Source organism: Shewanella sp. NIFS-20-20 (assembly GCF_019209865.1).
Taxonomy (GTDB): Bacteria; Pseudomonadota; Gammaproteobacteria; order Enterobacterales; family Shewanellaceae; genus Shewanella.
On record NZ_JAHUTT010000020.1, the window covers coordinates 1 to 55,010 of the forward strand.

Annotated in this window: 51 protein-coding genes and 1 tRNA gene; 29 read left to right on the forward strand and 23 right to left on the reverse strand. The window is 45.0% G+C overall.

The features are described from left to right. The 3 genes from KU855_RS08320 to KU855_RS19050 all read left to right on the forward strand — a co-directional run. Positions 1-671, forward strand: a 671-nt coding sequence (locus KU855_RS08320) for an Ig-like domain-containing protein (protein ID WP_218529837.1), incomplete at its 5' end; no start/stop codon positions are given. Between the two features lie 87 nt (positions 672-758). Further along, entirely contained in the window at positions 759-1,250 is a 492-nt protein-coding gene (locus tag KU855_RS08325) for a hypothetical protein (protein ID WP_241906723.1), read from the forward strand. Positions 1,251-1,422: 172 nt separating this feature from the next. After that, positions 1,423-1,608 (forward strand): adhesion domain-containing protein, encoded by a 186-nt coding sequence (locus KU855_RS19050; protein ID WP_107686077.1) that lies wholly within the window; start codon positions 1,423-1,425, stop codon positions 1,606-1,608. Here KU855_RS19050 and KU855_RS08335 read toward each other — a convergent pair. Next, positions 1,551-2,855, reverse strand: a complete 1,305-nt coding sequence (locus KU855_RS08335; protein ID WP_102552418.1) for an RNA-directed DNA polymerase — start codon at positions 2,853-2,855, stop codon at positions 1,551-1,553. The two genes, KU855_RS19050 and KU855_RS08335, sit on opposite strands and share 58 nt — an antisense overlap. Between KU855_RS08335 and KU855_RS08340 the strand changes: the two genes are divergently transcribed. Next, the gene (locus KU855_RS08340) at positions 2,835-3,251 is read left to right on the forward strand and encodes a hypothetical protein (protein ID WP_198006586.1); all 417 of its coding nucleotides are present in this window, start codon (positions 2,835-2,837) and stop codon (positions 3,249-3,251) included. The two genes, KU855_RS08335 and KU855_RS08340, sit on opposite strands and share 21 nt — an antisense overlap. 792 nt (positions 3,252-4,043) lie before the next feature. Continuing rightward, on the forward strand, positions 4,044-4,964 hold the full coding sequence (locus KU855_RS08345) for a manganese-dependent inorganic pyrophosphatase (RefSeq protein ID WP_218529838.1): 921 nt from the start codon (positions 4,044-4,046) through the stop codon (positions 4,962-4,964). A 51-nt stretch (positions 4,965-5,015) separates the two neighbouring features. On the opposite strand, the gene KU855_RS08350 is transcribed toward KU855_RS08345, so the two are convergent. The 6 genes from KU855_RS08350 to punR form a co-directional block, all read right to left on the reverse strand. After that, positions 5,016-5,354, reverse strand: coding sequence for a TusE/DsrC/DsvC family sulfur relay protein (locus tag KU855_RS08350; protein ID WP_218529839.1), 339 nt, complete (start codon positions 5,352-5,354; stop codon positions 5,016-5,018). Then, a complete protein-coding gene (gene tusB / locus KU855_RS08355) occupies positions 5,348-5,629 on the reverse strand; it encodes a sulfurtransferase complex subunit TusB (RefSeq protein WP_218529840.1) in 282 nt (93 codons plus the stop codon). The genes KU855_RS08350 and tusB overlap by 7 nt, the downstream gene beginning before the upstream one ends. Further along, positions 5,629-5,985 carry a sulfurtransferase complex subunit TusC gene (gene tusC / locus KU855_RS08360; protein WP_218529841.1) on the reverse strand — a complete coding sequence of 119 codons (357 nt, stop codon included), beginning with the start codon at positions 5,983-5,985 and terminating at the stop codon, positions 5,629-5,631. Before tusC ends, tusB begins: the two co-directional genes overlap by 1 nt. A gap of 2 nt (positions 5,986-5,987) precedes the next feature. Then, the gene (gene tusD / locus KU855_RS08365; protein ID WP_218529842.1) at positions 5,988-6,377 is read right to left on the reverse strand and encodes a sulfurtransferase complex subunit TusD; all 390 of its coding nucleotides are present in this window, start codon (positions 6,375-6,377) and stop codon (positions 5,988-5,990) included. Positions 6,378-6,436: 59 nt separating this feature from the next. Next, positions 6,437-7,096, reverse strand: coding sequence for a Bax inhibitor-1/YccA family protein (locus tag KU855_RS08370; protein WP_218529843.1), 660 nt, complete (start codon positions 7,094-7,096; stop codon positions 6,437-6,439). Between the two features lie 137 nt (positions 7,097-7,233). Further along, on the reverse strand, positions 7,234-8,136 hold the full coding sequence (gene punR, locus KU855_RS08375) for a DNA-binding transcriptional activator PunR (RefSeq protein ID WP_218529844.1): 903 nt from the start codon (positions 8,134-8,136) through the stop codon (positions 7,234-7,236). Between the two features lie 117 nt (positions 8,137-8,253). Between punR and punC the strand changes: the two genes are divergently transcribed. Together punC and KU855_RS08385 are read left to right on the forward strand one after the other, a co-directional pair. Beyond that, positions 8,254-9,498, forward strand: coding sequence for a purine nucleoside transporter PunC (gene punC / locus KU855_RS08380; protein ID WP_218529845.1), 1,245 nt, complete (start codon positions 8,254-8,256; stop codon positions 9,496-9,498). Between the two features lie 88 nt (positions 9,499-9,586). After that, positions 9,587-9,677 (forward strand) — tRNA-Ser (locus KU855_RS08385). Positions 9,678-10,184: 507 nt separating this feature from the next. On the opposite strand, the gene KU855_RS08390 is transcribed toward KU855_RS08385, so the two are convergent. After that, the gene (locus KU855_RS08390; protein ID WP_218529846.1) at positions 10,185-11,114 is read right to left on the reverse strand and encodes a YeiH family protein; all 930 of its coding nucleotides are present in this window, start codon (positions 11,112-11,114) and stop codon (positions 10,185-10,187) included. Positions 11,115-11,467: 353 nt separating this feature from the next. Between KU855_RS08390 and KU855_RS08395 the strand changes: the two genes are divergently transcribed. Continuing rightward, entirely contained in the window at positions 11,468-12,499 is a 1,032-nt protein-coding gene (locus tag KU855_RS08395) for a YncE family protein (protein WP_218529847.1), read from the forward strand. Positions 12,500-12,529: 30 nt separating this feature from the next. Here KU855_RS08395 and KU855_RS08400 read toward each other — a convergent pair whose 3' ends face one another. Beyond that, a complete protein-coding gene (locus tag KU855_RS08400; RefSeq protein WP_218529848.1) occupies positions 12,530-13,966 on the reverse strand; it encodes a phosphoethanolamine transferase in 1,437 nt (478 codons plus the stop codon). Positions 13,967-14,168: 202 nt separating this feature from the next. Then, positions 14,169-14,963 (reverse strand): glycerophosphodiester phosphodiesterase, encoded by a 795-nt coding sequence (locus KU855_RS08405; protein ID WP_256260939.1) that lies wholly within the window; start codon positions 14,961-14,963, stop codon positions 14,169-14,171. A gap of 368 nt (positions 14,964-15,331) precedes the next feature. Between KU855_RS08405 and KU855_RS08410 the strand changes: the two genes are divergently transcribed. Continuing rightward, entirely contained in the window at positions 15,332-16,306 is a 975-nt protein-coding gene (locus tag KU855_RS08410) for a sensor domain-containing diguanylate cyclase (RefSeq protein WP_218529849.1), read from the forward strand. Between the two features lie 653 nt (positions 16,307-16,959). On the opposite strand, the gene KU855_RS08415 is transcribed toward KU855_RS08410, so the two are convergent. The 3 genes from KU855_RS08415 to KU855_RS08425 form a co-directional block, all read right to left on the reverse strand. After that, complete coding sequence (locus tag KU855_RS08415) at positions 16,960-19,545, reverse strand: Calx-beta domain-containing protein (protein WP_218529850.1); 2,586 nt, start codon at positions 19,543-19,545, stop codon at positions 16,960-16,962. Between the two features lie 1,689 nt (positions 19,546-21,234). Next, a complete protein-coding gene (locus tag KU855_RS08420) occupies positions 21,235-22,539 on the reverse strand; it encodes a site-specific integrase (protein WP_218529851.1) in 1,305 nt (434 codons plus the stop codon). A gap of 57 nt (positions 22,540-22,596) precedes the next feature. Next, positions 22,597-22,848 (reverse strand): hypothetical protein, encoded by a 252-nt coding sequence (locus KU855_RS08425; protein WP_218529852.1) that lies wholly within the window; start codon positions 22,846-22,848, stop codon positions 22,597-22,599. A 150-nt stretch (positions 22,849-22,998) separates the two neighbouring features. On the opposite strand from KU855_RS08425, the gene KU855_RS08430 reads away from it, so the two are divergent. Continuing rightward, the gene (locus KU855_RS08430; protein ID WP_218529853.1) at positions 22,999-24,561 is read left to right on the forward strand and encodes a DUF3369 domain-containing protein; all 1,563 of its coding nucleotides are present in this window, start codon (positions 22,999-23,001) and stop codon (positions 24,559-24,561) included. Here the strand turns inward: KU855_RS08430 and KU855_RS08435 are convergent. Next, positions 24,558-25,109, reverse strand: coding sequence for a hypothetical protein (locus KU855_RS08435; protein ID WP_218529854.1), 552 nt, complete (start codon positions 25,107-25,109; stop codon positions 24,558-24,560). The genes KU855_RS08430 and KU855_RS08435 overlap by 4 nt on opposite strands. Positions 25,110-25,269: 160 nt before the next feature. On the opposite strand from KU855_RS08435, the gene ccoN reads away from it, so the two are divergent. From ccoN to ttcA, 11 genes are all read left to right on the forward strand, one after another. Further along, complete coding sequence (gene ccoN, locus KU855_RS08440; protein ID WP_218529882.1) at positions 25,270-26,709, forward strand: cytochrome-c oxidase, cbb3-type subunit I; 1,440 nt, start codon at positions 25,270-25,272, stop codon at positions 26,707-26,709. 12 nt (positions 26,710-26,721) lie between these two features. Continuing rightward, entirely contained in the window at positions 26,722-27,327 is a 606-nt protein-coding gene (gene ccoO, locus KU855_RS08445; RefSeq protein ID WP_218529855.1) for a cytochrome-c oxidase, cbb3-type subunit II, read from the forward strand. Positions 27,328-27,339: 12 nt separating this feature from the next. Continuing rightward, positions 27,340-27,513, forward strand: coding sequence for a cbb3-type cytochrome c oxidase subunit 3 (locus KU855_RS08450; protein WP_218529856.1), 174 nt, complete (start codon positions 27,340-27,342; stop codon positions 27,511-27,513). After that, on the forward strand, positions 27,513-28,481 hold the full coding sequence (gene ccoP, locus KU855_RS08455; RefSeq protein ID WP_218529857.1) for a cytochrome-c oxidase, cbb3-type subunit III: 969 nt from the start codon (positions 27,513-27,515) through the stop codon (positions 28,479-28,481). Before KU855_RS08450 ends, ccoP begins: the two co-directional genes overlap by 1 nt. A 105-nt stretch (positions 28,482-28,586) precedes the next feature. After that, entirely contained in the window at positions 28,587-29,066 is a 480-nt protein-coding gene (locus KU855_RS08460; protein WP_218529858.1) for a FixH family protein, read from the forward strand. Between the two features lie 3 nt (positions 29,067-29,069). Continuing rightward, the gene (locus KU855_RS08465) at positions 29,070-31,487 is read left to right on the forward strand and encodes a heavy metal translocating P-type ATPase (RefSeq protein ID WP_218529859.1); all 2,418 of its coding nucleotides are present in this window, start codon (positions 29,070-29,072) and stop codon (positions 31,485-31,487) included. Next, positions 31,484-31,678, forward strand: a complete 195-nt coding sequence (ccoS, locus tag KU855_RS08470) for a cbb3-type cytochrome oxidase assembly protein CcoS (RefSeq protein WP_218529860.1) — start codon at positions 31,484-31,486, stop codon at positions 31,676-31,678. The genes KU855_RS08465 and ccoS overlap by 4 nt, the downstream gene beginning before the upstream one ends. After that, positions 31,678-32,370: a sulfite exporter TauE/SafE family protein gene (locus KU855_RS08475; protein WP_218529861.1), complete on the forward strand. Its 693-nt coding sequence runs from the start codon at positions 31,678-31,680 to the stop codon at positions 32,368-32,370. The genes ccoS and KU855_RS08475 overlap by 1 nt, the downstream gene beginning before the upstream one ends. Before the next feature lie 70 nt (positions 32,371-32,440). Further along, positions 32,441-33,193 (forward strand): electron transport transcriptional regulator EtrA, encoded by a 753-nt coding sequence (gene etrA / locus KU855_RS08480; RefSeq protein WP_218529862.1) that lies wholly within the window; start codon positions 32,441-32,443, stop codon positions 33,191-33,193. A 67-nt stretch (positions 33,194-33,260) separates the two neighbouring features. After that, complete coding sequence (uspE, locus tag KU855_RS08485) at positions 33,261-34,193, forward strand: universal stress protein UspE (protein WP_218529863.1); 933 nt, start codon at positions 33,261-33,263, stop codon at positions 34,191-34,193. Between the two features lie 83 nt (positions 34,194-34,276). Beyond that, positions 34,277-35,227 (forward strand): tRNA 2-thiocytidine(32) synthetase TtcA, encoded by a 951-nt coding sequence (gene ttcA / locus KU855_RS08490; protein WP_218529864.1) that lies wholly within the window; start codon positions 34,277-34,279, stop codon positions 35,225-35,227. Positions 35,228-35,279: 52 nt separating this feature from the next. Here the strand turns inward: ttcA and KU855_RS08495 are convergent, their stop codons facing one another. Next, positions 35,280-35,909 carry a DUF2987 domain-containing protein gene (locus tag KU855_RS08495; RefSeq protein WP_218529865.1) on the reverse strand — a complete coding sequence of 210 codons (630 nt, stop codon included), beginning with the start codon at positions 35,907-35,909 and terminating at the stop codon, positions 35,280-35,282. Positions 35,910-35,911: 2 nt separating this feature from the next. After that, positions 35,912-36,721, reverse strand: coding sequence for a glucosaminidase domain-containing protein (locus tag KU855_RS08500; RefSeq protein ID WP_218529866.1), 810 nt, complete (start codon positions 36,719-36,721; stop codon positions 35,912-35,914). 166 nt (positions 36,722-36,887) lie between these two features. On the opposite strand from KU855_RS08500, the gene yvcK reads away from it, so the two are divergent. After that, a complete protein-coding gene (gene yvcK / locus KU855_RS08505; RefSeq protein ID WP_218529867.1) occupies positions 36,888-37,805 on the forward strand; it encodes a uridine diphosphate-N-acetylglucosamine-binding protein YvcK in 918 nt (305 codons plus the stop codon). A 69-nt stretch (positions 37,806-37,874) separates the two neighbouring features. On the opposite strand, the gene KU855_RS08510 is transcribed toward yvcK, so the two are convergent. The 7 genes from KU855_RS08510 to KU855_RS08540 all read right to left on the reverse strand — a co-directional run bounded on the left by KU855_RS08510 (position 37,875) and on the right by KU855_RS08540 (position 46,909). Continuing rightward, positions 37,875-39,068, reverse strand: coding sequence for an amino acid aminotransferase (locus tag KU855_RS08510; protein WP_218529868.1), 1,194 nt, complete (start codon positions 39,066-39,068; stop codon positions 37,875-37,877). A 177-nt stretch (positions 39,069-39,245) separates the two neighbouring features. Further along, positions 39,246-40,259, reverse strand: a complete 1,014-nt coding sequence (gene ruvB / locus KU855_RS08515) for a Holliday junction branch migration DNA helicase RuvB (protein ID WP_218529869.1) — start codon at positions 40,257-40,259, stop codon at positions 39,246-39,248. A gap of 8 nt (positions 40,260-40,267) precedes the next feature. Then, positions 40,268-40,885, reverse strand: coding sequence for a Holliday junction branch migration protein RuvA (gene ruvA, locus KU855_RS08520; RefSeq protein WP_218529870.1), 618 nt, complete (start codon positions 40,883-40,885; stop codon positions 40,268-40,270). After that, positions 40,882-41,403 (reverse strand): crossover junction endodeoxyribonuclease RuvC, encoded by a 522-nt coding sequence (gene ruvC, locus KU855_RS08525; RefSeq protein WP_218529871.1) that lies wholly within the window; start codon positions 41,401-41,403, stop codon positions 40,882-40,884. The genes ruvA and ruvC overlap by 4 nt, the downstream gene beginning before the upstream one ends. Before the next feature lie 8 nt (positions 41,404-41,411). Next, on the reverse strand, positions 41,412-42,158 hold the full coding sequence (locus KU855_RS08530) for a YebC/PmpR family DNA-binding transcriptional regulator (protein ID WP_218529872.1): 747 nt from the start codon (positions 42,156-42,158) through the stop codon (positions 41,412-41,414). Between the two features lie 59 nt (positions 42,159-42,217). Continuing rightward, positions 42,218-43,996 (reverse strand): aspartate--tRNA ligase, encoded by a 1,779-nt coding sequence (gene aspS, locus KU855_RS08535; RefSeq protein ID WP_218529873.1) that lies wholly within the window; start codon positions 43,994-43,996, stop codon positions 42,218-42,220. Positions 43,997-44,149: 153 nt separating this feature from the next. Then, positions 44,150-46,909 (reverse strand): transporter substrate-binding domain-containing protein, encoded by a 2,760-nt coding sequence (locus KU855_RS08540; RefSeq protein ID WP_218529874.1) that lies wholly within the window; start codon positions 46,907-46,909, stop codon positions 44,150-44,152. Positions 46,910-47,062: 153 nt separating this feature from the next. On the opposite strand from KU855_RS08540, the gene cmoA reads away from it, so the two are divergent. Genes cmoA through KU855_RS08575 form a run of 7 tightly spaced genes read left to right on the forward strand, consistent with a single transcriptional unit; the run spans position 47,063 to position 54,803 of the window. Then, on the forward strand, positions 47,063-47,794 hold the full coding sequence (cmoA, locus tag KU855_RS08545; RefSeq protein WP_218529875.1) for a carboxy-S-adenosyl-L-methionine synthase CmoA: 732 nt from the start codon (positions 47,063-47,065) through the stop codon (positions 47,792-47,794). Beyond that, entirely contained in the window at positions 47,791-48,783 is a 993-nt protein-coding gene (cmoB, locus tag KU855_RS08550; RefSeq protein WP_218529876.1) for a tRNA 5-methoxyuridine(34)/uridine 5-oxyacetic acid(34) synthase CmoB, read from the forward strand. Before cmoA ends, cmoB begins: the two co-directional genes overlap by 4 nt. A 54-nt stretch (positions 48,784-48,837) precedes the next feature. Continuing rightward, complete coding sequence (locus tag KU855_RS08555) at positions 48,838-49,587, forward strand: RimK/LysX family protein (RefSeq protein WP_218529877.1); 750 nt, start codon at positions 48,838-48,840, stop codon at positions 49,585-49,587. Positions 49,588-49,596: 9 nt separating this feature from the next. Next, the gene (locus tag KU855_RS08560; RefSeq protein WP_218529878.1) at positions 49,597-51,102 is read left to right on the forward strand and encodes an inactive transglutaminase family protein; all 1,506 of its coding nucleotides are present in this window, start codon (positions 49,597-49,599) and stop codon (positions 51,100-51,102) included. Positions 51,103-51,104: 2 nt separating this feature from the next. Next, positions 51,105-52,055 carry an alpha-L-glutamate ligase-like protein gene (locus KU855_RS08565; protein ID WP_218529879.1) on the forward strand — a complete coding sequence of 317 codons (951 nt, stop codon included), beginning with the start codon at positions 51,105-51,107 and terminating at the stop codon, positions 52,053-52,055. Next, on the forward strand, positions 52,055-53,770 hold the full coding sequence (locus KU855_RS08570; protein WP_218529880.1) for a hypothetical protein: 1,716 nt from the start codon (positions 52,055-52,057) through the stop codon (positions 53,768-53,770). Before KU855_RS08565 ends, KU855_RS08570 begins: the two co-directional genes overlap by 1 nt. Then, complete coding sequence (locus KU855_RS08575; RefSeq protein ID WP_371316337.1) at positions 53,691-54,803, forward strand: DUF3541 domain-containing protein; 1,113 nt, start codon at positions 53,691-53,693, stop codon at positions 54,801-54,803. Before KU855_RS08570 ends, KU855_RS08575 begins: the two co-directional genes overlap by 80 nt. Positions 54,804-55,010 lie beyond the last annotated feature (207 nt).

The following is a 55,010-nucleotide window of genomic DNA, read 5'->3' on the forward strand; positions in this document are numbered from 1 at the left end:
CTTCACCGGTCAACTTAGCAAAAGGTCAGACTCAGCAGTTAACTGCAACAGCGACATTCAGTGATATGACGTCCTCTGACATCTCTAGCTCAGTGACGTGGACTCCTATCGATACGGCGACGGCTACCGTGTCATCAGCCGGTTTATTGTCTGCGGTTGAGGTGGGTAATACGACCCTCACGGCCACGAAGGATGGCGTGACCAGTAATACGGTGGATGTGAATGTGTGTGCTGACTTATCGGGGGCGTGTATTGATATCTTTGATACAGGTACAGGTAAGTTATTTACCAATTCACCATCAAAGGCCTACTTAGACAGCATTGGCGGTAGTGCTACAGACGGTATTTTTAATGAAAATGGAACTTACGGCCCAAGTGGTAATTTCTACCTATTCAACTGGACTAACGCAAATGCACTATGTACTACCTACAACACCCGTAGTCTCGGCGGACGGACAAACTGGCGTGTAGCGACAAGAGACGAGTTAAAAGGGGAGCTATACGACATATTTGGTAATATGTTTACCGCGCGCGGTTGGCCGACCTTCAACTACTATTGGTCGGCGACTCCTGTTGGTTCTAGCTATTACGTCGTGCTCCTCAACCTTGGCGACGTCGGCAGCACCAATCCGAGCCTCACGAACTACGCATCCTGCGTCTCAAATCCTTAAAGTTGAGCGTTTAGAGTTTAACGTTTTAATTTTTAATTTTTGAAGTGCCAGAGTTGCATCTGGCACTTTTTAAAAGGGGGAAGATAGGTGAATATTGAAAATAAATTAGCATTGGTTGAAAGCAGTCAACGTATTGTTGGCATAAAAGAGGGGATGTTTGTACGTTTCTATGAGCAATCACTCTTTGGTTGGCAGCAGTGGGTATCTAAACAGGACCAATTACCGACATTGAAGGTGTTAAGGAAAAAGGTTAAGAAATTGAATGGAAGAGAGGTGTTGTATGGTGGGCTTCCTATAGAATCATTAAAGCAAGCTGGAATTGACATAGGTACAGAGGCTGTTATTGAGTTAGAAATAATCATCGATTTTTCTGAGTGGGAGTCTTGGAGGCAAGAGCAGCGTGCTCAAATGGACGATATTGAAGAGAAATTACCTTGTAACCCTTGTGATGACGATCTGTTAAATCGTCGATATGTTCGATTATTTTTACCCGAAGCAATCGTCAATAAAGTGATGATGACGAAAGCTTCAAGCTCTTCATCAGATTGGTTGTTGATTGCTGTCAAGCAAGCGATATAACGTTTTAATAAGATGGTTCTCGGAAAATCAACAGGGAACATAGCGACAATGTCGTGCTCAGAGAATGTTAACGTTAAGGTGTTAACATGTGGGCCCTGGTATGTTATCGGCATTTATGACCTTATGGGTATTCAAGGGAAGCGAGTCGAAAGGCAACACTTCGAGTTAAACAATAAATGCAAACGCGCGCGGTTGGCCGACCAACAACAACTATTGGTCGGCGACTCCTGATGGTTCTAACTATTACAACGTGAACCTCAACAATGGCAACGTCAACAGCAACAATCCGAGCAACACGAACTACGCATCCTGCGTCTCAGGCCAACATAAAGTATCCGGAGCCATCTTATTAAAGTGAAGACCCTTCTTTATGGTGAAGTGATTGTAATAACAGTTATTGGGTAATAAATAACGTTTAAGTTCGCCAAAATTTTTATGATATATTTGTTTTCTCAATTGACAATGATTGGCTTGGCTAAGCAGTCCATAATAGCTATTTATCGTTGATTGCATAGCTTTTAGCTGAGTGTAAAGTGGTGCGTAATGGATAGCATGCTTACTCCATCTCCCTCGACTTGGTCTAGATCTTAAAAAGACACTAATCGCACCAGTGTCTAGAATCGCATTAAAGTAGCGCAAACGCTCTTTCAATGATGAAATGGTGGTTTTGCGAACATGTTTATAATGGGGAAATACACGAAATCCCAAGTAATCAAACCCCTCCTCAATAGGTGATAAATGCACCTTTGTAGGATGTAATTTTAATTGCAGGCGAGAAGTGAGATACCATTCAATATGTTCTTTCCATTCTTGCAATTTTTCAGGCGAATTAGATAAGATAAATAAATCATCCATATACCGAACGTACCCCTTAACCTTCAGTGTGTGTTTTATTTCGTGGTCAAGGTTGTTGAGGTAAAAATTACCGAAGAGTTGACTAGTAACGCTACCTATGGGCAACCCAACCTGTTCCGTATTGTTAAACTGTAGCTTCTTATGGTGCGGGATTTGGTTAAGTAAGTATTGGTTTCCAGTTCGCTCGTTTTGTAGCTTCGTGGCATCCTGCTCTATGATCTTTTCTATTAGGTTTGCTAGGCAATATTGGCGCAATGGGCTTAATTTTGAATTGTAAATGAGATTGTGTAGTTGCGTTAGAAGCTCTCTTTTATTAATGCTATTGAAATAACTGTAAATGTCGAGCTGTAGCCCCCAAGTATGTCGTGGTTGGCGCATTAGTTTTTGAACTTTTGCAATAGCAGCAAGAGTTCCTTTACCTTTTCTATTGGCATAGGTGTCATCAATGAATTGATTTTCCATAATAGGTGCCAATTGTAGTGCAATCCACATTTGAGCTATACGATCTCTAAATGCTGGGGCGTATATTTCTCTAAGCTTAGGTTCTGTGATTGCAAAATGATGATAAGGATAAGGTTGATATGTATTAGTTAATATTTCGGTTGACAGCTCATGGCATAGTTTCGGGAACTTTAAAGCGTTAGCAGATTTTTGTTGACTGCTTCCCGAAGCTTTTACACATTGCAGCAACTCTGCTGCGAGTTGATGGTGATATTTAAGGTTTGAATTTTGAATAAAGAGTTTCGTCATAATCGTCTCTACTATGATTTACAAAAGTTGTACAAATTGTATTGGAACCAACATCAACACTTACCCAAAGCATTTCGCTTTACAACAGGAGAACAAATCCTCAACGAACTCACGAAGTGTATTCGTTACTCTGTTCAAGCTAATTTGTACGGAAAATCTCTCGAAGGAATATTGCGAGCCCTAGATTTATTACTAGAACTTAGTGCACTTTTAGAAACCGTACAAAGTTTATTAATGTTAGCTTGGGAATTAAAATTCTTGCCTCATGGCGCTCTGGTTGCTTTGACTGAACAACTTGGGCATGTATCAAGACAAACTACAGGATGGCGAAAGTGGTTCCAAGGAAAATCTCTCGAAATAAATGCACCTATTTCTTCTCCAAGTGGGTGCGCTTAGATTAGAGCTACTGGCATATTACTATTCAAAAAGACAATAAAACTGCTTGAGAACTTAGAGCCTTCCTTGGAGAGAAGAGAGCATGGTCGAACTGGTGGCCTAAGAAGGATATTAGAGAGTAAGCGATCCCTGCCAGCCCTTATAAATAAAGGGCTGTAGGCTCACGTTGGACTTTTCGCTGAAATGGGCGCAAACCCCCAAATACAGAGGGCGACAAGCCGATTCCGTTCTACACGAAAAAATCTATCAGCTACGAGTTGTCAACAAGCTGAGTATCAGTGACACAGCCAAACTTACCAATGTCTCAGATCGTACAGTAATACGGGTTGCTAAGAAGTTGGTAAGTGAGCGTTTAGCGGAGTAAGAAGCTTAGCGTACGTTTTCGTTCCATTGGGCTTCAGACCCCTGAATACGCTAATAAATCCTGTCTCAGGGTAAACGCCATATTTACTAACTCGAACAAACTAGGCTTAGGCTGACGGCAATATTAACTAATCCGAATTCAATAAGCACTGCTCAAGCCCCGCCAGATTAATCTGGCTGTCCGGGGAAATGACTTGGCACAACACATGGTTGAGAGCGCTAAATTTCAATGTTTTGGCTAAATTATCAAGTAATAGACCCGCTAAGTATTGGTTTGAAATTATAAGGTTAACCATTTAATGTGGGCGTTTTATCCAAAAATAGCATCGGCATTAAAGCGCAATTGATGGTCAGTAGAATGGTAGGGCTAGATGTATTTAATGAGATTTTTTGCTAAAATGCTCAAAATTTTTTTGAGAGAAATAAGCCATGACTATCTATGTAGTGGGACATAAGATCCCTGATTCTGATTCCATCTGTGGTGCCATTGCGTTAGCGTATTTGAAAAATCAAATTGGCGAGCCAGCAGTAGCCACTCGTTTAGGTGATATTTCTCCAGAAACCGCGTTCATTCTTGAACGATTTGGTTTTGATGCACCTGAATACAAACAGCATTATGCGGGTGAGCAGGTATATATTGTCGATCATTCTGAATTAACCCAAGCTCCCGATGACATTGCCGAAGCGACGATTGTGGGGATTGTTGATCATCATAAATTAGGTGATCTGACCACATCGACGCCACTAGAGTGTTGGATCCGTCCAGTGGGTTGCAGCAACACTGTCATTAAAATGATGTATGACTTTTATGGTGTAGCCATTCCTAAAGATATCGCGGGCATCATGCTATGCGCTATCTTAAGTGATACAGTGATCTTTAAATCTCCAACCTGTACGACTGCCGATATTCGTTGTGTTGAAGCGTTAGCCGAAATCGCCGGTGTCGAAGATTTTAAAGCCTTGGGCATGGATATGTTCAAAGTAAAATCAGCAGTGGAAGGCACGCCGGCTCGTGATCTAGTGATGCGTGATTTTAAAGACTTCAACATGAATGGTAACCTCATCGGTATTGGCCAACTTGAAGTGATTGATCTTGCCGTGTTCGATGAAATCAAAGCCGAATTAGAAGCGGACATTGCGTTGCTTAAGCAAGAAGGCCAACGTCACAGTGTGATCTTATTACTGACGGATATTATGAAAGAAGGTTCGGAAATGTTGATTATTTCTGATGACCAGCATTTATCCCATAAGGCTTATGGTAAAGCTTCTGAAAATGGCCGCGTGTGGTTAGAGGGTGTATTAAGCCGTAAGAAGCAAGTCGTACCTCAGCTGCAACTCGCTTTTGCATAACTCCTTTGCATCAGCAACCAAGCCCTAATCATTAGGGCTTGGTTAAATAATCTATATACATTTAGCAGGCTTTGGTAAGCCTGCTATTTTTGTGGCTTGCTTTGCAGGCCCCAAAGGGAACAAGGTATAGAGGTATTTAGAATTGCCTTTATCTGGACCAAGCGTTTGACCTATGGCTTTAACAAGCACCCTAATGGCGGGGCTGGTATTGTATTCTAGGTAAAAATTCCTCACAAAATTAACTACCTCCCAATGAGCTGGAGTTAATTCGATATTTTCCTCTGCCGCAATCAACGGGGCTAATGCTTCGCTCCAATCGGATACTTTCTTCAAGTAACCTTGATGATCTAATTCAATGGTTACACCATTAAATTCCATAGAATTTACCATGTAATTACCTTTTGATGGGTTATCACTAAATCGACCATGTCAGCATGATCTATTTGCTGATATTTCGCTAGCGATGAGGCCAAGCCACGAGCGACTAAGTCATCCTTTAACACATAAATTTTAAAGGGGGATAAGGCCATCGCATATTGTCTGACCAATAAAGCATTCACTGCATTGGCAGTCAAAAGTACACTATCGCCACGGCGCAGATAGCGTAAACAGGTTTTGAGTGCGCCATCGGCAGCAGGCGATGTTTGGATATGATGTAAAATCATTAGTAAACCACCACTTCATCCGCATCGGCTAGCGCCTGAGAAATAACATCTACCGTAACCAGATCGCAGGGGATGGCTAACGACGTTCTAATCAAGCCATATTCTGCCAATGATGCCTGACATACTAATACCTGCTCGATGTCGTATAAAGGGAACGCTCGTAAGGTGGCTAAATAATCCCGCTCACCAATCAATGTCGGTTGTTGATCAGGAAGTAAGCTTAAGACACCTTCCCCACAGAAGATAATGCTAACCTCTTGATCGAAACTGGCACTGAGTAAGGCAAAATCTATGCCTTCTCTGCCGTGAGCACCATCGAATGGCGCTCGTCTAAATACTACGCATAGTTTTTTCATTATTAAAAATTTACCCATCGATCAGCGCGTTCAATCCCAGTCACCAATTCTCCAAGGCCGCCCATCACGAAGGGATCGGCGCAATTAAAGTGCTGGTAACCTAGTTCGTTAGCTTCAGTTTGACTGAGAACCCCCCGGCGCAAACCGGCAGAGACACAATTGATCAGTGCAATCTGATGCTTATCCGCCAAGCCGATCCAGGCTTGATGAAGATTGAATTCATCTGTTGCCGGCGCTAATAAATTGTTCGAATGACTCACACCATCTTGATAAAAAAACACACAAACTATCTCATGACCTTGCTCGATGGCGGCTTCAGTGAAGCGATAAGCGTGATAGCCGGCCACATTGCCGTAAACTTTGCCATTCACTTGTATAATTAATTTACTCATAACCCAATAAAAAATGGCCCGCGAACGGGCCATTTTATCCTAGAAACTGATGTTGCGCATTAATCGTCGTTGCTCATACCCAGTAAGTGTAAAATGGCTAAGAACAAGTTTAAGAAATCTAAGTACAAAGCGACGGTGGCACGAATATAATTAGTTTCACCACCATTCACAATCCGGCTTGTATCATAAAGAATAAATCCGGTCATCAATAATGCGATGGCAGCATTCATAGCCATAAAGACCATGCTATTACCCAAAAAGATATTAATCACCATCGCGACTATGACGACGATTAAGCCAGCCATTAAAAAACCACGCATGAACGAAAAATCTTTCTTGGTAGCAATCGCATAAGCTGAAAGGGCGAAGAATATAGCAGAGGTCAAGCCGAGCGCTTGCATGATCAACTGCGGGCCATTAGCCATACCGACATAATGGTTTAGGATGTAACCAAGCGACGCACCTTCCATACCGGTAAAGGCGAACACCCACAATAAACCACTGGCGGTATCGGCTTTACGAAGCGTCACAAACAGCAGGACTAAGCCACCGATTGATAAGCCAATCGACATTAATGGACTGATGCCCATGGCCATGGCAAAACCAGCACAGAGTGCTGAAAAAGCTAATGTCATGGCTAACAGCATGTAGGTATTCTTCAGGAGTTTATTAACCTCTAAGGTTGATAAACTGCCACTGTAGACATTTTGTTGATTCATGGTGCTCTCCATCAGCGAGGTAATTCAGGACTAAATGTGTATTATCGAATAGTAAAATAATAACCTAGCCACCGGCTAGGTCAATGCTAGTCTTTGGCAATCATTAATAAATTTATGTTAATGCACTAACCAATTCATTAAGTCAGCCACTCTTTATGCAGCTTTTCGCCATCACCAAGATAATTCAACACCCACTCTTTAGCGGGCGAGATGGCGCTGGCATTCCAGGCGAGGCAACATTGACTGATCCCACGGGGATGAACCAATTGTTTTTCAAGTACCATGCCTTTTTCGATAAAGATGCTGGCTAAATGGCGTGGCATATAGCCAATACCTAAACCACCACTAAAGCAGTTGAGTGCGCGGATCCAATCGGGTACCACCAGTCGGCGTTGATTGTTCAGTAGCCAAGTATCACGCTTAGGAATTTCTCTCGAGGTGTCTTCCAAACACACCGAGGGGTAGGGGCGTAACTCATCATCTTCAAGTGGCCTATCAATGGCGGCAAGCGGATGCTGTTTACCCACTAAAAATGCCCAGTCGATTTCACCCATATCTTTATATTTAAACGTGCCGCCGACCGGAATTGCGGTAGTGGCGCCAATGGCAATATCGGCTCGACCTGTGGCCAATGCCTCCCAAACCCCATTGAAAACTTCAATACGAATAATCAACTCAACATTAGTAAATTCACGATAAAAATCAGCAATTAATACACTAATTCTGTCCGCCCTAACAATATTATCTAAGGCAATTGCCAAGGTCGGTTGCCAACCATTGGCGACACTTTGAGTCTCGCGTTTTAACTGATTAATATCGTTCAACATTCGCCGAGCTTGCTTGACAAAATGTTCACCTGCGGGGGTCAAACTCACACTGCGATGATGACGGACAAATAAACTGACACCTAATTCGTCTTCAATTTGCTTTACCGCATAACTGACTGCCGAAGGGACTTTATGCAGGCGATAGGCGGCGGCGGTAAAACTCCCATGTTGCGCCACGATATCGATTAGTTCGAAGGCTTGTTCAGAAAGCATCTTAGTCATCCTTGTGCTGTGAAATTTTTTGATGGCATGCTTCAAAAATAAATGCTTCAACCCAAGTAAGCAAGCCTATAGAATGCATCGTCTCTATTTTTATGATGTTAATCTCGTATGAAAAAAACTAACGGTATCCAATTTTACATGTTTCTCTTCTATCTTTCCCTGCTGAGTATGCTGGGATTTATTGCTACCGACATGTACTTACCTGCATTCAATGCTATTGAAACTACCTTTAATACCACGCCAACTCAAGTGGCAATGTCATTAACCACTTTTTTAGCGGGTTTAGCCTGTGGTCAATTGGCTTATGGACCTTTGGTGGCTCGCATTGGTAAACGAAATTCACTCTTCTTAGGCTTAGCCGTGTTTGGCATTGCCTCTGTCGCTATTGCTAATAGCGACAGTATGATGGCTGTTAATATCGCCCGTTTCTGCCAAGCGCTAGGCGCTTGTAGTGCCGCTGTGATTTGGCAAGCGTTAGTGGTCGAGCAATACGACGCTGAACAAGCTCAAGGTATTTTCAGCAATATCATGCCGTTAGTTGCTTTGTCACCCGCACTGGCTCCGATTATTGGTGCTTTCGTACAAGCACATATGGGCTGGCGTGCAATCTTTGTGGTGCTGACTATCATCGCCGCCATGCTCATACTGATGACCTACCTGTTAGTCCCCGCAGAAGCGAGCACTAAACGTCAGGATATCAGTAGTTCGACCCGTTTTATCGATATTCTGAAAAACCGTAAGTTCCTTGGCAGCGTAGTTATTTTTGGTGCCTGTAGTGGTGCGTTTTTCTCATACTTAACGGTATGGCCAATCGTGATGGAACAGCATGGTTATGCCGCCGCTGAAATTGGCTTAAGCTTTATTCCACAAACCATCATGTTTATCGTCGGTGGCTACGCCAGTAAAATTTTGGTCCGTAAATTGGGGAGCGACTCAGCGCTGAACGTGTTGTTGCTGGTCTTTGGTTCATGTGTCACTGCCATTGTATTAAGCACGGTCGTATTTAAGTTTGACAGTATTTTCCCATTACTGATTGCTTTTTCAATTTTGGCTTCATCGAGTGGCGGTATTTACCCAATCGTGGTGAACAACGCTTTACAACAATTCACTCAAGATGCAACTAAGGCTGCGGGTGTACAGAACTTTTTGCAGTTAAGCCTTTCCTTTGGCGCGTCAAGCATTGTGGCGCTATGGGCTAGTCATGGTGCCATGGCGATTGGTTGGGGTATTTTAATTTGTTCAGTCGGTGTGTTATTGGGCTACTTTTTACAAAAGAGCAATGTCGTGCCAGTGTCTGCTATTGAACCAGCGGCCGAAACTAGCAATCTTGAGTGTGTTTTGGATGACAAATAATCAGGCTGGACAGACTTTAGCCATTTGATTTGTTTTTATCATTTAGGCCTTTACAGGCCTAAATGATCTCAGTAATATGCGCATCAACGGAGGGGTGGCAGAGTGGTTGAATGCACCGGTCTTGAAAACCGGCATAGGTTTATAGCCTATCCAGGGTTCAAATCCCTGCTCCTCCGCCAAATTCGTCGAGAAAGGCCGCTGATATCAGCGGCCTTTTTTGCATCTATTCTTTACTACTATCAACTACTATCAGCCATTCAGGCTATCGGCATCAGAGTTGCTCAACTCTCTACGTTCGCGTCATTATTAGCTGTTGATCTCAAAACGGCTAAACGCCATGACAGCGGCCTATTCGGCAATCACGTGGACTTTCTAACCAAAGCACTAACTTAGCCGCTTTACACTAAGGCACGCTGCTGCGTTAACTTGGTGTCAGCTGGGCAAGTGGTTGTGACCAATCGTTCTAAAATAGCAAGATAAGTTATTTGTGAGCCTTAACTAAACCCCCGATAATCGGCTAACTCTTGTCAGCCGAGGCCCCTATGAAACTCGTTATCATTCTGGTAGCCCTAGCCACTCTTGTAGGCAGTTTAGCTACGTCTGGATTGCTCAGTGCCCTGATCACCTTGCTTGGTTTTATCAGCTTACTGGTGATCCATTTTCGCCCCAAACGTAGCAAGCTTACCTTAGTAAATTGCCCACAAAGAACCCGAGGCGATAGCCAACCAGAGTAATACGGCTAACAACATTGGCCGATAACCCGTTTGCTTCATTTTAGCGACAGTGATACCTGCACCTATTAAAAATAAGCACACTACTAAGGTACGTTTCGCAACCTCAAAAATCAGTTGGTATACCGAGGCGCCTTGTGGCAGCAAGTAACAAAATACCATGGCAACTAAATACCAAATAATGAAATAGGGAACTGAAAATTGTTGGTTTTTACCTTTAAACAACCAGGTACTCACTAATGCTAAGGGAATGATCCACAAGGCTCGCGCGAGTTTAACCGTGGTCGCCGTGACTAAGGCCTCCTCGCCAAAAGAAGAGGCAGCGCCCACCACAGATGAAGTGTCATGAATGGCAATAGCCGCCCACAAACCAAAATCATACTGACTCATCTCTAAGGCATGACCCAGCACGGGGAAAACAAATAGTGCCAAGGCATTAAGAATAAATACACAGGCTAATGCAACCGCCATTTGATCATTCTTTGCATTGATAGCCGGCGCAACCGCTGCGATGGCTGAACCCCCACAAATCGCCGTGCCAGCGCCAATTAAATAGCCAGTCTTAGCATCAATGTTGAGTAATTTGGTTAAGGCAAGCGTTAGCAATAAGGTGGTCACAATAGAGCCGACAATTAACGGCAATCCTTGACTACTGACCTCAATGGCTTGCTGCAGGTTAATCCCAAAACCGAGACCGATAATAGACAAAGATAATAAACGTTTGGTTAAGCGGCCAACATCAATACTGGTTGGCACCCAACCTAAATTCGCCAAGGCAAAACCTAAAATAAGCGCTAACGGTGAGGTCATCACTGGTAATAAACAGCTAAACGCTAATGCAACGAATAACCAAAACTGCCAAGGTCGTTGAGAAAATAGAGCCATGAAAATATTCTGAAAATGGTTGAAGGTATTATTATACCCAGCCACTTTTCTGTGTCACTTAACCTTAGTAACTCAGTATATTATTTTATAACGTTTGATAAAAAAAAGGCGCTAATCCATTAGCGCAAGGGACATGTTGACTAACTAAAATGCTACTGATTTACCTATACGTGTCAGTGGGCTATTTGGACCAAATCTTTTCACTTATTTTCGTACAGTGGCATACACGATTGGGGTCTGTACTGCCGAATGCCAGTATTGTGATACTTTTGTTAACTATGACCGCACTAAGTTTGCCTATGATTGAGCCTTAGATCGTCATTTAATTTGCCCATTTAATAAGGAACTCATCGATGCGAAAATTAACATCGCTTTTGCTAATAGCGCCATTGTTTATTTCAACTGTCATTGCGGCAGAAGTTCCAGCGTTAGCTGGCCATATTGCCGTAGCCAATCGTCAGGCTGGAACGGTTTCAATTATTGATGTCAGCCAAGATCAAGTGATCCGCACCTTGGAGTTAACGGGAGGCGAACTCACTGCTGAACCTATGTATGTGGTTTACAAAGACAATAGATTATATGTCGGTGATCGTGCTAATCATCGTGTGGTGGTTTTTGATAGCTTTGGTTTTAACCAATTAGCATCCATCAGCACTGGCCGCGGAGTGTTTCATATGTGGGCTGCAGCTAACTCGCAAAAGTTGTTAGTTAATAATGATATAGATAACACATTTACCATCATAGATACCAATCAATTAGTCCCAACCATGACGGTTTCGATACCAGATGACTTGGTTGATGCCGGTTTTAAACCTCACGATATTGTGGTCAGTGATGATGGCGAACAATGGTATGTAAGTCTGGTTGATGGTGTGCCTGGCAATGATTATGTGCTTCAATATCAGAATAATAATAATTATCCCTCACTCACTGGTCGATTAGAGGTTGGTGGCGATCCGCATTTATTTCTGTCGCCAGTACGCAGACATGAACTTTGGGTTGCATCCCAAGATGCCAGTTCATTAACTCGAGTTAACCTCAGTCATTTTCGGGCAATACGTACTAAATCAATTGCCAATGCGCATGGCATTTATGGCGTGGGCTCGCGATTATATGTGACCAACATTGCCGATGGTGGTAGCTCCGCATTGAATACGTTAGATGCCCGGCGCTTTCGACTCATCGATAGTGACGATACACCACAACCAGTTCCCCATAATATTTCGGTTACCGACGATGGCCAAAAAATCTATATAACCCATTCAGGATCGACCCAAAATACTGTGTCGGTATTCACGACTCACACTCAGAGAGGTTTACCTGAATACCTCACAGAAATCTCTGTTGGCGCTAATCCTTTCGGCCTTGCGTTTATCCCACATTAACGACAAATCAGGGCAATCGTGCCAATGGTATTATTGCCCTAAGTCAATTTCGTCTACGTCGACCATTGATGGCGGCAACTGATTTAACCTGGTTTGAGATGTCGGTAATTGGTCCGTGTGTAACTCCATATTAGCATCGAAGTACAATAAAATATTGCTAGCCAATGACTGTTGGCAAAAGTCATCTTGTGATAACTGCAATGCCGAAATTCCAGCCCACTGCGCGAATAGACACTCAAAATTGTACAGAGATAGTGGGGCATCTTCCGCAATCGACAACAAGGGATCTGGCGTCATAAACAGTGGTACATGCAGTGAATCTAATGCGGGAGGTCGACGAACGTCATGTTTAAGGGGAATGCTACTGTGAGGGTCTCCCAAACCATGATCAGCAAAAAACATATATTTTCCTTCGTGTTGTAACACAAGCTCTATTAGCTGATGCTGCAACGTATCGGTATATAGCACACTGTTATCGTATTGATCGACCAGTTGACTTGCTGAGCTAAACTGAGCGAAGGCTTGAGGATAACGGTCAGTAAAATTCATGTGTGAACCGTAAAAGTGCAAAATAATGAGCTTAGGCTGATCGGTCGCAGTAATCGCGGCTGATAATTGTGGTAAGAGCACGCCATCATATTGACTCCCACCCAATTCATCCGACGTAAAATACGCGTGGTCGGCTTGTTTAGCCAAACTAGTGATTGAAAAATCCCATTGACCTAATGCGGCTTGATTAGATAACCAAAAGGTTTGATAACCTGCATCTTTAGCCAGATGTATAATCGACTGAGACAGATCAGGCAAACCTTGCCCATGAGTTAACATTGCCGGAATAGCGTTCCAAGTATTCGTTCCTGCTGCATAGGCGTGGCGAATAATATGCAGTTGATCTCGCATCGCCATTAATTTCGGCGTAGTGTCTCTAGAGTAACCATATAGACTCATATTGGCGGCACGTAATGATTCACCGATACCGATGACTAACAGGGTTGGCGCATGAGGCAATCGCTCCACTTGTTGCCAGGTTGATTGCGTATTTACCTGCATCGTTAAAAAGGTCACACTGTCAGACAGTGCAATGACACTGGTTAGCATTGGTAATCGCAGTGATAACTTGTGCAAGGTATATTCCACTTGACTGAACAGCGTGGAGTGTCCTCTTGATGTGCCTTTATTAAGGTAGTCGATATACAACTCATTACGGTACACAGAGGGGAGTTGCAGCAAAGAAGGGATGAATAAATACCCAAAGCCAATAAATACGCTAACAAAGGTCATACGACGGTCGGCGCTAATTGGCATCAGTCCCAGGAAAGCCGTCAAGGCCATGCTTAAGCCCAAAATTCCCATGTATTGGCTGATAAAACTGCCCATTTCTTGCCATGGGGCATTCATCATGCTCATCAAAATACTGACAGATAATGAAGATTGATAACTGAGTTGTAAAAAAAAATTCGCTGCCAATTAACACGGCCAACATCAAGCGTAGTGGCCACCAACGGCGACTGAGCCGTAACAACGCATAACATAGTATTGCTAATCCAACCGAATGAATAAAACCTCGCGTCAAAGACAACGCCAGTTTGTCATGGTTAATCACTAGACTCATGACCAAACACACCAAAAATAAAACAAATTGACTTATATATGCTCTTGATTTCAAATATCACACTCCATTGCATACCTCAAAATCTGCCGCGCTTGGAAGATCGGATAAAATTACCCGAACATTCGCTTGTTCAAACAAGTATCGAATTTGATTCGGATCATTCACGGTAAAAAGTAGGGTAGTAATGTTCGGAAAATGCCATTGAAAGCGGTCAGAATAATTACTGACATCGGTAGAAATGACCGAAAACTGACCCAGTAGGTATTTTGCTTTAATTCTGAACGCGAAATTGGCAAAGGTCAGCATCGACATATCATTGGTTAACGTTAACCAATAGCTGGTGATAAAATCTGCTTTAGTGAATGGGACTAATGCTTCCACCGCGATAGATTCGATAACAAATTGGGATTTTGGTACAAATTGGTATGAAAGCTGTTGCAGACGCTTCAACGCTTGCAACCGTTGTGGGTTGGAGAGTTCACCCAAATTTTTGAAGTCTACCCAATAATAAAGTTGTGTTCCGAATTGTTGCAGCACATTCGCGAGTAATAAATGTGATGCCAAAGTTGACGCAGTCGGTTCATCATGGCTGACGATAAATTGACTATGTTCTGGATCAAAGTAAACATCAAGTTCAATGCCAGCGACGCCGCGTTCAAAAGCGCTAGTAAAAGCAGCCATACTATTTTCTTGATGAACATCATGAGCCCCCCGATGGGCCAAGACCTGCTGACAAAGACTCATTGTTGGACTTTGTTGGGCTTGAAGGCTAAATAAACCATGAACGCCCAATAGTATTACCGCGACGGCAGCGACAGTGGCAACAAATCCCCAACCCACAATCTTAGTCATTAGGCTCAAAGCTCGTCCTCGCTCACAAAGTATCCACCTGCAAAGGTGGATACATGACATTCATCCTTGTGCTTTGACATGCAAGCCATTAAGGTTTAATAGCATACTGACAACTATAGAGCAGTATGTTTTTATCTGCGAATCTCACCCGACAGAGATTGAGCCTGTCGCTGACAAAGTTTGACCCAAACGCCTAATCACGGCATCTTACTTTAGTGTTAACATACACAAACTTGTTAAGCGGTTAACGATTTCTAATTGATTTGATGTCCAGTTTTGTTCCCAGAGCGCATAATCAACTGAGTTAGCTAACAATAATTTAACGCGTTGACATTTGGCGGCCTCAGCACATATCAATGGAGTTCACTTTGCAATCACCTCATATACCAGAAGATGAAGCCTCAAGACTTCACACGCTCAGATCGCTCAATATCTTGGATACGGCCAATGATGAACGATTCGATCGCGTGACACGTATGGCTAAACGTCTGTTTACTGTGCCGATTGCCTTAGTTAGCTTGATTGACGAGCAAAGGCAGTGGTTTAAGTCGTCCATTGGCTTGCAAGTCAAAGAAACCGACCGTGATATTTCATTCTGTGGTCATGCCATTTTAGGTAAAGAACTGTTTGTGGTTCATGACGCCCGCGTCGACCCGCGTTTTTGTGATAACCCTCTAGTCATTGGCGCACCCCACATTCGATTTTATGCCGGCTGCCCACTGAAATTAGCGGATGGCACAATTTTAGGGACCCTGTGTATTATCGATACTCAGCCAAGGTTGTTTGATGACGATGATCGCCAAGCCATGATCGATCTTGCCGTATTAGTTGAACTTGAGCTGCAAGCAATGCATTTAGCAACGATCGATGAATTAACCCAAATTCCTAATCGTCGGGGCTTTAGTGCAATAGCCCAGCAAAGTATAAACGTTTGCTCGCGACAACAGATTTCAGCATGCCTAGCATTCATTGATCTCGACAAATTCAAAGCGATTAATGACACCTATGGACATGCAGAAGGGGATAATGTTCTCACCCTTTTTGCCCAAGAACTACAAGCCACCTGTCGTTCCAGTGACATTGTCGCTCGTCTTAGTGGTGATGAGTTTGTCATCTTATTTACCAATACCACACTCGAAGAAGCGCATTTCATTATGAATCGGTTGCAGCATAACCTTCATCAAGTCTGTCAAGAGACAAAGCGGCCATATCAACTGTATTTTTCCTGTGGGCTGGTCCGCTTAGATGGTCAGCAGCCCCAATCCATCGACGAATTATTACGTGCTGGCGATGCACTGATGTACCAACAAAAGCAGCAACGAAAATCAGCTCCTCACCATTAGCACACGCGTTGAGGTCCTCTTACAGACGCCTAAGTACGCTACACGATAATACTTAGTCTGAATTACGCAAGTTGTGATGTCGGCACGAATACAAACCATACTAACATAAGGGCGTCGTTGACCTGCTCTATGATGCTCACTCTACTAACTAGTGAGATAATCATATGATAAATCGAGGCAACATTAACTCTATAGGTGGGATGGAATTTGCAACCTTCAGGCTCAAACTAGGAAAACGATGCAGAGCTAATCGCCTTATCCAAGCGTGTTGAATCAGTGTTTCTTTGTCAACAATCTGAACTGTTCTGTCATTTTCTGGTGCGAGGTGCTAATGGCCTCTATGCAGATGGGGCATTTGCGAGTACACAAGCCATGGCTGAGGAGTATTGCCAGCGGTGGTTAACGCATGAAACTTCGTTAGCATACTTACAGCTTATTGATCCTGCTTCAGTCGCTAGGGAAATTTTACCAAACTGATCCCGCCGCTACGATAAGAAACCGACCTCACAGCGAATTTATCTAATGTGATAGCGAGCCAACCCAAACCTGATGCTCAATACCTTATGCCTTTCCATTACCGATGAATACCTAGCGGCTTTATCTCAAAAAAACGGCCTGCAAAGCAGGCCGTAAAGAGTCATTGCTTAGCAATATTATTGACAACTACCATTTGAGCTATAGGTAAATTTGACAATCGTATCGTCCCAACTCGGTAAAAATATATCGTCACACTGAATTTCACCATGACCTGCGGCTATGATACGAGCACGACACTCATTAGCTTGCCAAATATTGCGATTACTTTTATCAAATTGATAAAAAACCGTATAAGTATTGCCACCACTGACATTCCCTAAGTAATTCCACTGATTTTCAGTGGGATAAATATAACCTGTTTGATTGGCACCATTTTTCTTGAATATAAACCGTTGACCATCTAACGCATGGCGAATGTGGTCAACTCTAACATTCAATCCTGGGGCAAATGACAAGCCATTCCCGGAAACCGTCATGCACTGCTGAGGCGCGGGATCATTATCAGTAATCGTTACCACATTAGAGATTGAACCATTAGTGTTAGCACCGGCATCAACTCTGAACGTGAAAGTCTCCGTACCCTCGTAGCTAGTATCATTGACCGTTGGAATATCGACGTGCTGAACCGTGTCTCCAGCCGCAATGGTCAATTCTTGATCGGTAAATGTAAAATCTGCGCTGGTGGCACTGCCAGCAACCGCACTGACATTGACGGTTGCGTCCACATCTAACGCTTGATCAAGATGAATCACAAACTGTGCCGTTTGACCTTCTGTTACATTCGCACGAATCACCTCCACAGTAAAAGCTGAAGTAGGTACAGGGTCATTATCCTCAATGGTCACAGGTAAGCTATGAGAGCCTGAGGTGTTTATTGCTGCAGCCACATTGAGTGTAAATGATTCAGTTTGTTCATAGTCAGAATCATCAAAGGTTGGGATCTCAATATCAGCAGTTAAGTAACCCGCAGGGACCACCAGTTCATACGTTGCCAGTTGATAATCCTCTGTATCTGCCGTACCAGCAATCGCCGTCACAGTGACACTCGCATCAACGGCTAACTCTTCATCAAGCGTGACTTCAAATACCGCAGTTTCCCCTTCGGTAACAGTATCAACTACCGGTGCTAAAGAGAAACCAACATGAATGGGGTCGGGCGAACATTGAGGTGAAGTATCGATAATGCTAATTTGATCTCTAAAGTAGTCTGTGCCTTGGCCGACAATCCAAGAAGCAAAAGAGAAGGTTTCATTACAATCGACAATATCGTCTTGTAACGCTTGATACCGTACCGTCAACTCACTGATACCTTCAGGCAGATTCAATACTTTGAAGTCGAGTAAATCGAGTTCGAAATAATAATCTTGATGATCATTTGCATAAGAAACAAAAACTTCTTGATTGATATCCTGAGCTTTTTTGGCAGATTCATTGATGAATTGAATATGCATTGGGGTATTTCTGTCGGTTGTGCGGATCAATTCTATCTTGGTTTCAGTGAAATCACCTTCGTTCATCGATGGGATTAAGGTCATCATGTCTGCGATGTATTGGCCATCTAACGTCGGATCATTGTCTCGATCAACAATGGGCGTGACGATGGAGCCAAGGTCAGTTTGATCGGTCGTCATCCAAGCTTGGAACTCAATACTTTCACCAGGGTCTCGACCATCCACCAAGGTCAACACTCTAAAGGTAACGGCATTGACGCCCTGAGGCACTTGAATCACACCGGAAGGATTCGTGTCATACACTCTAGGCCAAGTGATGCCACCGTCATAACTGACAGCTAATAGGCTACTAAAGTCCACTTTAACCTTGGTGCCATTCGCAACAAATCCCAGATTTAAAGGTTGAACTGACGGGGTTGGGCCGGTGAATGTCACGGTATAATCGACCACATCGCCTTCATCGACTTGGTTTTTGTCCGCTGTAATTGTGTCTACAGTAACCTCCGTCGGCATATCGCAGGCACTGGTATCAAGAGCTAAATCATTTAAACGCGCGTTAACCTTTCCAAGAAAACGTTTCGTATTCGTGGCTAAATCATATTCAAACAATTTAGATTTTTGGCCCATGGCTTTTGATAGGATAAGTTTACCATCACCACCAAATTCAGCACCGTTAACGTGGGTAATCTTATGCTTACCAATATTGGTGACTGTTAATGTAGTTAAATCAACTTTAAAGATCCTTTTTTTGCTGACGAAGTACATGTCGTCACCCACGAAGGCAATGTCGCCCATTTTGCTGTCAACATTGAAAGGGAAACCAGAAAGAGTACCCACGAAGGTCGCTTCAGCAGTATTTAAATCATAAGTAAACAACTTTTTACCACTAGAGCCGTACAGGGTCTGGCCATCAGGTGAGAAGGTTAACCTGTAACTGTGTTGCGTATTACCAACAACATGGTGACTATCATCTGAGAGGTCAACATACACTAATTGGCTGTTGCCATAGACAGGACGCGTTACATAATAGAGCCTGTTTTGTAATGGATTGTAGGCTAATGCGGCAGAGGTTCCTACCGTATCGGCTTGACTATCAACACTTGTTAATGATTGATTCAGCTTAAATAATTTTGGCGCACCCTTGTTATTCACGCCATACATATCCCCTAGACACGTTTGGGTATCAAAAGCGTAAGCAGAAGGCGTGAGTAGAAGAGCAGATACGAGGGTACCTAACCATACTTTTTTCATCTTGCAGTTTCCCGAGCAGTTTAATAAGTTGGCATAGCTAGCTAAATGCTGCCATACAAAAAATCAACCACTAGTAGCCGTGTGACGACTCAAGTTACCTAATGGTTAATATGCACTAATCCATCAGGTCAAGACGATTCCATTCTTGAAAGAGCAGGGCGAACAACTGTAACGCCGCCTTACAAATGTTACGACATGTTACTTACTCGTTAATTTATAGTCAATCAACCATCGTTGATATTTTGTCAGTTTAATTCAAAAAAGCTCTAAACATGTCGCTGCTTAGTATTTGTTGGGATATGGTCGTGGCTACGCTAATCGTTTACCGAATTCGCTGGGTAAAGCGGCAACAATCCCAGCAACAACCAACGAACCAAACAATAAACAATGGAGCGACTGAGGTAGATGCTGCGATAGTTCGCACTTATTCTGTGAAGCCTCAAAACGAGCGCGCTACGCAGAGCGATACGATGACTCTAGAGTTTCAGAGCTCTGAGTTGGCCAATTCGGCATGTATTTCACTGTGCGCAATAGTGATTCTTCATACGATTTATCATCGCTGACTCTGGGGCGACTGTAGGAAGAAGTGATATCCAACTCATCGATTTTTGCCTTGAACGTCTGCGATGATAGTGATTTGAATTTTTTGACACACAACGCGGGATCGATCCAGAGTTAAAGTGCTAATTACAATCTTCAGTTTTAGTGGGTAGAGTTCTCACACACCCTATTTAACATAATATACATTGTGCGCAATTATATGTACGTATAGTTATAGCGACGAGAAGCCAAGATTACGATCGCTCATAGTAAGCTTTTCTCGACGTTTAGGCTTTAACCTTAGTGGCTTGTCGTAAACACAGTTCAAACGCATAGTGACTAGCGTTGATATGTTAACAGTGCCAACAGCTTTATCTAACACAAGGTTGGCAGCTTTATCTAACCAACCTTGGTTGATACGGCTTTGCTTGATGCTGTTATAGTCAGTATTGTTTTAGTTGATATTCTTTTCGTTGTTCCAACTATCCTTGATGCCGCTGGGCTTCGGGGTGTCATGGTTCATTTCGTTCAATAGGCAGCACTTAATAGACTGCGCTTAATTAGCAAATCTGATTGCACAGCTCATATAATTGCGCATCGCCAACCGCTCTTATTCAATGGTTAGCTAATCGTGGCTAATTTCATAGCTAAGTCATAGCTAAGTTCATCGCTTGATTGCATAAATTGAATGATCACCATAATCCGGCGATTGACACAGGTTAACCATGGATGGCGTTTAACAGTTTAGGCGCATTGAAGTTATGATGACTTGCGCCCAATCTTGCTTCACTGGGAATGATTCGTGGGTCATTACGTTTGTTACGCCCACATGGATAGCTTGTATGGGCTTATGGCTCAATCCAGTGGCACTAGCATTGCCATTGAGTGATATGCCACAAGATTTTAAACACTAAGTATCAATATTTTAGGTAAAGGCTAGCGAATCCATCGTGTCGTGATAGCTATAGGTAACAGCCACTGTCGCTGAAGCTTGCTCGCTTAACCTTGCCTAGGTAACAATCAGATCCGCGCGATGGCTAATCTGTGGGAGTTTACCTTGATATCATCAGGTGAGCTCCAATGCCGATAAATAGCATTATCGGCATTGGAACTCAGGAGTTCATTGGCCGGCCAACTCAATAATGGCGATTAATGTGTGTGGCTAGCATCAATGAATGCCAAATGATCTACGGGTTTATTTGCGGCACTCTGATGACGTTCAACTGAGCTGGTGTGCAGATATTGGCTGGTCGTGTCTATGCTTTCATGGCCGGCATCAGCCTGGACATGAGATAATGGCCGTTGGTTTAAGTTGATGTCATGGGTAATACCAGTATGGCGAATACTATGGGCTGACATCTGCCCTATTTCGAGCGCGTCTTGCTCTAAACCATCATCAAACGCCAACCGCGCAGCTTGTGTGATAATTGAGGCAATCTCTTCCCGTACTTGGCGAATACCAAGATTGGCATTCAGTAATCCCGCGTCCCTCCCCCTTAGCGCGGCCCGATGACGCACAAATAAAGGGTGTTGATCTTGTGATGTTGGTAGATCACTTAACCCTAAATAACGCCGATAACGGGTCAATGCCTGCAATAACGCTTTTGAAACAGCAATGGTTCGCTTTTTGCCCCCCTTACTCAGTGGCACATGAAAACGCCAAATACCGGTTTGACGCTGACGTTGGAATTGACTCATCACTGGCGCAAAGCCTGCCCTAGCTGATATTTCTGAGACCCGCAAATAACAGCTGTAGAGTAACACCACCATAAACAAAGTCCGCTCTCCCGTCGCGGGATCTTGTGTGGCCGCGGCATTGGCTGCCGTCATAACATACGACCATTGTAATTCAGTAAATGCCTGTAATTGCTCATCTTCTTGCCACTTCATTGTCGGTTTACGAGCAAAGCGACTGTGATTCAACCAAATTTGAGCTGGATTGCGCTCGCTCGCCTCTTCGCCCAATAGATAGGTATAAAATGATGATAAAATAGCGATTTTGGTTTTGAGTGCGTTGTCACTCAATTGATAAGTTTGTTGGATGCCTTGAATTAATTTGGCCACAAATGGTCGCCATAACGGGTTAGGAAAACGCTCCCCGCTGGCTTTATCTTGCTTAAATTGAGCGAGGGTCACCGCCCCAATCACGGCAGCAGGTGGTGATTGGCAATAACTGACATAAAGGCCGATATCACGCCGGCTAAAGTCTAAAGGAGAGGCTTGGTGAACATCGAAACACCAATGCAAAAAGCAGGTCAATTCACTCCGGTAGGCCTTAAAGTTATTTTCATGATTGAGTTGTTCACTCAACCAATCATGAGCGTGTTCATACACTAACAGGGCATCATCGATGGCGGTTAAACTGAGACGAGTCAGGTGAGCATTGACATGGCAATTACCCACCATAAAGAATTGTGCCGTTTCAAATAATGGCATTACTGGAGGATAAGTCATTGAAAGCCCCAAAATTACTATTATACCTCATCCTTCATTGGTAACGACGTATTTGTATCATTGAGATGACTTTTCCTCATCTGTTACCGTGGATGACACAGGCTTTAGTGCATCGCATACTAGCGCATGACGGCAGGTTTCAAGACACAAGTGCCACAGTTGCTGTTTGGTATGACTATCTAATGCATTGAGTTCAGCGACACATAAGTGCCCTTCCGACAATAGTCGCTTAAGCGTGTTGATTGATAAATTGACATTAAGTCCTGACAATCCTATTTCGCGTTCCCTAGTGATTAACATGGCTTTCATCTGTACTTCCTTAACGAAAACATCTCGACCACCAAATGATAATAAATATCATTTGCAATAACAACTGAAATGAGTGGATATTGCGCCCCCACCACTCACGAATGAACTACACTATGCAAAGGATGATTCATTGTAAAAGGACTTGTAGCTATGCCATTTCAGTTAGCCCAAAAAACTCCTCTCTTTTTACGACGCCGAATTAACCAGTTAGAAGATGCCCCTGTAAAGTGGAAAATCTTAGTGGTCGATGACGAGCCAGATGTCCATACGGTCACCAAATTAGCCTTGTCGCGCTTTAAGCTTGACGAAAAAGGCATTGATTTTATCAATGCCTACACCAGTGAACAGGCAAAAGAAATATTGAGTATTCATAAAGATATTGCGATAGCGTTTATTGATGTCGTGATGGAGAGCGATCATGCCGGACTAGAGCTTATTCGTTGGATCCGAGAAAGTCTGGGTAACAAACAAATCCGCTTAATTTTAAGAACCGGGCAGCCTGGGCAAGCGCCTGAAGAAGAAGTCATTGTTAATTATGATATTAATGATTACAAGGCTAAAGCCGAGCTCGACTCTCGAAAATTAACGACCTGTGTTTTCTCGGCACTGCGCTCCTACCGCGACATACTTGAAATCGACTGTGCAAGAAGACAACAGCAAGCCCACCGCCAAGGATTAGAACGGGTTATTAGTTCGACTTCAGGCCTGTACGAGCTCAAATCCATCCAAAAATTTACCGATGGATTACTCCACCAATTAGCCACCTTGTTAGAGCTAGACAGTGAAACGATATTGCTCAGTAGCAACGCCTTAGATGCCGTTTGTAGTGAGGATCATCAACTCACACCTCTGGCGGGTACTGGTCGCTTTCGTGATGTCAGTCAATTAACTATTCCTAAAGACATCGAACAATATTTGCAGCAAGCCTTAACCGAAAAACGTTGTATTTATGGGGAAGATTATTTTGTGGGCTATTTCCCAACCCAAACAGGTCCGGTTAACTTATTTTACCTCGACTCGATGAGTTCAATCACGGATGATGACAAGCGCTTAATCGATTTGTTTGCCTTAAACGTCGGCATTGCTTTTGATAATTTACTAGTGAATAAAGAGTTAGAGCATACTCAAACCGAACTTATACTACATCTCGGGGATTTAATTGAGCGCCGTGATCCTCAGGCCTCTGGCCATGTTAATCGAGTCGCGCAATCGAGTTATTTATTGGCAAAAATTGTCGGCCTGCCAGAATCAGAGGCTATATTATTGAGGCAAGCCGCCCCGCTGCATGATATTGGTAAACTGCTTATTCCTGAGGCGATTTTATTGAAAGCAGATAAGTTGGATGAAGCACAATGGCAAACCATGCAGCAACATGCGCAAATTGGCTATGAGTTGTTATCCCACTCGGACAAACCCATGTTGAAGATCGCCGCGCTCTTAGCGCAACAACATCATGAAAAATATGATGGTAGTGGTTACCCTCAAGGAATCTCCGGCAATAATATTCACATATTTGCCAGAATTCTCGCCCTCGCGGATGTATTTGATTCATTGCGTCATGATAGTTGCTATAAAAAGGCATGGCAGTTTGAAGATATTATCAAGCATATCCGCAAAAACAGTGGCAAGCACTTCGACCCATTACTGGTGAGTGCATTCATTGAAAACATTGAACTGTTCACCAAAGTCAACACAGAAACGAGTCAGTTCTAGGGGCGATTATCCGCTTTAAAATCGAAATGATAATCGGGGATAAGCGGTTCCCCATTAAGCGATAATCGCCAAACCATATAACCGCTACTACAACTGCCATAGGTAAACGTGGCTTTGTAGGTATTTTCACCTACCTCAGTGAAAAACACCGGGATAGTTCCCATAAACATATCTCTTCCAGCCAGAGAGGCCTGTAAACCTTCCAGTGATACCGATGACTTAAGAATTGCTGTTAAGCTTTGATCACTGGGCGCATGTGGTGGGCTCAGAGTTAAACTCATGTGCTGGCCATCAAACGTACGTTCACAAGCTCCCTTGTTAAAATCGCACAACATCTCACCCGTATCAATAACACTCGCATCAATAACCGAGTCTGGACTACATGCCATCAGACTTATCAAAGCAAGTGAAACGCTGATAAATCTACGATTAATTAACATAAGTTCAAGTTTTAACCTTTGACTGCAAATTTGTAACATTCTATGGCTTAATTTGACCAAGATCAAAGTTTTAGGGCCTTCTTGAGTATCTTTTTTGATGTAGCTCAAGTATTATTTACTTGCCGTGATCTTATGCGCTAGTAATCCGGCAAGTTTAGTGACAAAAATGCAGCTTTCGATTCGATTTCTGGATTTTATCGCTATTTTAACAGGTGAGTTTTAACCTCACTTTAGAACCATGTAAAAAGTAATAAGCAGTGGAAGCATAATAATGAATCATTCCCAGCCGTTAACAGGCGCTGATTACAATTACACCGTTGTCCGCCAATTTGCATTAACCACAGTGATGTGGGGCATTATTGGTATGGCAGTCGGTGTGTTGATTGCGGCACAGTTGATCTGGCCTCAGCTGAACTTTGATACCGCTTGGTTAACGTATAGTCGCTTGCGACCATTACACACCAATGCAGTGATCTTTGCGTTCGGTACTTCAGCCCTTTTCGCCACGTCCTACTACGTAGTACAACGTACTTGTCAAACCAAACTGTTTGCACCTAAATTAGCGGCATTCTCATTTTGGGGTTGGCAAGCCATCATTTTATCAGCGGTCTTTACCTTGCCGTTAGGCATTACTAGCGGTAAAGAATACGCGGAATTAGAATGGCCAATCGATATTGCCATAACTATCGTGTGGGTCGCTTATGCGGTGGTCTTCTTTGGTACGATAGTAAAACGCAGAACCTCCCACATTTACGTGGCGAACTGGTTCTTCGGTGCGTTTATCATTACCGTTGCTGTCCTGCACATTGTTAACTCAATGGCGGTACCTGTCAGCTTATGGAAATCTTACTCACTTTACGGTGGTGCGGTTGATGCCATGGTACAGTGGTGGTATGGCCATAACGCCGTTGGTTTCTTACTGACGGCAGGCTTCCTTGGTATGATGTACTACTTTGTGCCTAAGCAAGCCGGTCGCCCTGTCTATTCATACCGCTTATCTATCGTCCATTTCTGGGCATTGATTGCACTGTATATTTGGGCTGGTCCGCACCACTTACATTATACCGCCTTGCCCGACTGGACTCAGTCTTTAGGTATGGTGATGTCTTTGATCTTATTCGCACCGTCTTGGGGTGGTATGATCAACGGTATCATGACGTTATCAGGCGCATGGCATAAGTTAAGAACCGATCCTGTATTGCGTTTCTTAGTGGTCTCCTTATCGTTCTATGGCATGTCGACTTTCGAAGGCCCAATGATGGCCATTAAGACAGTTAACGCCTTATCCCATTACACCGACTGGACCGTAGGTCACGTGCATTCAGGTGCGCTGGGTTGGGTTGCCATGGTGTCTATTGGTTCTCTGTATCACCTTATCCCAGTACTTTATGGCCATGGCCGTATGTATTCTACCTCGTTGGTTAATGTCCATTTCTGGTTAGCGACGGTAGGTACTGTCTTGTATATCGTCTCTATGTGGATTTCTGGTGTGATGCAAGGTCTGATGTGGCGTGCAGTTAACTCTGATGGCACCCTGACCTACAGCTTCGTTGAAAGCTTAGAGGCCTCATATCCATTCTACTTCGTACGTTTCTTAGGTGGCTGTTTCTTCGTCACTGGTATGCTGATCATGGCATATAACGTATTCCGTACCGTTAAAGCTGAAAAAGACTCTCTGCCTGAGTTGTCTGAAGCTAAAGCTGTTTAAGGAGCCGGAACGATGAAGTTTAATCATGAAATGATTGAAAAGAATATCGGCTTACTGGGTATTCTCACGGTGTTAGTGATCAGTATTGGTGGTTTGGTACAAATCACTCCCCTACTGTTCCAAAAAGACACCACAGAGCCGGTGGCTGGTTTACGTCCTTATTCGGCCCTAGAACTCGAAGGCCGTGATATTTACATCCGCGAAGGTTGTTACAATTGTCACAGCCAGATGATCCGTCCTTTACGTGCTGAAACTGAACGTTATGGCCACTATTCTGTGGCTGGTGAATCCGTCTGGGATCACCCGTTCCAGTGGGGTTCTAAGCGTACAGGTCCCGATCTCGCTCGTGTTGGCGGTCGTTACAGCGATAAGTGGCACGAAGTGCACCTGATCGATCCTCGCATCGTGGTACCTCAATCTAATATGCCAGGCTTCCCTTGGCTGATGGATAACGTACTCACCGGTGAAAAAACAGCAGCTAAAATGGAAATCTTCCGTGGTTTTGGTGTGCCATACACTGATGAAGATATTGCCGGAGCTCAAGCTGCCGTTGAGGGTAAAACTGAAATGCAAGCCATGATTGCTTACTTGCAATCACTGGGACACGCACTCAAATAAGGAGGCAACTATATGGATTACGGCACATTACAGGGCGTTATCACCATAGTTGTAATGCTGACCTTCGTCGGTATATTTGCTTGGGCTTATAGCTCGCGTCAAAAGAAGAATTTCGATGACGCAGCTAATCTGGTTTTCACTGATGATGAGATCCAGAAAATGAAGGACTCAGGAGAGCAAAAATAATGAGTAGCTTCTGGAGCGTATGGATTACCGTGCTCACCCTTATCGTCATCGCTGGCTGTGTATTTTTATTGCGTGCATGCTCTAAAAATACCACTGGGGTAGATGAAGGAGAGTCAATGGGCCACAGCTTTGACGGGATTGAAGAAATCAACAATCCTCTGCCAAAGTGGTGGAGTTACATGTTCTATATCACTATCGTGTTTGGCTTAGTGTATTTAGCGCTTTACCCCGGTTTAGGTAACTATAAAGGTTTACTTGGCTGGACTAGTTCGAACCAAGGTATTGGTACTGAACAAGGGATTAAAGCCGAGTCTTTGCAAGCCGTTGAAGCCGCAAAAGCTAATGGTATGTTGGTGCAATACGACCGTGAGGTCGCCAGTGCCGATGCCAAATTTGGCCCTATCTTCAGTGCGTTCGCTAACACGCCATTGGAAGAGTTAGTGAAAAATGAAGAGGCATTAAAAGTCGGCGGTCGTCTGTACTTACAAAACTGTGCTCAGTGTCATGGTTCAGATGCTCGTGGGAGCAAAGGCTTCCCTAACTTAACTGATAATGCTTGGCTGTACGGCGGTGATTTGGCCACGATCAAGACGACCTTGCTCAATGGTCGTAACGGTATGATGCCACCTAAAGGCGGCTTACCGATTGATGACAGCGAAGTCTCTGGTTTGGTGGAGTACGTCGTGTCGTTGTCAGGCCGACCTCATAAAGCTGAATTAGCCGCTCAAGGCCAAGCCAGTTGGATGAAAGGTTGTTTTGCCTGTCATGGTATGGATGGTACCGGTAACAAGTTTGTCGGAGCCCCTAACCTGACCGATGAAATATGGTTATACGGTGGCAGTCGTGGCGCGATTGACGAAAGTATCGTCTTAGGTCGTCATGGTGTGATGCCAGCGTGGAAAGACATTTTAGGTGAAGATAAGGTGCATGTAATTGCCGCTTATGTTTACAGCTTGTCCAATCAGTAAATAACCGTTAAATCAATGGGCTCCGATTGACATCGGGGCCCTTTTTTTTCAGTGATAACTCACGATTTAATGGTAAAATAGCAAAAACAATAAATAGGTATAGTCATGAGTACACAACTCGCCTGGTATAAGCAGTTCTGGCCCTGGTTTCTCATCTTATTGCCTGGCACAGTCGTCGTTGCCAGCTTTATCACCATGAAAATTGCCCTCGATAATGCAGATTCACTGGTAGCTGAGGATTACTATAAAGCCGGCAAAGCCATTAATATGGATTTAGGCAAAATCAAATATGCTAAACAAATTGGCATGCAATTCACCCTCAATGTTAATGACAACGAATTAATCATCACTCAGCAAGGTGGTCCTGAATATCAGGCGGCGCTGAATGTGCGTTTTTATCATCCCACACTTGAAGACCGTGATATGCAGTTAATGGCAACCAGTGATGCTAATGGTGCCTATCGATTCACCATGGATACTAATCCTTCCGGTGCGTGGGAAGTGCGACTCGAAGGCTTTGACGCCAAATGGCGTATCCAAAAACGCCTCGATTTACGCAATAATGGTGAGTATTGGTTGAACTAATATATGTCAACAACTCCTTGTTTTCACTGCCATGAACCGGTTGTTCAAGGCAGTCTTTTCACTGTTATTATCCAAGGCCAACCTCAGGCCATGTGTTGTCCCGGCTGCGCCGCGGTGGCAGAAGCCATTATCCAGGCTGGATTGACTAACTATTACCAATATCGCACTGAGCCTGGTAGCAGTCAGCAAGGGTTAGTGCCTGAGCAACTCAATCAATTTAGCGCCTACGATTTATCGGAAGTTCAACAAGATTTTGTCACTCAAGAGCAAGATCTTAGCCGAATATCCTTATCGCTCGATGGCATCACCTGTGCCGCTTGTGCTTGGCTCATTGAGCACAAGGTCAGTTCGTTAGCCGGCATCCGACGAATTTCAGTTAATAGCACCACCCAAAGAGCGCTGATATTTTACGAGCCCGATAGCATCACTATCAGTGCCATCCTCAATGAAATTAGTCGCATCGGCTATCAAGCGGCGCCTTTCACGCTCGAAGTGCAAGAGTTAAAAAGCCAACGCCAAGGCAAACAATTCCTACTTAGGCTTGGCTTAGCTGGCTTTGCGACCATGCAAGTCATGATGTTTGCATTGGCCTTGTATTCAGGCTTTTTTAGCGATCTGGAACTGGAATTTCGAAATTATTTTCGTTGGGTTAGCTTAATATTTTCGGCGCCAGTGGTGTTTTATTCAGCCGCCCCTTTTTATTTCAGTGCACTTCGCTCCTTGCTTAGCGGTCGGGTCAATATGGACGTTTCGGTGTCCATCGCCATTGGTGGGGCTTACATCGCCAGTGTCATCGCCACGATTAATGGCAACGGTGAAGTCTATTTCGAATCGGTCACCATGTTCACTTTCTTCCTGTTATTAGGCAGATATTTCGAGCAAAAAGCCTTACAGACGGCCTCCATCAGTGCCAGCAATTTACAAAAGGTCATTCCCCTCACCGCACGCCTAGTATTAGTCGATGGCTATCGCGACATTGCCGCCAAACAACTGGCCATTGGCGATGTAATCCAAGTGTTACCTGGTGATAGTATTGCCGCCGACGGTGATATCATAAAAGGCCAATCTAGCTGTAATGAGTCGATGTTAACGGGCGAACAGACGCCGATGCTCAAGCAAGTGGGTGATCCTGTTTTTGCGGGTAGTATCAATCTTGATCAAACGCTTGAAGTCAGAGTCACCGCGTTAGGCGCGGATCAATTGGTGTCGAAAATTATTTTACTGCAAGAAGCGGCGTCTCACACTAAGCCCAAAATCGCGGAATTAGCCAATCGTCTCTCGGGTATTTTCTCTACCATTATCATCCTAATTGCGACTTTAACCTATATCGCGTGGATGTGGTTAGACCCGAGCGATGCCTTCTGGGTGACCTTATCGGTCTTGGTGGCCACCTGCCCTTGCGCTTTGGCATTAGCTACCCCTACCGCTGTCACTTGCACCACAGGTCAACTGACTAAAATGGGGATCATAGTCCGACGGGCCAGCGTGTTTGAAGCCATGCCACGCTTAACCCATGTGGTATTTGATAAAACAGGCACCCTAACTTGCGGTAACCTTAGCCTACGCCAATGCCAGCTCGCTCCCACGTCCGATGAGCCATCGTTATTGAATTTAATTGCCAATATTGAACAAGGTTCGCTCCATCCCATAGCCAATGCCTGTCGCAGTTATTTGCGGCAAAAATTAGACTTACACGCCGTGCGCCAGCATGTCGGTAAAGGGCTTACTGCCGATTATCAAGGACACAGTTATCGTGTAGGTCACTATTCATTTGCTTGTGATCAAGCGCAATTGCCTGACTGGTATATCGAGCCGCCTGCCAATCCGCTTGAACAGCAGGTCTGGTTAAGCTGTGATCAGCAACCGTTAGCATGCTTGGTGTTCACTGATGAGCTAAGACAAGATGCGCACACCACGGTCAGTCAATTATTCGCTAAGGGTATCAAGGTCAGCATTGCCAGTGGTGATCATTCCGAGCAAGTCGAAGCATTAGCGCATCAACTCGGCATTGATACTGTGCATAGTGCGTTATTGCCTGAAGATAAACTCAAGCTTATCCACTCGCTGCAAGCACAAGGTGAATGTGTTGCCATGTTCGGCGATGGCATTAATGACGCCCCGGTATTGGCTGCCGCCAATTTATCGGTAGCCATGGGCAGTGGCAGTGCCATTGCCAAAAACAGTGCCGATATGATTTTACTTGGTGATCACCTTTCGCGTTTTGTCGCGGCACTTTCTTTGTCCAAGGCCACATCTCGGATTATTTATCAGAATTTATACTGGGCATTAGGATACAATCTACTCATTATTCCTTTGGCAGTCACAGGTCAGGTATACCCCTATATTGCAGCATTAGGTATGTCTCTGAGTTCATTAATTGTGGTGTCTAATAGCTTGCGTTTACTAAGGATGCGTCCATGAGCATTATTTACGTGTTAATTCCCATCGCCATGATTTTCGTTGCCATCGCGGTTGCGGTGTTTTTTTGGGCGGTAAAAAGTGATCAGTTTGATGACCTTGAGCGCCAAAGCATGTCGATATTGTTTGATGATGAGCCCAAGCAAGCAGCACCAGAGCCCGACGCCCCTAAGATAAAGGACACTCAACCTTAATGGATTTAAGTCTTACTGCCGCCATCCTTGTCGGTTTAATGGGCGCGGGTCATTGTTTTGGCATGTGTGGCGGTTTAGTGGGGGCGTTTTCCAGTCATATCCCTTCGCGCCGTGCTGAGCCATTGCTGGTGACTCAACTCAAATTCCAATTGGCTTATAATGGTGGTCGGCTTATTTCGTACGCTGCTGCAGGAGCCATCGCCGCTGGGCTCGGTCAAGGCTTAGGTCAACTCATTGCAGTGGATGATTACTTAGTCTATTTACGACTCCTGGCTGGAATGATGATGATCTTAACGGGTTTGTATATTGCGCGCTGGTTTTCCGGATTATTAGTTATTGAAGCTGGTGGCAAGCGACTATGGCGATATATACAACCGATAGGACAGCGGATTTTACCCTTAGACACCTTGCCAAAGGCCACCATGGCAGGCATGGTATGGGGCTGGTTACCTTGTGGTTTAGTTTATAGTATGTTGACTTGGGCGATTGCCTCTGGCGATGTCGCTCAAGGTGCACTGACCATGTTAGCTTTTGGTCTGGGCACCCTACCGGCCCTATTTTTTACTGGTGTAGCCACCCAACGCCTCGCTCGTTGGTTACAAAACCAATCTGTAAAAACGATCTCAGGTCTGTTATTAATCGGCTTTGGCGTGCAAACCTGGTACGTGGCCTATCAACAATTGTCCTTATGAAATGTACGCGACTAGCTCAGCTAGACTTAATGGTTTACCATAATGGCGTCCGCCAAGATTGAGAGTAAGTATGAGTGTAGAACCGAACAAACATCGTCGTATGGCTAACCCTAACTGTGCAATTCATTGTCATGATTGCAGCATGGGTACCCTATGTATTCCTTTTACGCTGAATAACAATGAACTTGATCAACTGGACAATATCATAGAGCGTAAAAAACCAGTTCAAAAAGGCGAACAAATTTTTAAGTCTGGTGATGCGCTAAAGTCTTTATTTGCTATTCGCTCAGGAACAGTCAAAAGCTTTACGATTACCGAACAAGGTGATGAACAAATCACTGGCTTTCACTTAGCCGGTGATGTCATCGGCTTTGATGGCATTAACAGCCAGCTACATCAAAGTTTTGCTCAGGCACTCGAAACCTCAATGGTGTGTGAGATCCCTTATGCGACTTTAGATGAGTTGTCAGGCACCATGCCGAAATTACGTCAGCAGATCATGCGGTTGATGAGTCATGAAATCATTAGTGATCAAGACATGATTTTATTGCTGAGTAAAAAGAACGCCGAAGAAAGATTAGCAGCCTTTATCAGTAATTTGGCGCGTCGTTTTGCTAGCCGAGGTTTTTCGCCAAAAGAGTTTAGATTAACCATGACTCGTGGTGATATTGGTAATTATCTTGGCCTCACGGTGGAAACTATTAGCCGATTATTAGGCCGTTTTCAAAAAGCCGGATTAATTGAAGTTAAAGGAAAATATATTACTATCCTCGACTTTAATCAGCTGGCACAATTGGCTGGTAACGCTAGAATGGTTCGCTAACTTGCTAAGTGATAGGCACTGGGGCGGGCCGTAATCATTAGGTTAACTTAACCTATAAGGAGACATTATGAGGGATTATCATAAGTTGCTAGTGGTCATCGATCCCACGACCGATGCGCAAGCGGCTTTAGATAGAGCCGTTGAACTGGCTAAACATCATCAAGCCGCGATTACCGTATTCCTGTCTATTTTTGACCTTTCTTATGAAATGACATCCATTCTATCCAGTGTAGAACGTGAAGCCATGCGTCAAGGGGTGATTAACCAGCGCAGCGCTTGGCTTGATGACTTATTGCAACCTTACCGCAATCAAGGCGCTCAGATTAATTCCGAAGTGGTTTGGCATAACCGTCCCTTTGAAAGCATCATCAATTTTGCGATGGAGCATCAGTTTGATTTAATTATCAAAGCCACCCATGCCCATGATAAATTGAAATCAGTGATCTTTACCCCAACCGATTGGCACCTCATGCGCAAAGCCCCGATGCCAGTACTGATGGTCAAAGATCATGCATGGGGCACCAAAGGCAAAATCTTATGTGCCGTCAATATCAACAGTGATGAAACCGATAAAGATAGCTTAAATCATATTATTGTTAAGCAAGGCATCTTGCTGGCTCGTCAATTTGATGCCGAAGTTCACCTTGTGAATGGTTATCCTGGTACACCGGTTAATTTAGCCATCGAACTGCCTGACTTTGATGCCAAAAGCTTTAATGATTCAATTAAAAATCAACACCAACAACGGATTGAACACTTAGCGCATCACTATGGTATTGCGACATCCTACTGCCATGTGGAAGAAGGCTTGCCTGAAGATGTCATTCCGCAAATGGCACAATCATTAGATGTGCAATTGGTCATCTTGGGCACCGTAGGCAGAACCAGCTTATCGGCAGCCCTCATAGGGAATACCGCTGAACATGTGATTGATTCGTTAGATTGTGACTTATTGGCAGTAAAACCCCAGGGATTTCGCTCGCCACTGCAGTCAAATTAAGCGACCGTGACTAAGCGCTTTACCCTATTGCCAAACAAATGCATAATACGCGCCCTGTAACTTAGCTGTCGGGCGCTTTTTTTATGTCAGAAGAATTAATCAAGAAGCAAATCACTCGTTTAAACAAATTACAGAAACGTCTTCGTCGTGAAGTCGGTTCTGCTATCGCCGATTACAACATGATTGAAGAAGGCGATCGTGTGATGTGTTGCCTTTCTGGCGGCAAAGACAGTTATGCGATGCTGGATATTTTATTAAACCTGCAAGCGCGAGCACCGATTAAGTTTGAGGTCGTCGCTGTCAACTTAGATCAAAAGCAACCAGGTTTCCCAGAAGACATCTTACCTGCCTATCTTGATACGCTTGGTGTGACTTACCATATTTTGGAAAAAGACACTTACTCTATCGTTAAAGATAAAGTGCCTGAAGGCAAGACCACCTGCGCCTTATGTTCTCGCCTGCGCCGTGGCACCCTCTATGGTTTTGCTCAGCGCATTGGCGCCACTAAAATTGCCCTGGGTCATCACCGAGATGACATCATCGAAACCCTATTTCTCAATATGTTTTTCGGTGGCAAGATGAAAGCCATGCCGCCTAAACTGTTATCTGATGATGGCGCCAACATGGTGATCCGACCATTAGCCTATTCTCGTGAAAAAGATATTGCGGAATATGCCGAGCTTAAACAGTTCCCGATCATTCCATGTAACTTATGTGGATCGCAAGAAAACCTCAAACGTCAAGCAGTCAAAGACATGCTCAAGTCATGGGATAAGCAGTTCCCAGGTCGCATTGAAACCATTTTTACCGCGATGCAAAATACGGCCCCGTCACAAGGCGTAGACAGAGAGCAATTCGATTTTCTCAGCCTAACACGCAATCCAAACGCTAAGCCCTCTGGTGAAGTGGCTGAGGCTGACTTACCCGCCTTCGATTTTATGGATGTGTCGAATTCCGGTCACATTGATCTCGATGCGGCCTCACGCCGTGACAACGAGCAACGTATCGACGTGGTTAGTGTATTTACACCTTAATTGCGCTGCGCGCATAAAAAAGGTCAGCAAATTGCTGACCTTTTTTGTGACATTACTTCACCCAAGGGCTAATAATTTGCGGGGCATGACTAAAGCCTAATGTCGTGGCTTCAGCGATTTGAGCGGCAGAAAATGTCCATTGTTTCGCTTCCCCTAAACTGCGGCCATTTAAGATAGCTTCACTGCTGTTAGTAAAGGTAAATTGCAGGCCTTTAAGCGGTTCATGGAACAAGCGCATTGGGAACCCTTTGAGCATCGCCTGTAAACTGTCCATCTCGTGATACAGTTGCTTCAAACGCTGGCTATCATAATTGGTACTCAATGCTTTCGCGCGAATTTGCACCGCTATCCCGCACTGACTTGCATCCCCTTCAATGTCGAGTTTCACCATGGCGCGATCTTGCTTTAACCTTTGATCATAGGGCAAAAATAGACGCTGCTCTTTGGTAAAAGTGACAGGAAAAGTTTCTTTTTCAGTGACGATACTGGCCTTATCTAACACACATTGAGCGTTTTTCGGCACACTAAAGGTTAATTCCACTAATTGCAGCTCAGCCTTATCGGCTTGCTTAATACGCGAAAAAAAGTCCTCATAGCTCAGCGACACTTCCGTTGCGCCCGCAGTACAACTCACTACAGTTAGCCAACCGACGACTCGTGCTAATCCTTTAACGTAATTCATGATTATCCTTCAGAGACTAAGAAATCTTGGTTGTGTTGAAGCATTTGTAACAGCTCATCAATATATTCGCCTTGACGCTCAGAATAATTAATCAAGCCATGAATGAGCGCCGTAGCGTTAGGTTCTTGACCGTCGCGGCGCATATCCAAGCGTATGGTTCTAAGCGTCTGATAAGCGGCGTTGGTATTGAGGTTACGCATATAAGAAGAGACCGAGGCGTTGACTGAGTCAAATTTAGCCACCTCATGGTTCATGCCTTCGGTGCGCGATAATGGCACTAAGCCGCAGCCCTTCTTAAAGCACCACTGACCAAAAAAATTGAAGCCCATACGCGCAAAGCGGCTGGTACCCCATCCCGATTCATTGGCCGCTTGGATCAGCACCATATTTTGCGGAATAACATCGACACGCTTAAGTAATCTTTGCAATCTCTCGGCATTGATTGCTTGAGGAGTTAACTTGTATTTTGAGGCGAGTGCAGTGAGGTAATCAACGGTATCGTCATCTAAGGTGTTACCAGCTTGTAATTGCTGCTGAAATTCGATAATCATCGATCTTTCTTTGGCGATAATGGCATTTTCTCTTTCAATCGATGGGGTTAAAAAATCAAAGAAGGCTATCTTCTTCTCCTTTACATCGGTAATGCTGTTAAAGTCTGGAATTTTTTCCGCTGCAACCTCAGTTTTTACCACCGTGGCGACTTTAGCTTGTTTTATCTCTAAATCGGGAATTAACCATACCCTTAACCCATAGATAATCACGATGGCCGCTGCTAGCGCCAATAGTGTTTTAGTCAACATACCCGTTTTCAATCACATACCCTTAGTTGGTCGTCATGGTCTAATAGACAGTCAAAAATTCGCTGCATTATAAAGTATTTATTTTAATTCACCAATTTAAGCACTCGCATCGCTACAATTTGAGTTAAAATACTAAGGTTAATTTAACGAATTATGGGAACTCATGGAGGAAAACCTGATGTCAGTTGATGTCATCCCCACCCCACCACAAGTCGTCGCCATCGGTGGTGGACATGGCCTAGGACGGGTGTTAGCTAGCATGTCCCATCTCGAAGATGCCCTTACCGGAATTGTTGCCACCACGGATAATGGCGGCTCTACGGGTCGATTACGTCAAAATCATCACTGTATTGCTTGGGGGGACTTACGCAATTGCTTATCGCAATTAGCCAGTCAACCGTCTGTAGGCTCGTTATTATTTGAGTACCGTTTCAAAGGCGATGATGAGATCAGTGGTCACAATCTTGGCAATCTGATGCTACACGCGTTAGATCAACTGTGTATTCGGCCATTAGAAGCGGTTAACCTCATCCGCAACATGCTTAATATTAAATCTAAACTTATCCCAATGTCTGAGCAACCCACCCATTTACTGGCATTAGATCATCAACAGCGGCAAGTATTTGGCGAGCTTAATATTGATGGCATGAATACCCCGCCGGCGAACTTAATGCTCGAACCTCAGGTCAATGCCACCTGTGAGGCAGTGATGGCCATCGCCCAAGCCGATTTAGTGATACTCGGTCCAGGCAGCTTTTTTACGAGTATTATGCCGCCTTTGTTACTGCCAAGCATTGCCAAAGCGATTGCCAGTACCCAAGCCGATATCGTATTTATCGATAATATTGCCGATGAACAGTCCAGCGCGAGTCAATTAAGTTTTGAAGACAAAATTAAATATTGCGAACGTTTCATTGGTCATGGACGGATTAACTACTATTTGAAACATGGCGAGAAGATGCAAACGGGACGTTTAATCCAAGCCCCTTTGGACAGCCGTAATCAACCGGGTCGTCATGAACGCCAAGTGTTGCAGCAATACCTCGAGCGTATTCTGACTAAGCATTATCAACAACCCCCCACTGAAGCGGCATAACGCCCATAAAAAATAAAAGCGAGCCACAAGCTCGCTTTATTAACTTTGAGGCGTCATTCACATCGAGTGTTATAACACCTGAGCAAGAGCTGCACAGATCACTGGCATGTTAGTTTTGGTCATACCGGCGACACTAATACGCCCCGAACCTACGATATATACCCCAAATTCATCACGCAAACGTGCCACTTGCGCAGGGGTTAAACCAGAGAAACTAAACATACCCGCTTGGCTGCGAATAAAACCAAAATCTTGCTGGACGCCTAAGGCTTCGAGGCTATCAACAAACAGACTGCGCATGCTGGCAATACGCTCACGCATTTCAGTCAATTCTTGTTGCCATTGCGCCGTTAATTCTTCATCGCCTAAGATGGTGCTGACAATCAAACCACCATGGGCCGGCGGATTTGAGTATAAAGCACGAATGGTGCGTTTTACTTGGCTGAAGGAACGCTGCGCTGTCTCCGCATCCACCGCAACCACGGTCACTGCTCCGACGCGTTCATTATACAAACCAAAGTTTTTCGAAAATGAACTGGCAACCATTAATTCAGGTACCAGCGCCGCAACGGCGCGTAAACCGGCAGCATCTTCCTCAATACCAACGCCAAAGCCTTGATAGGCAAAGTCAAATAGCGGCACGAGTTGGCGGTCACGACATAACTCGCCAATTTGTTGCCATTGCTGTAAGGTCGGATCGATACCCGTTGGATTATGGCAACAGCCATGCAGCAATACTAAATCGCCCGCTTGTGCTAGTTGTAATGACGCTAGCATCGCATCAAAATCCATATCATGAGTGTCGGCGCGGTAATAGCCATATTCCTTGACCTCAAGCCCCGCGGTTTCAAATATATTTTGATGGTTTGCCCAGGTCGGATTCGACACCCAAATCGACCGACTTGGGGTGTTTTTTAACAGGAACTCGGCAGCAACCCTTAATGCACCGGTCCCGCCTGGAGCTTGGGCAGCACATGCTCGGCCACTGCTGATAATTGGGTTAGTTTTACCAAATAATAAACCTAATACCCCAGCGTTATAGGCGTGTACCCCTTCAATACCTAAATAATTTTTACTGCTTTCTTGGCTTAATAAACGCTCTTCGGCACGCTTGACGCTGGCTAGCACGGGGGTGTTGCCAGCTTCATCCTTATAGATACCCACACCGAGATTCACCTTGCCTGGACGGGGATCGGCTTTAAATGTGTCGGTAAGTCCTAATATAGGATCGGCGGGAGCTAAGCTAACCTCAGTAAAAATCATGGGTACGTTCCTGATATAATGATAATTGAGCGAGTACCAATGCTAACCGAATTCATTAATAAACTCAGCTAGTAAACCTACAAATATTTTCATAATGGTGAATTATTGAAGAAAATTCATTAGACACTGTCACTCATTACTAAATCGAAAACGTTAATGAGTGACAGCTTAAGTGCGTTAGCTCGTTTGCGGTCGAGATAGACCAAAATGGTGATAGGCGCGATCACTGGCGATACGGCCTCGCGGCGTGCGTTGCACAAACCCTTGTTGGATCAAGAAAGGTTCAAGCACATCCTCAATGGTTTCTCTCTCTTCGCCAATGGCCGCGGCTAAATTATCTAAGCCTACCGGTCCGCCACCAAACTTATCAATAATGGCGAGTAACAATTTTCTATCCATAAAATCGAAGCCTTCGGCGTCAACATCCAGCAAGTTCAGCGCTTGCTCAGCCACATGGCCATTGATGATGCCATCGTGCTGCACTTCAGCATAATCGCGAACACGGCGTAATAACCGATTGGCAATTCTTGGGGTTCCGCGGGCACGCCGCGCCAGCTCTTTGGCACCTTCTGCATCCATTTCCACCCCCATGACGCGAGCACTACGACTGACGATGGTGGCTAAATCTTCCACATTGTAAAATTCAAGTCGCAACGGAATGCCAAATCTTGCCCGTAATGGCGATGTCAGCGAGCCTGCGCGAGTAGTGGCACCAATCAATGTAAACGGCGGTAAATCGAGTTTGATAGAACGAGCAGCTGGCCCTTCACCTATCATAATATCCAGTTGATAGTCTTCCATCGCGGGATACAATATCTCTTCTACAACAGGGCTTAATCGATGAATTTCATCGATAAAAAGCACATCACCCTCTTCTAAATTCGTCAGTAATGCAGCGAGATCTCCCGCTTTTTCAAGCACAGGTCCTGAGGTCGATTTAATATTTACCCCCATTTCATTGGCCACGATCATCGCCATGGTGGTTTTACCTAACCCTGGCGGACCGTAGATCAGCATATGATCAAGTGCCTCACCACGGTTTTTGGCCGCTTGGATAAACACCGCTAATTGACCACGGGCTTCATTCTGACCAGTATATTCTTCCAGCAATTTAGGACGCATTGCCCGGTCAATGACTTCTTCTTGCTGTCCTTGCGCCGCAGGATGAATTAGACGATCGGCTTCTATCATATCAAACCTTATAACATGGCCTTAAGGGCGGCTTTAATCAGAGTTTCACTGTCCATATCTACCGTCATCACTTGGCTAACCACGCGACTGGCTTGTGCAGGCTTGTAACCCAGCGCCAAGAGTGCCGCAATGGCATCTTCTTCGGCGCTGTTTGCTTGCGGTACTGACTTAAAGTTGGACTGTAAAACGAATTCTTTTTCATTACCGCTGGCAGTAGACATCAGCGATTTTAATTTGTCGCGCATTTCAACTAACAATCGCTCGGCGGTTTTCTTGCCAACCCCAGGCAATTTAACCAAGGTCGCCACATCGTCACGCTCAACACTCTGGACAAACTCATTTGCGGTCATGCCTGAGAGTATGGTTAACGCCAGCTTAGGACCAACCCCATTGGTTTTGATCAACAATCTAAATAAAGATCGCTCTTGTTTATGGATAAAACCATAGAGTAATTGCGCATCTTCTCGCACCACAAAATGCGTGTAAATCGAGACCGACTGCTGCAGTTCAGGAAGTTCGTAAAAACAACTCAGAGGCATTTGTACTTCGTAACCCACGCCATTAACATCAATCAAGACATCTGGCGCTTGTTTTTCCAGTAAGATCCCTTGTAATCGACCAATCATCTATATCTTCCATAGCTTCGAGAATTTGCCCGGCCGCCTAATGCCACTAGGCTTTGACAGGTATGATAATGACACATGGCAACGGCCAATGCATCTGCCGCATCGGCTTGAGGCGGTGCTGGTAACTTTAATAATGCACTCACCATATGCTGTACTTGTGCTTTTTCGGCGCGCCCAGTCCCCACCACCGAGTTTTTTATTTGGGTGGCGCTGTATTCGGCCACGGGCAAGTCAGCATTCATCGCCGCGACGATGGCCGCCCCACGCGCCTGACCTAGCTTGAGCGCAGAATCCGCATTTTTTGCCATAAATACGCGTTCAATGGCAAATTGATCGGGTTGGTATTGGCTAATGATTTGACTTAGCCCATCAAAAATTTGCTTGAGACGTAACGATAATTCATCCGATGAGGTCCGAATACAACCACTGCCTAGGTAGATTTGTTGCCGGCCGACACATTTAATCACGCCATAGCCAGTGATCCTAGAGCCAGGGTCAACCCCCAAAATAATGCTCATATCATCCCTTATTCAAGCATTGCCATGATGTCATCGCTGATGTCGGCATTATGATAGACTTCTTGAACATCATCATGATCTTCTAAGGTATCGATTAAACGTAAGAACTTAGGCGCCGTCGTGGCATCAAGATCGGCTTTAGTCGCTGGTATCATGGTGACTTCGGCATTAGTCGCCTCAAAGCCAGCATTATCGAGGGCATCTTTGATAGTACCGAAAGTATCTGTGCTAGTGAACACATCAATCGCGCCATCATCATGCATGATGACATCATCGGCACCGGCTTCTAATGCCGCGTCCATTAGGCTATCTTCATCCACACCGGCCGCGTAAGAAATCACCCCAAGCTTACTAAATAAATAAGCAACACTGCCATCGGTGCCAAGATTACCGCCCGATTTAGAAAATGCATTACGCACCCCAGACACGGTACGGTTACGATTGTCTGTCATGCACTCGACCATCACGGCGGTGCCACCAGGTCCATAACCTTCATAGATAATAGTTTCAAGATCAACACCGTCCATTTCACCGGCGCCACGTTTAATCGCACGTTCAACCGTATCACGGGTCATATTATTGGATAAGGCTTTATCAATCGCTGCCCGGAGCCTTGGGTTCGCATCGGGATCGGAACCTCCTTCGCGAGCGGATACGGTCAATTCTCGTATGAACTTGGTAAATAACTTGCCACGCTTGGCATCTTGCGCCGCTTTGCGATGTTTTATGTTGTCCCATTTACTGTGACCTGCCATACCTATCTCCTAGATACCCTGAAAAACAAACCGAGGCATAAGCCTCGGTGTGGTGGGGATTAAGCCTCTTTGGCATCTGCCTTTGGTAAGACGCCGATGCCGAGCTCAAGCAATTGCTGAGGATTGGCATGTCCTGGCGCATTGGTCAATGGACACGCTGCCGTGGTGGTTTTCGGGAATGCCATCACATCACGAATAGACTGAGCGCCGGTCATCAGCATGATCAAGCGGTCTAAACCGAATGCAAGACCTGCATGTGGCGGCGTGCCATAACGTAAGGCTTCGAGTAAGAAACCAAATTTTTCTTTGGCTTCTTCATCGTCGATACCCAGAATACGGAATACCGTGCTTTGCATATCTTGATGATGAATACGAACCGACCCCCCCCCTAATTCACAGCCATTGAGCACCATGTCATAGGCATCGGATACCGCATTCGCAGGATCGGCAGCCAATTGCTCAGCGCTCACACCACGTGGCGCAGTGAATGGATGGTGGACAGCATATAAACGTCCATCGGCTTCTTCAAACATCGGGAAGTCAACCACCCATAATGGCCGCCATTCACCTTGCAGTAAGTCTAAGTCTTCACCCAGCTTCAAGCGTAAAGCACCCATGGCTTCGGCAACAACATTGGCTTTATCAGCACCAAATAAAATGATATCGCCATCATTGGCTTGGGTACGCGCTAAAATACCTTCAACCATCTCTTCGCTTAAGAACTTAAGCACTGGTGATTGAATGCCTTCCATTCCTTGGCTCTTGTCGTTGACCTTCATCCACGCTAAACCTTTAGCGCCGTAGATGCCAACATACTTAGTGTAGTCATCAATTTGCTTACGACTTAAGCTGGCACCATTAGGTACACGAATCGCAGCGACGCGCCCTTTCGGATCTTCTGCTGGGCCTTTAAACACAGCAAACTCAATGCCTTGTAATAAATCGGCAACATCGACTAATTCTAATGGATTACGTAAGTCAGGCTTATCAGACCCAAAACGACGCATCGCCTCATCCCAGGTCATGCGCGGGAATTCACCGAGATCCACATTCATCAGCTCTAAGAACAAGCCTCGGATCATTTCTTCTGTTTTGGCCATCACTTGGTCGGATGACATAAACGAAGTTTCGATATCGATTTGGGTGAATTCTGGTTGACGGTCAGCACGTAAGTCTTCATCACGGAAACATTTTACAATTTGATAATAGCGATCAAATCCCGACATCATCAGTAATTGCTTAAATAATTGTGGTGATTGTGGTAACGCAAAAAACTGACCTTTGTAGGTACGGCTTGGTACTAAGTAATCACGCGCCCCTTCAGGAGTCGCCTTAGTTAAAATGGGCGTTTCAATATCTAAGAAACCATTGCCATCCAAGAAGCGGCGGACCGCACTTGTCACTTTAGCGCGGAAAATTAAGCGCTCGGCCATTTCTGGGCGACGTAAATCCAAATAACGGTATTTCAGACGTTGTTCTTCGGAGTTATTTTGGAAGTTGTCCATGCTCAGCGGTAAGGGCGCTGCAGCATTGATAATTGTCAGGTCTTGGCCTAAAACTTCAATTTCGCCGGTCTTCATATCAGCTTTTATTTGTGAGTCAGGACGGGCACGAACCAGACCCTTAACTTGAACACAAAACTCGCTGCGTAAACTACTAGCCAGCTCGAAAACTTCGGCTAAATCGGGATCATAAACAACTTGGATCAGGCCTTCGCGGTCACGCAGGTCTAAAAAGATCACGCCACCCAAATCACGGCTGCGGTTAACCCAACCGACCAAGGTAACTTCTTGTCCAAGATGAGACTTATTGACGTCTCCACAATAATGAGTGCGCATCTAACTCTATCCTTTATCCGGTGACCGGCAAGTGGAAAAACTGATTACAAAATTAAACAGGCATTATAGAGAAATTATCTCGATTACCAAAGTCCTTCTCAGCCAGTCGGCCAAGGATCGCACAGATTATTGGTGAAAATTGACTTTTGATGGCTATTTACGCTGTTCTCGTCCGCCAAGATGCAAAAAATACGGTTGCTTAGCTGCCATTGCCTGAGCGCACATAAGATCGGCGCTACGCATTAAGCTGATGCCGTCTTGGGCATCAGTAGGATACATAGCCGCGCCCATGACCACGGCAACATTCGGTTTGGCACTAGCCAATAAGCTCGATAGGCGCTGATGTAGCTCTTCGATTAACAGGCACAATTGCTGTCTATCATCTACTTGTTGAATTAATGCGACAAAGGAATTGGTTTGCCACGGGTCAATCGGATCTGACGCGCGCACACAGCGCTGACTGGCATCGATAAATACGCGTTGTTGCTCTAGGCTAAGTAAATGAAACTCGGGAATATCAATCATGACTACCGCAAAATTCCCGCCATATCGCCGATAACAATCGATTGTATACGCTAAACGATTATCCCACAGTTGGCGGGCTCTATTCGCCTCATCCATCTCGAGGCAGGGTAACTCCTGAGTCTTCACATCGGTGCCATCAAGGCCATGACGCCTACGTCGACCTTTCATAATGAGCAGCAAAATAGTCAGTAGTGCGGCGACTACCCAGCCGAGTTTAGCCGCCCACCCCTGCCAAGATGACAATAGCGCTTTATCTGCGGATTTAAGGGGTTGCGCCGCTAGAATGGCTTTCTTTTCATTCAATCCTAAGCCATATAAGGCTTTATCAAACATCGGCAACAACGGGGCAATCGCGTGATGTAGGCCAATTTGACTAAAGCTTTGAGGTAAGCCAGATAAGAGTTTCAACTCAGCCCAATCATCGTCGGCATACACTTTAATGGCGGCCGCTTTACCAAAAAATATGTCCACCTTGCCTTGTTCGACCGCTGCCACACCTTCAGCGGTACTTTTCACCAGAACCGGCAATAATTGTGGGGCTAAGCGCATGATTGAATGTATAATTTGATAAACTTCAACCATGGCAACTTTATATTGAGGCAACTGGTCGAGACGGGGAAATAATCCCGCTTGCTCACGGCTTAACATCGCCCATGGATTCGGCCAATACCCTTGAGTAAACACCACGGTTTGCTCGCGTTTATCATCTTCAATAATACTGGCCACCATGTCCACCTCACCTTGCAGTAAAGCGGTTTCAAGGGCTTGCCAATGTGGGTATTGTTTAAACTCAATCCCGATGCCAAGTCCTGATGAGAGGTGATCGGCAACCCCGCGATTAATGCCGGAAAATTCACCATTGGCATCGGTATATTCAAATGGAAACCAGTTGGGGATATAGCCCATAGTAATGTTGGGATGGCGCTTTACAATTGCTCGCTCAGCGGCCGACAGTTGAATCGATTGATGCTGATTGGTCAGCCAATGTTCATCATGATTAATTAGCCACCGCTTTTCAATGTCCATCACTGACGCGGCCGATAGTTCGGCAAACTGTTCAATCAATTGATGTTGCAATGCATAGTCTTCTGGTTGCACCATGACATAGATATCGCTGCCAAAGTGAATAGCGTCATGTGCTTCAACCAAGCCCCATTTATCTTGCAGTAACAACTGTTGTTCAATCCACGGCTTGGCGCCCACAAAACCTTGAATATCGTTTGACTCGACTGCAGCCAAGAGAGAAGAAAGACTATGATACGGCTTTAACACCACCTGTGGTAATTGCTGCTGTAGTTGCTCTAGATAGGGTGCAGAAGCAAATACCCCTACTGTATGCAGATCTGCGCTATCGCGACCAGGTGACATAAACAGAGTACTGTTAACTTGATATAACAACACTGCTGGCATTAATTCACGAGCAGTATGGCGACCTTTGGGCATGGCAATATGTACTTGTGCCTGCTGGTTAACCACCGCCTCAATTGACTCGGCCATAGTCCCAGCAACAAATTGAATATCTTGGTTATTGCGTTGAGCAAACTGGCGCCAAATATCAATGTAGAAACCTTGTAATTGTCCGTTATCACCAAAGGAAACAAAGGGAGCAACATCTGTTTGGCTAGCAATGGTCAATGTGCTGTTAGGCCAAGGCGCTGGCGAATGATGATCTAATAATGCCAACCCTTTGGGGGTGGCTAACCAGCTAGAAAACGTCTCGAACCCTTGTCTTTGGGAGATGTTCGCATTACGGGCAAGTCCAGCGGCAAACGCCCCATCACCAAGATACGAGCGCGTATGTTTAGGGTAATTCATCAAGACATCTAGCCGAGCTGGCCATTGATAGAGCAAGCTCTCATTAGCCACAAACGCGCTGACTTCACTCGCGATAATTGCTTGATATAAGGCGTGGTTATTCTCATAAATCCGCAAGCTAAGATCGGGGTAGGCTTGGCCAATTAACCATTCGCCCCAACTGCCCTTCACTGCGGCAATTTGTTCATCCGCTATGGACGATAGCGGTTTATTGGCCAGAGAGTGATGCCGATATAAATACACGGGCAATGACAACATCGCGGAGGATAGTTGTCGCCGCTGCTGATGATAAGGGGTCATCGGAATGCCTAATATCACCGGCATTCCTTCCATTTCTAACTGCGGATGGTGGCCAATAAATGTCTGCCACAAATGGGGTAACGCGCCAACATTATTTCCATTAATGTCTTTAAATTGATAAGGATAGCCACTAAACTCATGCTGTTCATCCAGCAAATGCTCTGGCACCTCAACCGCCACGCTATTGGGGGTGACTGGGTCTGCGTAACTATGATCAACGACCATCGCGGTTAATGATGTGTAAAAAATGAGAATCAGCGACGTAAAACGCATAGCAAAACGCCATCCTTAGTGTTAGTAAAATGCTACCAATAAGTTACCAGGCGATATTAGACCTAAAAATGTACCAAATTACCAGCACTGTACTTGCCGCTCAAGCTGAGCATTCGTTAAAATAAGTGCTTATCCATAACCATTGAGTATGAGATGCATTCTTCTCAAGACACTATTTACGCACAGGCAACCGATGTCATCGCCGATTTTGCCTTCGATAGCAAAGTTGCCGGTGTGTTTAATGACATGATCCGTCGCTCCGTGCCTGGCTATGCGCAAATCATCAATACCTTAGGTGATCTTGCGGAGCGATTTGTCACCCCAAACAGCCATGTGTATGATTTGGGCTGTTCTTTAGGTTCCGCGACCTTAAGCATTCGCCGTCATATTGAAGGTCGCAAGGCTACCATTATCGCTGTTGATAATAGTGAGTCGATGTTGGCTCGCTGTCGTGAAAATCTACATGCCTATCGTAGCGATATTCAAGTTGACTTAGTCTGCGCGGATATCCGTGATATTCAATTTAACAATGCCTCAATGGTGATCCTCAATTTCACTCTGCAATTTTTACCCCCTGAAGATAGAGATGCGTTGATCGCGGCTATCTACGCTGGCATGCAACCCGGTGGCATTCTCGTCATTTCTGAGAAGTTATGCTTTGATGATGAGGTGATCCAGCAACTACTGGATGAACGTCATTTAGATTTTAAGCGGGCTAATGGTTATAGTGAACTTGAGATCAGTCAAAAACGCAGCGCGTTAGAAAATGTGATGAAACCCGACACCATGGAAAAACATCAAGCGCGGTTAGCAGCCACTGGCTTTAAGCATTTTAGCCCCTGGTTTCAGTGTTTTAATTTCACATCTATGGTGGCCATTAAGTGATCAGCTTTAGCAGCTTTTATAAACAAATAGCCGATTCTAATTTGCAACATTGGCTAGAGACCTTGCCAGCTATTCTCGGTGAATGGCAGCGTCAACATAAGCATGGCAACCTGCCAAAATGGGAAAAAGTTCTTAATAAACTAAATTTTCCAGCACCTGAGCATATCGATTTAACTGACAGTGTGACCATTGGAACCCCGGAGCAATTAGCTGCAGGGGACATACAGAAATTACATAACTTACTCAAAATGTTTGCCCCATGGCGCAAAGGTCCTTTTTATATTCATGGCATTCATATTGACACAGAATGGCGATCAGATTGGAAATGGGATCGCGTCTCCCCGCATTTGTCACCATTAAAAAATCGCACCGTATTAGATGTCGGGTGCGGTAGTGGCTATCACATGTGGCGCATGTTAGGTGGCGGAGCTAAACGTGTGGTTGGCATCGACCCATCACCATTATTTTTGTGTCAGTTTGAAGCCGTTAAACGCTTAGAAGGCACGGATAAGCCAATCCATCTCCTGCCATTAGGCATCGAGGAATTACCGCCATTAGATGCCTTTGACACTGTGTTCTCAATGGGCGTGCTTTACCATAGACGTTCACCCATCGATCATTTACTCCAATTGCGCGATCAATTGCGCAATGACGGTGAATTGGTGCTAGAAACATTAGTGGTCGATGGCGACGAAAATACGGTGTTGGTCCCCACAGATCGTTATGGGAAAATGAACAATGTGTGGTTTTTACCTTCGGTAGCCGCATTAACCTTATGGTTAGAAAAGTGTGATTTTACCGATGTTCGTTGTGTCAACCTTGATGTAACCTCGTTAGCCGAACAACGTAGTACTGAATGGATGCCTAATGAATCTTTGGTCGATTACCTCGCCAATGATGACATTACTCGCACGGTAGAGGGTTATCCAGCACCAAAACGTGCCACAATTATTGCACGTAAATTAGCCAGCAATGCCGAGTCAGTCTGAACGCGGTCTTAGTTGCTGTAAAAAATTCATACCATAGTCAATGGAACAAACACTATGATGAAATCTAAAATTGCGATCACTGTAAGCATGTTATTTCTCGCGGGCTGTGCGATGAATACCAAGCAACCGACACCAAGCCCCTTGACTAATGACCAATTAGTCAAGGGGCTGCAACAGCAGCAAACCGAACTAGTTAATGCCCTCAGTAGCATCTGCACTCAGCAGCAACCCGCGTTGGATAATCTCCAGCAAGAAATAAAAATACTGCAAGAAAAAGTCGATGCCGTTGATCGGCAAACCGTGCCGATGGTGGCCCCAACCCCCGTAGCGTGTCCTGAAGATAGTCTTGGAGAAAAAGTCATCTTAGGCGAAGTTGAGTTTGTATTTATTGATGAGCTGCAAGCCGGATTTGATACTCGTATCGATACCGGGGCTGAATCCTCGTCATTAGATGCACGCAATATTATTTTATTTGAACGCGATGGTCAGCAATGGGTGCGTTTTGATGTCAATGCCGACGGTAAAGATACGCCGTTAAAAACATTTGAGTCAAAAGTCGAACGCTTTGTCCGCATCAAGGGCGATGAAAGTCATAGCAGTGGTGACCGCCGTCCGGTGATCTCGGCTCACTTGCAAATTGGTGACTATAAAGCCGAAACCAGCTTAAACCTTAATGACCGCAGTGGCCTCGAGTACCCGCTACTTCTCGGCCGTAAGTTTATGAAAGACATAGCCGTCGTCGATGTCAGCCAAGCGTATTTGCACGGCAAGACACTCCCCTCCATGAGCAATAATTCAAACTAAGGCCGTCGGATGCAATCTCGTACTCCCTTTTATATTTTGGTGGCGCTACTGTTAGTCACTGGCATAGGTTCAAGCGTCTTTCGTGGCATTGAGCACAATGTTCCCTTTTTGCCTGGTAAACAAGTTCAAAGCTGGGCGGTTGATGCTAAGATCAGTTTTCAAGGGATTAATGAACCGGCAGAGGTTTCGTTTACCTTACCACAAGATCCGGCATTTGAAGTGTTAGCTGAAAATGCCAGCTCCCCGGGCTATGGCATGACCATCGGCGATATTCACGGCCAACGTCGGGTCATTTGGTCCAGCCGCGAAGCCGTTGGCGGCCAAAATTTATACTACAAATTGACGTTAGTCCCCACAGGTCAAACCCAGATCTTAACGGACGTGACGCCTCCCGTGCCTGAGTCTTACCCATGGCCAGCCACCGAAATGACCGCAGCGCAACAAGTGGCCGATAGCGCTTGGCAAAAAAGTGCCAGTAATCTCACCTATGCTCAGCAAGTGATGCAAGCGATTAGTGCCACCGAACGTAGTCAAAATATGGAGTTATTATTATCCAATAATACCCCTACCCAATTATTCGTTCGTCTATTACAAGATAAAGGCATCGCCGCACACGAAGTGAGTGCCTTAAAGCTTGAAGATCAACGCCGCCGCCAAACGCTGCGCCCTATGGCTGAAATGTATCAAGATGGCCAATGGTACTTGTTTGATGTAGTGACGGGCACTCAAGGGCGTGCAGATGACGTGCTGTTATGGGAGCGTCACGGCCAATCGGTATTAGATGTGGTCGGTGGTACAAACTCACAAGTGAGTTTTTCCATGCTCAAAGATACCCGCAGCGCGTTAGCCACATCGATTGACATGATGCGCAACGCCAATGATTTAGATTTCTCGTTATACGCACTGCCGTTAGAAGAACAGAATCTGTTTAAAGGGATCTTACTCATCCCCGTCGGCGTGCTGGTGGTGGTATTTTTGCGAGTGATTATCGGTTTTCGCACTTCGGGCACCTTTATGCCGGTCCTGATTGCCCTCGCCTTTATTCAAACAACCTTACTCACTGGCTTGATCGGATTCTTATTGATCGTGGCGTTTGGCCTGATGATCCGCTCCTATTTATCAAAACTTAACCTGTTACTGATCTCACGGATATCGGCGGTCATTATTGTGGTTATTGGTATCATAGGTTTGTTTACAATTCTGTCTTACAAGTTTGGCTTAAGTGAAGGATTAACCATTACTTTCTTCCCGATGATCATTTTGGCATGGACCATTGAGCGGATGTCGATTTTGTGGGAAGAGGAAGGCGCTAAAGAAGTCGTGATCCAAGGCGGAGGCAGCTTATTAGTCGCGACCTTAGCCTACCTCGCAATGAGTGCCACTTGGGTGCAGCATTGGGTGTTTAATTTCCTCGGTATTCACTTAGTGATCTTGGCATTAGTGTTATTGATGGGCCAATATACTGGTTATAAAGTACTTGAGTTAAAACGCTTTAAGCCCTTGGCTGGAGAATGACTATGATGTTCGCCTCGCCATGGAAGCTTAAGCAAGCGGGTGTCTTAAGCATGAATAAACGCAATATTGATTATATTGCGCGATATAACCCCCGCAAATTTTATAAACGTGTAGACGATAAGCTAATCACCAAGCAATTGGCATTGGCCAACAATATTGCGGTGCCGGATTTAATCGGCGTCATTGCGGAACAACATCAAATTGCCAATATTCCTACCATGCTTGCTGGCCATCAGGGGTTTGTTATCAAGCCCTCTAAAGGCTCAGGAGGTAAAGGCATTTTAGTGATCACTCAAGTGGAAAATGGCCGCTTTTATAAGCCCAGTGGCCAAGAAGTTACCCCGAGTGAAATCGATCGTCACGCCTCCAATATTCTCAGTGGCTTATTTTCATTAGGCGGAAAGTCCGATGTTGCCATCGTTGAAGGGCTTATCCAATTTGATCCCATTTTTGATGGCTTTAGTTATGAAGGTGTCCCAGACATACGCCTAATCGTATTCAAAGGCTACCCCGTGATGGGCATGTTGCGCTTATCGACCAGTGCCTCCGATGGCAAAGCTAACCTGCACCAAGGCGCTGTCGGTGTTGGGCTAGATATTGCTACCGGCAAAGGGATCCGCGCAGTGCAATTTAATCAACCGATTATCCATCATCCAGATACCGGTTTGGAGTTAGTTAAAATACAAGTGCCTCATTGGGACACCTTATTACATACGGCCTCTAGCGCCTATGAAATGAGTGAGCTTGGCTATTTAGGTACCGACATGGTACTGGATAAAGAAAAAGGCCCCTTGATGCTGGAGCTTAATGCACGCCCGGGGTTGGCAATTCAAATTGCCAATGGCCTCGGCATTTTGCCCAGACTCCAGCATGTCGAACGATTGCGCGACCAGCCGTTATCCGTCGCGCAGCGAGTTGAGTATGCCAAAGCTCACTTTGGAAGTGCGAATTAATGAGCCGTTTTGCCTCTGGCATGTTTGGCTTAATCATGAGCTGTTGTTGGTCATCGATGGCCAGCGCAGCAAATGACCCCTTATCGGTGTTGCAAACATGTCAGGAGCTGCTTCAGCCCCAACCATCGTTCGTCTTAAATAACCAGCCTGAGATAGCCGCCAAGCAAATCGATGAGTTACTTAGCCCACTGAGTCGTTTGTATTTTGACCTATTTCACTTAAGTGAACTTCCCAGTGGCGTAGGGTTTAAACAAGCTCTCACTCGTTGCCAAATTGTGCTCGGCGATCGACTACAAACCATTTTATTGAGCGCGCCGATTCAAGCCTGGTTACCCCATGGCTTATTATCTAGTGATGCGGATGTCCGCCAATTTGCCCAGCGTATCGATATCCTCAATCAGCAGCGTCTAGCGCCCCAACAAAAAGGGTTTTTATCCACCCTAGAAGCCAGTATTCATTACCATTTAGCCAATTCTGACTTTAGTTTACGCCTCGATAATCCCCAATGTTTAGCTTTAGATATTCGTGGCGATAATGTCACGGGCCAACTGGCAGAATACTTACTGCGAGAGCCCAGTAGCCAGTGCCGCCAAAGTAGTTGGACGGCCTACCAACAACGAGCTCAATCGCGCAATAGCCAAGCGCTTAACGCCCTCGCCGCCTTAAGGCAGACTCAAGCCAATGAGCAAGGATTGGCTAACTACAACAATTTACAATTGCTCAATACCCCGATGGCGAGCGAGGAACAGCGGCGAGACTTTATCAAACAAGCCAGCCATCATCCCAGCGCAATGGCGCCTTGGAGCCTGTATCAAACATTAACCAAACAACAAAAATCGGCTCAAAGCGCGATGTCGACCGCCATCATTCTTGAGGCGTGGCGCCACAAGCTCACCTCATTAGGCTATCAGATTGTCGGCCCCCCTCATCACTGGCAAATGAGTTATCAAGACCGTGCACTGGGTAGCGTGATGTTTAATGGCAAGGATCAAAGTAAAACCCTATTGCACATTCAGTCCCTTGCTGCCAGACCAGCACAAATAGCTCAGGTAGTTTTAGATTACCCCATCAATATCAATAGCTGGCAACAAGTCAACGAGGTGCTAGCCGTTTTTGCCCAAGCCATCGTCACTGTCAGTGCCAGTAGCCAGTTCAGTCTCAATAATCATAATGAATTAACCGGTGAACACGATTTTCTCGCAAAGTACTGGCTAATCAAAGTATTGACTCCAGCCTACCATCCTTGGTTTCGCATCGGCGAGCGTGAGCAAACCCTTAAACATTACCGGGAAAATTGGCAACTGTTTCAAGCCGCTGCCATTATTGATTTTTATGGTGATGAACTTGATTTACCAACACATTTTAACCAATTATTTGGCGCGCCTTGGCCACTCGCTGACAACGCATTTTACGGTATATCAGAACTAACCTCGGGCGCCAGTGTGATGACTCGGCTGTGGGCGCAAGCCATGGCAAATTATCTATATCAGCTCACTCCCGCCTGCCGTGAGTTAGCCGATAAGCAAATGACACATTTGCTATTAGTTAATCCTTCACATCATAGTTTACAGGAACGGCTGACACCACTGTTAGCGCCACACAGTTTACGCACTTTACCCATAGGAAGTTTTTACTATGACAATGATGTTCCCCCTCAAGCGCTCACTCGCGAGTCTCATCTTATGTGCACTAAGTTACGGCAGTTACGCCCGTGACATGGTCAATGCACCGGTACCCGCGTTCGATTATCAGCAGATATCCAGCAGTATTCAAACCCATCTGGAACGTCATTTATACCAACTGCCACCGCGTGTCTTAGGTCACTATGGCATTCGCATGTATCGCATGACTGGCGATGAAAAGTATGCCAATGCCGCGCTAACCGATTTGTATGTGGTCAGTTCGACTCAAGCGTTTTATGCCTGCCAACTCAATGATAAACAATTTGTCACGGCGCAAGCTCAGCAAGCTATCGATAAACTCGGTAAAGGTCCACGCGCCAAAGCCAGAAAGAAAGCACTGGCCCCCTTCCCTGAGTTTCTGTTTTATACCGATATTTTACTGAGAACCAGTAGCCGTATTGACGAATTTGGCCTTGAAGGTCCGTGTCATGACCAATTGCTCGCCGGCTTAAAAGCCTCTGATTTGAAGCAGGGATTAACGGATCCCGCCATGATCAAAGCCTGGGCGGCGCAACTGATTAATTATGCTTATTGGGCCAAACAAATCGGGGTGGGCGATTACATTGAACAATACAAGCAAGCATTCAATGCCGTGTACCCAGCCAACCAAGATAAACAGCTGAGCAAGGCACAGTTTCGAAATAAACTCTATGGCATGACGCACTTTATTTTTGCTGACAGTCAATATTATCAACGCTCAGTTGATGCCGAGAAATTCGCGTGGATCCTATCTTACTTTGAAGCCAATATTGACCGTATTCTAACCGATGCCACGGCAGATATTATCACCGAGGTGGGTATTAGTTTCTTACTGGCTGGCCAAGAAAATAACCCCGTCGTCGATAAAACCAAAGCCGCCATCAGCGCCCAATATAATGCTGAATATCAGGTCATACCTTCGCCGCGAGGCAATCCGGATTTAGCCATGGGAGAACATAGGAATGTGTTAGCTATCATGTTGTTTAACTGGCCAAAAACCTTACATAAAGGCCCATTACTTGGCGAATTATCAGCCACTAAACACTTATTACCCAAACAAGTGTCAGTGCTGCAGTCGCCACAGTGATAGACAATAGGCGCTCGGTAGTATGCCGCCAACATAGGCGCTTATAATGTACCGTTTTTAGCTGATAAAAGGGGCCGCTATGGCTAATGCCGATCAGTTAAGACAGATCGCTTGACGATCTCACTGAAAGGATCAAAATCCGATGACCCCTTGTCATCGGATTTTTTTATGCAACTTTCAGAAGCTTTGGCGCGTACTCATATCAAT

Bases quoted from the DNA above. Each gene is read 5' to 3' on its own strand.
- KU855_RS08335 (WP_102552418.1), bottom strand. From the start codon at position 2,855: ATGACGAAACTCTTTATTCAAAATTCAAACCTTAAATATCACCATCAA.
- KU855_RS08345 (WP_218529838.1), top strand. From the start codon at position 4,044: ATGACTATCTATGTAGTGGGACATAAGATCCCTGATTCTGATTCCATC.
- KU855_RS08350 (WP_218529839.1), bottom strand. From the start codon at position 5,354: ATGGTAAATTCTATGGAATTTAATGGTGTAACCATTGAATTAGATCAT.
- tusB (WP_218529840.1), bottom strand. From the start codon at position 5,629: ATGATTTTACATCATATCCAAACATCGCCTGCTGCCGATGGCGCACTC.
- tusC (WP_218529841.1), bottom strand. From the start codon at position 5,985: ATGAAAAAACTATGCGTAGTATTTAGACGAGCGCCATTCGATGGTGCT.
- tusD (WP_218529842.1), bottom strand. From the start codon at position 6,377: ATGAGTAAATTAATTATACAAGTGAATGGCAAAGTTTACGGCAATGTG.
- KU855_RS08370 (WP_218529843.1), bottom strand. From the start codon at position 7,096: ATGAATCAACAAAATGTCTACAGTGGCAGTTTATCAACCTTAGAGGTT.
- punR (WP_218529844.1), bottom strand. From the start codon at position 8,136: ATGCTTTCTGAACAAGCCTTCGAACTAATCGATATCGTGGCGCAACAT.
- punC (WP_218529845.1), top strand. From the start codon at position 8,254: ATGAAAAAAACTAACGGTATCCAATTTTACATGTTTCTCTTCTATCTT.
- KU855_RS08390 (WP_218529846.1), bottom strand. From the start codon at position 11,114: ATGGCTCTATTTTCTCAACGACCTTGGCAGTTTTGGTTATTCGTTGCA.
- KU855_RS08395 (WP_218529847.1), top strand. From the start codon at position 11,468: ATGCGAAAATTAACATCGCTTTTGCTAATAGCGCCATTGTTTATTTCA.
- KU855_RS08405 (WP_256260939.1), bottom strand. From the start codon at position 14,963: ATGACTAAGATTGTGGGTTGGGGATTTGTTGCCACTGTCGCTGCCGTC.
- KU855_RS08415 (WP_218529850.1), bottom strand. From the start codon at position 19,545: ATGAAAAAAGTATGGTTAGGTACCCTCGTATCTGCTCTTCTACTCACG.
- KU855_RS08420 (WP_218529851.1), bottom strand. From the start codon at position 22,539: ATGACTTATCCTCCAGTAATGCCATTATTTGAAACGGCACAATTCTTT.
- KU855_RS08425 (WP_218529852.1), bottom strand. From the start codon at position 22,848: ATGAAAGCCATGTTAATCACTAGGGAACGCGAAATAGGATTGTCAGGA.
- KU855_RS08430 (WP_218529853.1), top strand. From the start codon at position 22,999: ATGCCATTTCAGTTAGCCCAAAAAACTCCTCTCTTTTTACGACGCCGA.
- ccoO (WP_218529855.1), top strand. From the start codon at position 26,722: ATGAAGTTTAATCATGAAATGATTGAAAAGAATATCGGCTTACTGGGT.
- KU855_RS08450 (WP_218529856.1), top strand. From the start codon at position 27,340: ATGGATTACGGCACATTACAGGGCGTTATCACCATAGTTGTAATGCTG.
- ccoP (WP_218529857.1), top strand. From the start codon at position 27,513: ATGAGTAGCTTCTGGAGCGTATGGATTACCGTGCTCACCCTTATCGTC.
- KU855_RS08460 (WP_218529858.1), top strand. From the start codon at position 28,587: ATGAGTACACAACTCGCCTGGTATAAGCAGTTCTGGCCCTGGTTTCTC.
- KU855_RS08465 (WP_218529859.1), top strand. From the start codon at position 29,070: ATGTCAACAACTCCTTGTTTTCACTGCCATGAACCGGTTGTTCAAGGC.
- ccoS (WP_218529860.1), top strand. From the start codon at position 31,484: ATGAGCATTATTTACGTGTTAATTCCCATCGCCATGATTTTCGTTGCC.
- KU855_RS08475 (WP_218529861.1), top strand. From the start codon at position 31,678: ATGGATTTAAGTCTTACTGCCGCCATCCTTGTCGGTTTAATGGGCGCG.
- etrA (WP_218529862.1), top strand. From the start codon at position 32,441: ATGAGTGTAGAACCGAACAAACATCGTCGTATGGCTAACCCTAACTGT.
- uspE (WP_218529863.1), top strand. From the start codon at position 33,261: ATGAGGGATTATCATAAGTTGCTAGTGGTCATCGATCCCACGACCGAT.
- ttcA (WP_218529864.1), top strand. From the start codon at position 34,277: ATGTCAGAAGAATTAATCAAGAAGCAAATCACTCGTTTAAACAAATTA.
- KU855_RS08495 (WP_218529865.1), bottom strand. From the start codon at position 35,909: ATGAATTACGTTAAAGGATTAGCACGAGTCGTCGGTTGGCTAACTGTA.
- yvcK (WP_218529867.1), top strand. From the start codon at position 36,888: ATGTCAGTTGATGTCATCCCCACCCCACCACAAGTCGTCGCCATCGGT.
- KU855_RS08510 (WP_218529868.1), bottom strand. From the start codon at position 39,068: ATGATTTTTACTGAGGTTAGCTTAGCTCCCGCCGATCCTATATTAGGA.
- ruvB (WP_218529869.1), bottom strand. From the start codon at position 40,259: ATGATAGAAGCCGATCGTCTAATTCATCCTGCGGCGCAAGGACAGCAA.
- ruvA (WP_218529870.1), bottom strand. From the start codon at position 40,885: ATGATTGGTCGATTACAAGGGATCTTACTGGAAAAACAAGCGCCAGAT.
- ruvC (WP_218529871.1), bottom strand. From the start codon at position 41,403: ATGAGCATTATTTTGGGGGTTGACCCTGGCTCTAGGATCACTGGCTAT.
- KU855_RS08530 (WP_218529872.1), bottom strand. From the start codon at position 42,158: ATGGCAGGTCACAGTAAATGGGACAACATAAAACATCGCAAAGCGGCG.
- aspS (WP_218529873.1), bottom strand. From the start codon at position 43,996: ATGCGCACTCATTATTGTGGAGACGTCAATAAGTCTCATCTTGGACAA.
- KU855_RS08540 (WP_218529874.1), bottom strand. From the start codon at position 46,909: ATGCGTTTTACGTCGCTGATTCTCATTTTTTACACATCATTAACCGCG.
- cmoA (WP_218529875.1), top strand. From the start codon at position 47,063: ATGCATTCTTCTCAAGACACTATTTACGCACAGGCAACCGATGTCATC.
- KU855_RS08555 (WP_218529877.1), top strand. From the start codon at position 48,838: ATGATGAAATCTAAAATTGCGATCACTGTAAGCATGTTATTTCTCGCG.
- KU855_RS08560 (WP_218529878.1), top strand. From the start codon at position 49,597: ATGCAATCTCGTACTCCCTTTTATATTTTGGTGGCGCTACTGTTAGTC.
- KU855_RS08565 (WP_218529879.1), top strand. From the start codon at position 51,105: ATGATGTTCGCCTCGCCATGGAAGCTTAAGCAAGCGGGTGTCTTAAGC.
- KU855_RS08570 (WP_218529880.1), top strand. From the start codon at position 52,055: ATGAGCCGTTTTGCCTCTGGCATGTTTGGCTTAATCATGAGCTGTTGT.
- KU855_RS08575 (WP_371316337.1), top strand. From the start codon at position 53,691: ATGACAATGATGTTCCCCCTCAAGCGCTCACTCGCGAGTCTCATCTTA.